This window comes from Acidovorax lacteus, assembly GCF_039540375.1.
Taxonomy (GTDB): Bacteria; Pseudomonadota; Gammaproteobacteria; order Burkholderiales; family Burkholderiaceae_C; genus Acidovorax_G; species Acidovorax_G lacteus.
In genome coordinates this window covers 25,184-80,886 of record NZ_BAABEX010000028.1, presented here as the reverse complement: position 1 = coordinate 80,886, position 55,703 = coordinate 25,184, and the positions used below count along the sequence as shown (strand labels likewise).

At 68.6% G+C, this 55,703-nt stretch carries 51 protein-coding genes and 1 tRNA gene (1 of these 52 cut by a window edge); 15 read left to right on the top strand and 37 right to left on the bottom strand.

The genetic code is table 11. The features are described from left to right. A protein-coding gene (locus ABD866_RS12740) for an SGNH/GDSL hydrolase family protein (RefSeq protein ID WP_345065639.1) crosses the window boundary here: on the top strand, positions 1-271 show its final stretch. 686 nt of this gene lie to the left of the window's left edge; the window shows 271 of its 957 coding nt (coding positions 687-957); its start codon lies beyond the left edge, outside the window; its stop codon occupies positions 269-271. 102 nt (positions 272-373) lie between these two features. Here the strand turns inward: ABD866_RS12740 and ABD866_RS12735 are convergent, their stop codons facing one another. The 3 genes from ABD866_RS12735 to dacB form a co-directional block, all read right to left on the bottom strand. Then, entirely contained in the window at positions 374-1,690 is a 1,317-nt protein-coding gene (locus ABD866_RS12735) for a lipase family protein (RefSeq protein WP_345065636.1), read from the bottom strand. A 145-nt stretch (positions 1,691-1,835) separates the two neighbouring features. Next, positions 1,836-2,102, bottom strand: a complete 267-nt coding sequence (locus tag ABD866_RS12730) for a SemiSWEET transporter (RefSeq protein WP_345065633.1) — start codon at positions 2,100-2,102, stop codon at positions 1,836-1,838. A 28-nt stretch (positions 2,103-2,130) separates the two neighbouring features. Further along, a complete protein-coding gene (gene dacB / locus ABD866_RS12725; RefSeq protein ID WP_345065630.1) occupies positions 2,131-3,621 on the bottom strand; it encodes a D-alanyl-D-alanine carboxypeptidase/D-alanyl-D-alanine endopeptidase in 1,491 nt (496 codons plus the stop codon). Between the two features lie 70 nt (positions 3,622-3,691). Here dacB and ABD866_RS12720 point away from each other — a divergent pair, with 70 nt between their 5' ends. The 5 genes from ABD866_RS12720 (at position 3,692) to corA (ending at position 7,937) form a co-directional block, all read left to right on the top strand. Further along, positions 3,692-4,699, top strand: coding sequence for a DMT family transporter (locus ABD866_RS12720; RefSeq protein ID WP_345065627.1), 1,008 nt, complete (start codon positions 3,692-3,694; stop codon positions 4,697-4,699). Between the two features lie 9 nt (positions 4,700-4,708). Next, positions 4,709-5,455, top strand: coding sequence for a tRNA (adenosine(37)-N6)-threonylcarbamoyltransferase complex dimerization subunit type 1 TsaB (gene tsaB / locus ABD866_RS12715; RefSeq protein ID WP_345065624.1), 747 nt, complete (start codon positions 4,709-4,711; stop codon positions 5,453-5,455). Positions 5,456-5,487: 32 nt separating this feature from the next. Further along, positions 5,488-5,961 (top strand): ribosomal protein S18-alanine N-acetyltransferase, encoded by a 474-nt coding sequence (gene rimI / locus ABD866_RS12710; protein WP_345065622.1) that lies wholly within the window; start codon positions 5,488-5,490, stop codon positions 5,959-5,961. A 10-nt stretch (positions 5,962-5,971) separates the two neighbouring features. Next, entirely contained in the window at positions 5,972-6,754 is a 783-nt protein-coding gene (locus ABD866_RS12705; protein WP_345065619.1) for a uracil-DNA glycosylase family protein, read from the top strand. Between the two features lie 196 nt (positions 6,755-6,950). Further along, positions 6,951-7,937, top strand: coding sequence for a magnesium/cobalt transporter CorA (gene corA / locus ABD866_RS12700; protein WP_345065616.1), 987 nt, complete (start codon positions 6,951-6,953; stop codon positions 7,935-7,937). A 59-nt stretch (positions 7,938-7,996) separates the two neighbouring features. Here the strand turns inward: corA and ABD866_RS12695 are convergent, their stop codons facing one another. The 12 genes from ABD866_RS12695 to ABD866_RS12640 form a co-directional block, all read right to left on the bottom strand. Beyond that, positions 7,997-8,719, bottom strand: a complete 723-nt coding sequence (locus tag ABD866_RS12695) for a 5'-methylthioadenosine/adenosylhomocysteine nucleosidase (RefSeq protein ID WP_345065613.1) — start codon at positions 8,717-8,719, stop codon at positions 7,997-7,999. A 146-nt stretch (positions 8,720-8,865) separates the two neighbouring features. Next, positions 8,866-10,545, bottom strand: coding sequence for a long-chain-fatty-acid--CoA ligase (locus tag ABD866_RS12690; protein ID WP_345065610.1), 1,680 nt, complete (start codon positions 10,543-10,545; stop codon positions 8,866-8,868). Positions 10,546-10,727: 182 nt separating this feature from the next. Further along, positions 10,728-12,152: an NAD(P)(+) transhydrogenase (Re/Si-specific) subunit beta gene (locus ABD866_RS12685; RefSeq protein ID WP_345065607.1), complete on the bottom strand. Its 1,425-nt coding sequence runs from the start codon at positions 12,150-12,152 to the stop codon at positions 10,728-10,730. Next, positions 12,149-12,478 carry an NAD(P) transhydrogenase subunit alpha part 2 gene (locus tag ABD866_RS12680; RefSeq protein WP_345065604.1) on the bottom strand — a complete coding sequence of 110 codons (330 nt, stop codon included), beginning with the start codon at positions 12,476-12,478 and terminating at the stop codon, positions 12,149-12,151. Before ABD866_RS12680 ends, ABD866_RS12685 begins: the two co-directional genes overlap by 4 nt. 24 nt (positions 12,479-12,502) lie before the next feature. Then, positions 12,503-13,243 (bottom strand): hypothetical protein, encoded by a 741-nt coding sequence (locus ABD866_RS12675; RefSeq protein ID WP_345065601.1) that lies wholly within the window; start codon positions 13,241-13,243, stop codon positions 12,503-12,505. Positions 13,244-13,254: 11 nt separating this feature from the next. Further along, positions 13,255-14,370 carry a Re/Si-specific NAD(P)(+) transhydrogenase subunit alpha gene (locus tag ABD866_RS12670; RefSeq protein ID WP_345065598.1) on the bottom strand — a complete coding sequence of 372 codons (1,116 nt, stop codon included), beginning with the start codon at positions 14,368-14,370 and terminating at the stop codon, positions 13,255-13,257. Between the two features lie 255 nt (positions 14,371-14,625). Then, positions 14,626-15,690, bottom strand: coding sequence for a class II fructose-bisphosphate aldolase (fba, locus tag ABD866_RS12665; protein ID WP_345065595.1), 1,065 nt, complete (start codon positions 15,688-15,690; stop codon positions 14,626-14,628). A 152-nt stretch (positions 15,691-15,842) separates the two neighbouring features. Continuing rightward, entirely contained in the window at positions 15,843-17,279 is a 1,437-nt protein-coding gene (pyk, locus tag ABD866_RS12660) for a pyruvate kinase (RefSeq protein ID WP_345065592.1), read from the bottom strand. A 91-nt stretch (positions 17,280-17,370) separates the two neighbouring features. Further along, entirely contained in the window at positions 17,371-18,153 is a 783-nt protein-coding gene (locus ABD866_RS12655) for a CPBP family glutamic-type intramembrane protease (RefSeq protein ID WP_345065590.1), read from the bottom strand. Next, positions 18,150-19,547, bottom strand: coding sequence for an aminopeptidase P N-terminal domain-containing protein (locus ABD866_RS12650; RefSeq protein ID WP_345065587.1), 1,398 nt, complete (start codon positions 19,545-19,547; stop codon positions 18,150-18,152). Before ABD866_RS12650 ends, ABD866_RS12655 begins: the two co-directional genes overlap by 4 nt. Then, positions 19,544-20,323 (bottom strand): nucleotidyltransferase family protein, encoded by a 780-nt coding sequence (locus tag ABD866_RS12645; RefSeq protein WP_345065583.1) that lies wholly within the window; start codon positions 20,321-20,323, stop codon positions 19,544-19,546. The genes ABD866_RS12650 and ABD866_RS12645 overlap by 4 nt, the downstream gene beginning before the upstream one ends. Beyond that, the gene (locus ABD866_RS12640; protein ID WP_345065580.1) at positions 20,320-20,703 is read right to left on the bottom strand and encodes an S-adenosylmethionine decarboxylase family protein; all 384 of its coding nucleotides are present in this window, start codon (positions 20,701-20,703) and stop codon (positions 20,320-20,322) included. Before ABD866_RS12640 ends, ABD866_RS12645 begins: the two co-directional genes overlap by 4 nt. Before the next feature lie 161 nt (positions 20,704-20,864). On the opposite strand from ABD866_RS12640, the gene tkt reads away from it, so the two are divergent. From tkt to ABD866_RS12620, 4 genes are all read left to right on the top strand, one after another. Continuing rightward, a complete protein-coding gene (tkt, locus tag ABD866_RS12635) occupies positions 20,865-22,907 on the top strand; it encodes a transketolase (RefSeq protein ID WP_345065577.1) in 2,043 nt (680 codons plus the stop codon). A gap of 32 nt (positions 22,908-22,939) precedes the next feature. After that, positions 22,940-23,938, top strand: coding sequence for a type I glyceraldehyde-3-phosphate dehydrogenase (gap, locus tag ABD866_RS12630; protein WP_345065574.1), 999 nt, complete (start codon positions 22,940-22,942; stop codon positions 23,936-23,938). Between the two features lie 361 nt (positions 23,939-24,299). Continuing rightward, positions 24,300-25,721 (top strand): putative DNA modification/repair radical SAM protein, encoded by a 1,422-nt coding sequence (locus ABD866_RS12625; RefSeq protein WP_345065571.1) that lies wholly within the window; start codon positions 24,300-24,302, stop codon positions 25,719-25,721. A 21-nt stretch (positions 25,722-25,742) separates the two neighbouring features. Beyond that, a complete protein-coding gene (locus ABD866_RS12620; protein ID WP_345065567.1) occupies positions 25,743-26,684 on the top strand; it encodes a TIGR03915 family putative DNA repair protein in 942 nt (313 codons plus the stop codon). A 917-nt stretch (positions 26,685-27,601) separates the two neighbouring features. Here ABD866_RS12620 and ABD866_RS12615 read toward each other — a convergent pair. The 17 genes from ABD866_RS12615 to ABD866_RS12535 all read right to left on the bottom strand — a co-directional run bounded on the left by ABD866_RS12615 (position 27,602) and on the right by ABD866_RS12535 (position 42,810). After that, positions 27,602-28,897 carry an O-acetylhomoserine aminocarboxypropyltransferase/cysteine synthase family protein gene (locus ABD866_RS12615; protein WP_345065564.1) on the bottom strand — a complete coding sequence of 432 codons (1,296 nt, stop codon included), beginning with the start codon at positions 28,895-28,897 and terminating at the stop codon, positions 27,602-27,604. Positions 28,898-28,950: 53 nt separating this feature from the next. Beyond that, on the bottom strand, positions 28,951-30,318 hold the full coding sequence (locus tag ABD866_RS12610; RefSeq protein WP_345065561.1) for an LLM class flavin-dependent oxidoreductase: 1,368 nt from the start codon (positions 30,316-30,318) through the stop codon (positions 28,951-28,953). Between the two features lie 47 nt (positions 30,319-30,365). Next, a complete protein-coding gene (locus ABD866_RS12605; RefSeq protein ID WP_345065558.1) occupies positions 30,366-31,169 on the bottom strand; it encodes a MetQ/NlpA family ABC transporter substrate-binding protein in 804 nt (267 codons plus the stop codon). Between the two features lie 86 nt (positions 31,170-31,255). Next, a complete protein-coding gene (locus ABD866_RS12600; protein WP_345065719.1) occupies positions 31,256-31,894 on the bottom strand; it encodes a methionine ABC transporter permease in 639 nt (212 codons plus the stop codon). Positions 31,895-31,922: 28 nt separating this feature from the next. Beyond that, the gene (locus ABD866_RS12595) at positions 31,923-32,963 is read right to left on the bottom strand and encodes a methionine ABC transporter ATP-binding protein (RefSeq protein WP_345065556.1); all 1,041 of its coding nucleotides are present in this window, start codon (positions 32,961-32,963) and stop codon (positions 31,923-31,925) included. Then, positions 32,960-34,297, bottom strand: coding sequence for a sulfatase family protein (locus tag ABD866_RS12590; RefSeq protein ID WP_345065553.1), 1,338 nt, complete (start codon positions 34,295-34,297; stop codon positions 32,960-32,962). Before ABD866_RS12590 ends, ABD866_RS12595 begins: the two co-directional genes overlap by 4 nt. Before the next feature lie 42 nt (positions 34,298-34,339). Then, positions 34,340-35,356, bottom strand: a complete 1,017-nt coding sequence (locus tag ABD866_RS12585; protein WP_345065550.1) for a tripartite tricarboxylate transporter substrate-binding protein — start codon at positions 35,354-35,356, stop codon at positions 34,340-34,342. 20 nt (positions 35,357-35,376) lie between these two features. Beyond that, the gene (locus ABD866_RS12580; protein ID WP_345065547.1) at positions 35,377-35,592 is read right to left on the bottom strand and encodes a TOBE domain-containing protein; all 216 of its coding nucleotides are present in this window, start codon (positions 35,590-35,592) and stop codon (positions 35,377-35,379) included. A 44-nt stretch (positions 35,593-35,636) separates the two neighbouring features. After that, positions 35,637-36,437: an ATP-binding cassette domain-containing protein gene (locus tag ABD866_RS12575; protein WP_345065543.1), complete on the bottom strand. Its 801-nt coding sequence runs from the start codon at positions 36,435-36,437 to the stop codon at positions 35,637-35,639. An 11-nt stretch (positions 36,438-36,448) separates the two neighbouring features. Next, positions 36,449-37,297 (bottom strand): aliphatic sulfonate ABC transporter permease SsuC, encoded by an 849-nt coding sequence (gene ssuC, locus ABD866_RS12570; RefSeq protein ID WP_345065541.1) that lies wholly within the window; start codon positions 37,295-37,297, stop codon positions 36,449-36,451. Next, positions 37,294-37,665, bottom strand: a complete 372-nt coding sequence (locus tag ABD866_RS12565; protein ID WP_345065539.1) for a VOC family protein — start codon at positions 37,663-37,665, stop codon at positions 37,294-37,296. Before ABD866_RS12565 ends, ssuC begins: the two co-directional genes overlap by 4 nt. Positions 37,666-37,681: 16 nt before the next feature. Then, positions 37,682-38,851 (bottom strand): FMNH2-dependent alkanesulfonate monooxygenase, encoded by a 1,170-nt coding sequence (gene ssuD, locus ABD866_RS12560; protein WP_345065536.1) that lies wholly within the window; start codon positions 38,849-38,851, stop codon positions 37,682-37,684. Further along, complete coding sequence (locus ABD866_RS12555) at positions 38,848-39,810, bottom strand: sulfonate ABC transporter substrate-binding protein (RefSeq protein ID WP_345065534.1); 963 nt, start codon at positions 39,808-39,810, stop codon at positions 38,848-38,850. Before ABD866_RS12555 ends, ssuD begins: the two co-directional genes overlap by 4 nt. Positions 39,811-39,904: 94 nt before the next feature. Continuing rightward, positions 39,905-40,906, bottom strand: coding sequence for a sulfonate ABC transporter substrate-binding protein (locus tag ABD866_RS12550; RefSeq protein ID WP_345065532.1), 1,002 nt, complete (start codon positions 40,904-40,906; stop codon positions 39,905-39,907). A 16-nt stretch (positions 40,907-40,922) separates the two neighbouring features. After that, positions 40,923-41,057, bottom strand: coding sequence for a hypothetical protein (locus ABD866_RS12545; RefSeq protein WP_345065529.1), 135 nt, complete (start codon positions 41,055-41,057; stop codon positions 40,923-40,925). Positions 41,058-41,170: 113 nt separating this feature from the next. Further along, positions 41,171-41,755, bottom strand: coding sequence for an NADPH-dependent FMN reductase (gene ssuE, locus ABD866_RS12540; RefSeq protein WP_345065526.1), 585 nt, complete (start codon positions 41,753-41,755; stop codon positions 41,171-41,173). A 35-nt stretch (positions 41,756-41,790) separates the two neighbouring features. Then, positions 41,791-42,810 (bottom strand): sulfate ABC transporter substrate-binding protein, encoded by a 1,020-nt coding sequence (locus ABD866_RS12535; protein WP_345065524.1) that lies wholly within the window; start codon positions 42,808-42,810, stop codon positions 41,791-41,793. Between the two features lie 283 nt (positions 42,811-43,093). Here ABD866_RS12535 and ABD866_RS12530 point away from each other — a divergent pair, with 283 nt between their 5' ends. Continuing rightward, on the top strand, positions 43,094-44,158 hold the full coding sequence (locus ABD866_RS12530; RefSeq protein WP_345065521.1) for a class I SAM-dependent methyltransferase: 1,065 nt from the start codon (positions 43,094-43,096) through the stop codon (positions 44,156-44,158). A 112-nt stretch (positions 44,159-44,270) separates the two neighbouring features. Here ABD866_RS12530 and ABD866_RS12525 read toward each other — a convergent pair. Then, a tRNA-Arg gene (locus tag ABD866_RS12525) sits at positions 44,271-44,346 on the bottom strand. Positions 44,347-44,605: 259 nt separating this feature from the next. Beyond that, entirely contained in the window at positions 44,606-45,256 is a 651-nt protein-coding gene (locus ABD866_RS12520; RefSeq protein ID WP_345065518.1) for a TetR family transcriptional regulator, read from the bottom strand. Between the two features lie 206 nt (positions 45,257-45,462). Here ABD866_RS12520 and ABD866_RS12515 point away from each other — a divergent pair, with 206 nt between their 5' ends. From ABD866_RS12515 to ABD866_RS12500, 4 genes are all read left to right on the top strand, one after another. Beyond that, positions 45,463-46,800, top strand: a complete 1,338-nt coding sequence (locus ABD866_RS12515) for an efflux RND transporter periplasmic adaptor subunit (protein ID WP_345065515.1) — start codon at positions 45,463-45,465, stop codon at positions 46,798-46,800. Between the two features lie 13 nt (positions 46,801-46,813). Further along, a complete protein-coding gene (locus ABD866_RS12510) occupies positions 46,814-49,972 on the top strand; it encodes an efflux RND transporter permease subunit (protein WP_345065512.1) in 3,159 nt (1,052 codons plus the stop codon). Then, positions 49,959-51,389, top strand: a complete 1,431-nt coding sequence (locus ABD866_RS12505; protein WP_425549591.1) for an efflux transporter outer membrane subunit — start codon at positions 49,959-49,961, stop codon at positions 51,387-51,389. The genes ABD866_RS12510 and ABD866_RS12505 overlap by 14 nt, the downstream gene beginning before the upstream one ends. Positions 51,390-51,556: 167 nt before the next feature. Continuing rightward, on the top strand, positions 51,557-52,420 hold the full coding sequence (locus ABD866_RS12500; RefSeq protein ID WP_345065509.1) for a c-type cytochrome: 864 nt from the start codon (positions 51,557-51,559) through the stop codon (positions 52,418-52,420). Between the two features lie 361 nt (positions 52,421-52,781). Here the strand turns inward: ABD866_RS12500 and ABD866_RS12495 are convergent, their stop codons facing one another. From ABD866_RS12495 to ABD866_RS12485, 3 genes are all read right to left on the bottom strand, one after another. Then, entirely contained in the window at positions 52,782-53,321 is a 540-nt protein-coding gene (locus ABD866_RS12495; protein ID WP_345065507.1) for a DUF2946 family protein, read from the bottom strand. Positions 53,322-53,382: 61 nt separating this feature from the next. After that, complete coding sequence (locus ABD866_RS12490) at positions 53,383-54,363, bottom strand: YheT family hydrolase (RefSeq protein ID WP_345065504.1); 981 nt, start codon at positions 54,361-54,363, stop codon at positions 53,383-53,385. A gap of 55 nt (positions 54,364-54,418) precedes the next feature. After that, positions 54,419-54,868, bottom strand: a complete 450-nt coding sequence (locus ABD866_RS12485; RefSeq protein ID WP_345065501.1) for a YybH family protein — start codon at positions 54,866-54,868, stop codon at positions 54,419-54,421. Positions 54,869-55,703 lie beyond the last annotated feature (835 nt).

Sequence of the window (55,703 nt, the reverse complement as noted above, 5' to 3'; positions counted from 1 at the left end):
CGACACCGCCTACTACGTGAACCTGTACGTGGGCACGCCGGGCTCCTATGGCTTCAACAACGCGACCACGCCGGTCTGCATCTCGGTGGACGCCAGCAACGGCATCGGCATCGGAGCGGGGCAGGTCAATTCGGCGCTGTGCACCGGCTCGACGCTGCTGGCCAACGCTGCGGCCGACGCTTATGTGTTCGCCGACCCGGTGTACCTCACACCCTCGGCGCACCGCCAGTTGGGCAACTACGCCTACGATCGGCTGCGCGCACGCTGGTAAGCACCTCCAGTCGCCTGTCACGCACCATGAAAAAGCCGACCCTTGGGTCGGCTTTTTTTGCTGCTGCAGGCTCCCTTGGAAAGGGGCCCTTGCAGACGGCGCTCAGCGCACAGCGTCGAACACAGCACGCGCCTGGGCGTGACAGAAAGGCGGCTCGTAGGTGCCGTGGTAGTTGCCGTAGTAGGTGGCAAAGGCCGCAGAGGTCGGATCGGTCGGCGCCTTACCCCCCGGGCCAAACGTGGCCTGGATGGCAGCGTCCACATCCACCGACACGACGTTGGTCAGGCCACGGCTGTCGAAGTCGGCCTTCATGGGCGCCTGATGCACGGCCGGCGGCACGGTCGGGTCGCCCGCACCACCGCACAGCAGCACGCGCGCCTTGGGGTTCCAGCCGAGCAGGTCGTTCTTTCTGGCTGCCAAGAACAATGGGTGCGTGTTGCTGGTCTGCGCCCCCTGCAGGTAAGCCGACTGGAAAATCGCATCACGCGCCTGGTTGGGCGTTACGCCAGGACCGCCCGGCAGGCGGCCCGAGGTCACCAGCGTGGTGTAGTTCAGTGTGGGGCTTGGCAGCAGGGTCTCGATGTAGCTGGCATACGGTGCCTTGAACACCTGGTTCACGTCGGTGTAAACGTTGCCGTAGGCCTTCTGCCAGGCCGTGACCAGGTAGGGCACGAAGAACTGGTAGCCTGCAATCGCCTCAGTGAGCTTGAGCGAGCCCGACAGGTTGTACGGACCGGCCAGGTGCGCGCCGGCCACCACGTTAAATTCCGTCGGATGGTCGCGCTCGGCAGCGCGGTGCGCCGCCATGGACGCATGGCCGCCCTGCGAGTAGCCGGTGAACATCACCTTGCCCGACAGCGATGCGCCCACGGTCGACGCCGCATTGCGCGCCGCACGCACCGAGTCGATGACGGATGTCGCCTCCGAGTCGGCATGCAGGTACGGGTGGTAGCTGTAGTTGGACTTGGCAAAGCCCAGGTAATCGGTGGCCACGACGGCATAGCCACGCGCGGCATACATCGCCGTGAGCAGGAAGGTTTCGCTGTCCTGCGGGTTCGCAAGGGTACGGGGTTTTTGCACATCGGTGCCCTTGGCGTAAGCCACCAGGGCCGCTGGCGTGGTACAGGCCCCCGCGGGCACCAGCATCACACCCGAGGCATTGGTGGTTTCGCCCGGCTGCACACCGATCGTGGAATAGTTCAGCGCCACGACCTTCACATCGCACTGCGCCTTGCCTGCCAGCGCCTGCAGGCCCGCGGAGGCTGCAGCGGCGTCGATTTGCGCGGCGGTGAGCGTGGTCAGGACGGCCGGCGTTTCAAGCAGGTCGCCGCGGTTGGGGCCATCCGAGCCGCCGCAGGCGGCAAGCAGAGCGGCTGTGGCGACGGCCAGGCAGGAAAGGCGAAAACGTTGGGCGTGCATGGCGATATACCTCCGATCAGTGGGGAATTGGGCAACCGCCGCATGGTGCTCGCAGCCGCACCGCAGCAACCATAGGGGAATACGCGCGCCCCCGGCGTCGCCTGACACATAGGCGACAAGCCCCGCCGCGCCAGTCAGTTGGCGCCTAGCGCGGGCTGCGGCCGTAGCGCAGCTTCATGGCCAGAATGGCCCCGGCCAGCATCAGCGTGATGGCATTGGCCACCACGATGGGCCAGGCCTGCAGGGCCAGGCCATAGGCCAGCCACAGCGCCACCCCGGTGGTGAACACGCTGTACATACCCAGAGAGATGCCGCTCACATCGCGGGTGCGGAAGGTCTGCAAAGCTTGCGGCACAAAGCTGCAGGTGGTGAGCGTGGCGGCGACATAGCCGACGAGGTCGGTCAGGGACATGGAGAACGGTCCAGAAAAGGGCAGGAAGTCAGGGCGCCGCGCCATCGCGTGCAGTCCAGTCGATCAGCGCGTCGAGCACCGGCCGCGCGCTGCCCGCCTGGGCATGCTGGACGATGCCCACCAACACGTAGCGGCGACCGCTTGCAGCGTGCACATAGCCTGCAATCGACATCACATCGCGCAGGCTGCCGGTCTTGAGGTGGGCAGTGCCGGGTCGGCTCTGGCTGCGGCGCAGCGTACCGTCCACCCCGGCCACGGGCAGCGAGGCCACCAGCTCCGGCATCACGGGCGACACCCAGGCCGACTGCAGCATGCGCGCCAGCGCCTGGGGCGTGATGCGCGCTTCGCGCGACAAGCCGGCACCGTTGTCCACCACGGGCTGCTCCTCCGCAGGCCAGCGCGCCTGCCACCACTGGCGCACCTGCTCACGCGCACCGTCGAAGCTGCCCACGCCCTGGCGTTGCAGCGCGAGCGTGAGGAACAGCTGCTGCGTCATCACGTTGTTGCTGAACTTATTGATGTCGCGCACCAGCTCTGCCAGCGGCGGCGACTGCACGGCAAATGCGGGCTTGAGCCCGGCCGGTACGCGGCCCTCGCGCACACTGCCGGTGAGCTTGCCGCCGAGTTCGCGCCACAGCCCTTCCACCGCACGGGCCGCATAGCTGCGCGGATCTGCGTAGGCCACGGGCCAGGCCCGCTCGCCGCAAGCGGCCGGATACACGCCCTGAAAGGCCACGCGCTGCGCATCGGCAAGCTCGGCCTTCAGCCCTGTGCGCCAGTCGCCGCATTCGGCACCGGGCGCAGCCAGCGGCACGGTGGCCGGGCGCTGCACGCCCGCCAGCGGCGGCTCGTACTGCACGCGCGCCACACCAGCTGCGGCGTCCGGAATGAAGGTCATGAGCACCGACTTGTAGTTCAGCAGCAGTGCCTCGGGCGCGGCGTTGTACGGCCGCAGCGGCTCCCCGTCGAAGCGGCCAGGATCCAGATCGGGCACCTGGAAGGCACTGCGGTCCAGCACGATATCGCCCACGATGACCTGGATGCCCTGGGCCTGCAGACGGCGCAGCAGCAGCCACAAGCGCTCCACCACGAGTTTGGGATCGCCCTGCCCTTGCAAGTACACGTTGCCCTGCAAGCTGCCGCCCTGCACCGTACCTTCGATATAGACCGGCGTGTTCCAGGTGTAGGCGGGCCCCAGCAGATCGAGCGCCGCGTAGGTGGTGACCAGCTTCATCACCGAGGCCGGGTTCACCGGCTCCTGCGCGCGGTGGGCCAGGCGGGGCACTGCTGCACGAGGGCCGGGTGGCACCTCGACCACAAGCGCTGACAGGGCCTCGCGCGGCAGGCGTGCGCGGGCCAGCGCCGCCTCGACCTCGGCCGGCAGGGCCGTGGCCGCCACGGGGGCCGATGCGCCGCCACCCGCTGATGCTGCGGGGGCCACAGTTCGGGCCTGACCCCCGCCTGCCAGCAGCAGGCACGCGGTGAGACACAGCAGACGGGCAAACGATGGCAGGCGCATGGGCCATGAGTCTATCGCCCGGCCCACAGGCCGCAGCGCAGCACTGCGCAGCGGCAACGATAATCGCCTGATGCGTCTTTCACCCCGCGCCGTGGGCGTGCTGTCGGCGATCGTCACGGTCACGATCTGGACAGGCTTCATCGTCATCGCCCGCGCCTCGGCACAGCGCACGCTCGCCCCCTTCGACATTGCGCTGTTGCGCATCCTGGGGGCCAGCGTAGTGCTGCTACCCTGGGGCTGGTGGCTGGTGCAACGGCAGCGTGTCCAGGCGCGTGCACAGGGGATCGGTGTGCCACCCAGCAGCGTGGGCGGACTCTCACCCCTGCCGTGGCGCACCACCGCGCTGCTCGGCACCTTTGGTGGGCTGCTGTACGCCATGCTGGCGTATTCGGGCTTCTTCCACGCACCGGCCACCCACGCCGCGGTGCTCATGCCGGGCAGCCTGCCGCTGTGGACGGCACTCCTGGCCGCCTGGCTGCTGCGCGACCACATCACCCGCGCACGCGCCCTGGGCCTGGCCCTGATCGTGGCTGGCGACCTGCTCGTGGGCGGAAGTAGCCTGTTGTCGGCGTTTGATGGCGGCGACGTGTGGAAGGGCGATCTGCTGTTCATGGCCGCCGCAGCCTGCTGGGGCACCTACAGCGTGATGGCCCGCCGGCATGCGGTGGACGCCGTGCAGGCCACGATTGCGATCACCGCGTTTGCCTGCATGGTGTACCTGCCGCTGTACCTGCTGCTGAGCCAGGCCGGGTGGATCACCAGCCGCCTGGGCGCGGCACCGTGGAGCGAAATCGTCTTCCAGATGGTGTTCCAGGGCGGCGGCTCGGTGGTCATTTCGGGCATCACCTTCACACACATGATCCGCCACTTCGGCCCCGTCCGATCTACCATGATCACCGCACTGGTGCCCGGCCTGTCGGCCATGGGGGCCGTGGTGTTCCTGGGCGAACCCCTGCACTGGAACCTGGGCGCAGGCCTGCTGCTGGTCACGGCCGGCATTCTCGCGGGGGTGCTGCGCAGCACCGCGCCTCCTGCCCCACCCGCTCCGCCTGCGGCCGCCGTTGCACCTCGCTCCTGACCGACTCCCATGCGCCTGCTTGCCTTTGACACCAGCACCGACACCTTGTACCTGGCCGTAACCGGCCCCGAGGGCCCGATCACGGAGCAACTGCCCGGGGGAGCCCACGCCTCGGCCGCGCTGATCCCGGCGCTGCGCGGGCTGCTGGCGCAGGCCGGGCTGACGCTGGACACGCTGGACACGCTGGACGCCCTGGTCTTTGGCCAAGGGCCCGGATCGTTCACCGGCCTGCGCACGGCCTGTTCCGTGGCCCAGGGGCTGGCCTTTGGCGCACGCGGCGGCCAGGGCCTGCCGGTGCTGCCGGTGCCGACACTTCTGGCCGTGGCCGAGGACGCGCGCACGCGCCACGGCTGCACCCAGGTGGTGGCCGCGCTGGATGCGCGCATGGACGAGCTGTACCACGCGGCCTGGCAGTGGACCGAGGGCAGTGGCTGGCAATCCGCCGGGCCGCTGGGCCTGTGCGCGCCCGAGGCCCTGGCAGTGCCCGAGGGCTGGACGCTGGCAGGCAATGCGGTGCAGGCCTACGGCGCACGCGTGGCCGCAGCCGCCACGGCTACGGCCGTACCCGCGCGACCCGACGCTGCAGCCCTGCTGCGGCTGGCCCCCACACTGCTGGCCCAGGGACGGGCCGTACCGGCTGCCGAAGCCTTGCCCCTGTACGTGCGCGACAAAGTCGCGCACACCACCGCCGAGCGTGCAGCGGCCAAGGCCGCGCAGGTAACATCGGCCGCTGCCGCGCCCACAGCGCAGGCCTGACGCCCTGCATGTTCCGCCCCGATCCGCCTCCCATGACTGCCCCGCTGCGCTCTGCGCCCACCCCGACCACGTTCGCGCCCCTGGCGCTGGACGGGCTCGACGGTCTGATGGTGGTCGAGCAGCAGGCGTATTCGCACCCCTGGACACGCGGCAACTTCATCGATGCGCTGGCGGCAGGTTACGAATGCCAACTGCTCATGGCGGGCGACACGCTGCTGGGCTACTTTGTGGCCATGAAGGGCGTGGACGAGGTGCACCTGCTGAACCTGACTGTGGCCCCGGCCCACCAGCGCCAGGGCCACGCGCGCACGCTGCTGGACGCGCTGGCCGACTGGTCGCGCCAGCAGGGCGCGCAATGGCTGTGGCTGGAGGTGCGCGTGAGCAACCTGCGCGCGCAAGCCATCTACACCGCCTATGGCTTTCGCCGCGTGGGCGAGCGCAAACGCTATTACCCGGCCCACAACGGCGAGCGCGAGGACGCCATTGTGATGAGCCGCATGCTCTGAGGCGCGGCCCATGGCACTGGACCTGGACGCCCGCCAGCGGGCCATACTGCAGGAAATGGGCATCACCGTGTGGTGGCCCGGACCCGCTGAACACGCCGAATCGCCCCCTGCTGCGCCCGCCCCTGCACTGCCAGCAGCGGCAGCGCCGGTACCGGCAGCCTCGCAGGTCACTGCCGAGCCGGCTGCTACCGCCGTGCCCAGCACCACCGCCAGAGCGCGCACGGTGCCAACGGCCTCGCCCCCAGCCACCCGCGCGCCTGCGGCGGCATCGGCCAGCCCCGGCGGCGCCGACTGGGTGCTGCGCGCATGTGCACCGGTGGCGCTGTACCCGGACGCAGCCGCCGACGGCGCACGCTGGCTGGTGGTGGTCGAATGCCCGGACCCGGCCGCACCGCTGTCGGGCGACGCAGGCCGTCTGCTGGACAACATGCTGCGCGCGCTGCAACGCCCGGGCCTGCCGCACGCCCACTGCCTGCCCCTGGAGCGCTGCCCCGCCGGCACCGAGCAGCCGCCGGGCACCGACGCCACCGCCCTGTCCGCCGCCGTGCAGGCCTTGCAGCCCGATGCCGTGCTGCTGCTGGGCCATGTGCCTGCCCGCTGGGCGCTGGGCCTGGCCGAACCGCTGGGGCATCTGCGCAACCGGCTGCACCAGGTGGCCGGCTGCACCGCGGTGGTCAGCTACGACCCGGCGTTTCTGCTGCGCTCGCCGGCCACCAAGGCCGCAGCCTGGGCCGATCTCTGCACGGCGCTCGCCCACCTGGCCGACCGCACAGCGAACGCGGCCCAGCGCTGAGCCAGCGCCACGGCGCTGTCATCACCGCCCCGGGGTGGCGGTGCCATAATCGCGCACCTGATCCATTCCCCACCGGAGAGATCTCTTTGGAAACCTACCCGAGTTGGTAGCTTTCAGCTCCCTGGCAGCGTGCCGCGGGGGTTGAAAGCACCCCATTCCCCCCGCACCGCCGAACCGACCCCCAGGGAGTGAGCCCATGCTCAACATCTTTACGCTGGCCAATGGCCGGCTGTTCCAGGAAGAAATCGAGTCGCTCGAAGAGCTGACCAAGTTCCAGCCGATCTGGGTGGACCTGGAAGCCCCGACGCTGGAAGAAAAGCGCTGGATCAAGCAGCACTACGGCCTGTCCATCCCCGAAGACGCGATGGACGAGGACATCGAGGAATCCGCCCGCTTCTACGAAGAAGACAACGGCGAGTTGCACATCCGCAGCGACTTTTTGATCGACGACGACGAAGACCCACGCTCGGTGCGCGTGGCCTTCATCCTGAACCAGCACAACGCCAACCTCAAGAGCCGGGGCGTGCTGTTCTCGATCCACGACGAAGACGTGCCCGTGTTCCGCCTGCTGCGCATGCGCGCCCGCCGTGCGCCCGGGCTGATCGAAGACGCCAAGGAAGTGCTGCTCAAACTGTTCGACGCCGATGCGGAGTATTCGGCCGACACGCTCGAAGGCATCTACGACGAGCTGGAGGCCGTGAGCAAGCAGGTGCTGTCGGGCGACGTGACCGACACGCGCGCGGGCGAGGTGCTGGCCGCCATTGCGCGACAGGAAGACCTGAACGGCCGCATTCGCCGCAACGTGATGGACACCCGCCGCGCCGTGAGCTTCATGATGCGCTCCAAGATGCTCAACGCCGAGCAGTTCGAGGAGGCGCGGCAGATCCTGCGCGACATCGAATCGCTGGACAACCACACGGCCTTTCTGTTTGAAAAGATCAACTTCCTGATGGACGCCACGGTCGGCTTCATCAACATCAACCAGAACAAGATCATCAAGATCTTCTCGGTGGCCAGCGTGGCGCTGCTGCCCCCCACGCTGATTGCGAGCGTGTACGGCATGAACTTCCAGCACATGCCCGAACTGGCCCAGACCTGGGGCTACCCATATGCGCTGGCGCTGATGGTGGCCAGTGCGCTCGGCCCCATGTGGTACTTCCGCAAGCGCGGCTGGCTCAAGTAAACCCAAAGGCTTATAGCCAAATTGGCTGCTCGTGCTTATCAATCAAGCACGAGCAGCTATTATTTTGGTAGCAACCGCATGAAGGTGCGCAGCACGGCATCGGCATTGCGGCAGGCCACGGTCTGCACGAACTGCAGGAAGTCCACATGCGCATCGTCGTCCGCCCGGTCGGAGATGGTGCGTACGGCGGCAAACGGCACGCCATAGTCGGCACACACCTGGGCCACCGCGGCCCCTTCCATCTCGACCGCCAGCACCTCATGCCCGGCAAGGGCCAGTGCACCGCGCAAGCGCTGCGCGGCTTCGGCCGAGGCGATGAACTGGTCGCCGCTGGCGATCAGCCCGTGGTGCGCGCCCGCGCCGGTGGCGGCCGCGCAGTGCCGGGCCGCTTGCCACAGCTGGGCGCTCAGGGCCGCATCGCAAGGCATACGGGCCTCGCGGTAGCCCGGCACCACCCAGCGCGGCGCGAGTGGTGAGGCGTCCATGTCGTGCTGCAGGTAGTCCCGCGCCACCACGAGATCGCCCACGCGCACGCCATCGCCAACGCCACCGGCCACGCCGGTGAACACGATGCGCGCTGCCGCAAAGCGCTCGATGAGCGCCGTGGCCGTGGTGGCCGCAGCCACCTTGCCCATGCCCGACAGCGCCATCACCACGCCGCGCCCTTCGAGCACGCCCGTCCAGAACGCACGGCCCGCGTGCATCTGGCGCTGCGGATGCTGCAGGTGGTCAAGCAGGGTGGCCTGCTCTTCGGGCAGGGCGCTGAGAATGGCGGTGCACATGGCGTGAGTCGGTCGGGCTGACGGCTGCGCCACTGGGCACGACCGGGAGCCGCATTGTGCACGGACGAGCGCCCCCTATCGCGCACCGCCCCATGAAAAAAGGCGCACCCCGGAGGGTGCGCCTTGTGCCGCCGAAACGGATGGGCTTACTTCTTGTCGCGCAGCTCGCGGCGCAGGATTTTGCCCACCGGGGTCTTGGGCAGCTCGGTGCGGAACTCCACCACCTTGGGCTGCTTGTAGCCCGTGAGGTTGGCCTTGCAGAACTCGCGCACCTGGGCTTCCGTCAGGTCGGGCGACTTCTTCACGATGACCAGCTTCACAGCTTCGCCGGTCTTCTCGTCTGGCACACCCACCACGGCGCACTCGAGCACGCCCGGACAGGCCGCCACCACTTCCTCGACTTCGTTCGGGTACACGTTGAAGCCGCTGACCAAGACCATGTCCTTCTTGCGGTCCACGATCTTGAAGTAGCCCCGCGCGTCCATCACGCCCACGTCGCCCGACTTGAAGTAGCCGTCCTCGGTCATGACCTTGGCGGTTTCGTCCGGACGCTGCCAGTAGCCTGCCATCACCTGCGGGCCCTTGATGGCGATTTCGCCCGGCTGGCCCAGCGTGGTCACTTCCTTGCCGTCGTCGTCCAGCAGCTTCATGTAGGTGCCCGGAATCGGCACACCGATGGTGCCGGTGAACTCGGTGCTGGTCACGGGGTTGCAGCTGGCCGAGGGGCTGGTCTCCGACAGGCCGTAGCCTTCGCAGACCGGGCAGCCCGTCTTTTCGAGCCAGAGCTTGGCCACTGCGCCTTGCACGGCCATGCCACCGCCCAGCGAAATCTTGAGGTTCTTCCAGTTGACGGTGTTGAAGTCCGGATGGTTGGCCAGGCCGTTGAACAGCGTATTGACCGCCGGGAAGCTGTGGAAGGTGTGCTTGGACAGTTCCTTGAGCACGGCCGGCAAATCGCGCGGGTTCGGGATCAGGATGGTTTTGCCGCCCGTGCGCATGGACAGCATCATGTTCACGGTGAACGCGAAGATGTGGTAAAGCGGCAGCGCGCACACGCTGGTGGGCTGCTCGCCAGCCGGGATCTTCTTCATCACCGGGTTGTTCCAGGCTTCGGACTGCAGCACGTTGGCGATCACGTTGCGGTGCAGAAGCACAGCGCCCTTGCTCACACCCGTGGTGCCGCCCGTGTACTGCAGCAGCGCGATGTCATCGGGCTTGATGTCGGGCTTCTTGAGCGAGGCCTTGGTGCCCAGGGCCAGCGCCTGGTTGAAGCGCACTGCGCCGGGCAGCTCGTACGGCGGCACCAGCTTCTTGACGTTGCGCACCACGTAGTTGACGAGTGCGCCCTTGAGCAGACCGAGGCGGTCGCCCATGGCGGCCAGCACCACATGCTTGACAGGCGTGTTCGCAATGCACTGCTGCAGCGTGGTGGCGAAGTTCTCGATGATGACGATGGCCTTCGCGCCCGAGTCCTTGAGCTGGTGCTCCAGCTCGCGCGGCGTGTACAGCGGGTTCACGTTCACGATCACGAAGCCCGCACGCAGGATACCGGCCACGGCCACCGGGTACTGGGGCACGTTGGGCATCATGATGGCAACGCGGTCGCCCTTGACCAGGCCCAGGCTCTGCAGGTACGCGGCAAAGGCAGCGCTCAGCGAATCGGTCTCGGCATAGGACACGTCCTTGCCCATGAAGCTGTAGGCCGTGCGGCTCGCGTACTTGCTGAACGCCTCGTCCATGAGCGCGACCAGCGAAGGGTACTGCGAAGGATCGATGTCTGCGGGAACGCCTTGCGGGTAGGCGGCCAGCCAGGGGCGGTCGGTCATGCGTGTCTCTCCAATACTTCTTGTTGCGATGGGGTGGATGCGGGTTGAACCCCGGCATTGTCCCTGCCGGTGGCCGCGCCGCGGGGGTGTAGTTTCCCTAGGCCGCACGCACCGCAGGGAGCGTGCGTGCGAGCCCCCGGAAACGGTGGGGACTTGTGGCGGGCCCAAGCCCGCACACAGGCTTACTCGATGGCCTTGCCGATGTCTTCCACGACCTTTTTCGCGTCGCCGAAAACCATCATGGTCTTGTCCATGTAGAACAGCTCGTTGTCTAGGCCTGCGTAGCCGGCGGCCATCGAGCGCTTGTTCACGATCACGGTCTTGGCCTTGTAGGCTTCCAGGATGGGCATGCCATAGATCGGACTGCCCTTGGTGTGCGCGGCCGGGTTCACCACGTCGTTCGCGCCCAGGATGATGGCCACATCGGCCTGGCCGAATTCGCCGTTGATGTCTTCCATCTCGAACACCTGGTCGTAGGGCACTTCGGCCTCGGCGAGCAGCACGTTCATGTGGCCTGGCATGCGGCCTGCCACCGGGTGAATGGCGTACTTCACCGTGATGCCCTTTTCCACCAGCTTCTGGGCCAGCTCCTTGACCGCGTGCTGCGCACGGGCCACGGCCAGACCATAGCCGGGGACGATGATCACGGTCTCGGCATTGCCCAGCACAAAGGCCACGTCGTCGGCGCTGCCACTCTTGACGGTGCGCTGCACCTGGGCACCGGCTGCCGCCGTGCCAGCGTCTCCGCCAAAGCCACCGAGAATCACATTGAAGAACGAGCGATTCATGGCCTTGCACATGATGTAGCTCAGGATCGCGCCCGAACTGCCCACCAGCGAGCCCGCAATGATCAGCATGCTGTTGTTGAGGCTGAAGCCGATGCCCGCAGCCGCCCAGCCCGAATAGCTGTTGAGCATGGACACCACCACCGGCATGTCGGCACCGCCAATCGGGATGATGATCAGCACGCCCAATACGAAGGACAGCGCCAGCATGATGAAGAAGGCAGTCCAGTTCTCGGTGAACATGAACACCAGGCCCAGGCCCACGGTGGCCAGGCCCAGCACCAGGTTCAGCAAATGCTGGCCCGAGAACACCACGGGCGCGCCCTGGAACAGACGGAACTTGTATTTGCCGCTGAGCTTGCCAAAGGCGATCACCGAGCCGCTGAACGTAATGGCCCCGATGGCCGCACCCAGGAACAGCTCCAGCCGGTTGCCCAGCGGAATCGGCTCGCCACGCGCGACGATCTGAAACGCCCAGGGCTCGGCCACGGCCGCGACCGCAATGAACACCGCCGCCAGGCCGATCATGCTGTGCATGAAGGCCACCAGCTCGGGCATCTTGGTCATCTCCACGCGCTGGGCCATCACGGCACCGGCAGCGCCGCCCACCAGCAAACCGCCCAGCACATAGACCATGCCCTGCGCCTTGCCGCCCGAGAGTTCGACGATCAGCGCTGCAGTGGTCAGCACCGCAATGGCCATGCCGGCCATGCCGAACAGGTTGCCGCGGATCGACGTGGTGGGATGCGACAGGCCCTTCAAGGCCTGGATGAAGCAGACACTCGCCACCAGGTACAGCAGCGTCACAAGGTTCATGCTCATGGCTTGGCATCCTCCGAGCGCGCGGCCGGGGCCTTGCGTTCTTTCTTCTTGAACATCTCGAGCATGCGCCGCGTGACGAGGAAGCCCCCGAACACGTTGACGGCGGCCAGTGCCACGGCCAGCGTGCCCATGGTCTTGCCCAGCGGGGTTTCGGTGAGCGCGGCCGCGAGCATCGCGCCCACGATCACGATGGCCGACACCGCGTTGGTCACCGCCATCAGCGGTGTGTGCAGGGCGGGCGTGACGTTCCACACCACGTGGTAACCCACGTAGATGGCCAGCACGAAGATGATCAGGTTGATGATCGTCGGTGAGACGGCTTCCATGGCAAGGCTCCTCTCCTCTTCACTTCATTGGGGCACCGGCAACGGAAATGCCGGCAATGCGAAATGCCCGTCGAGCATCGCGGTGCTCAGGCGCGCGGCGTCCGCCACCTGGCGGCTCCAGTCGCGCGCCGGAACTCCCGCGTGCAGGAACTCCTCGTTGCTGCGGGTGGCGGGCCGCAGCAGGCGCTGGTCGGCCAGCGCATGCACCTGCACGAAGGCACCGGCCTCCGTCCCGTAGCGATAGCTCAGGTGCGAATAGGGCCGGGCAGGAACGGCCTTGTGGGCCTGCAGCCAGCGCATCATCTCGGGGTGTTGTTGGGTGGCCCAGCCCGCCTGATCGGCCCAGCGCTTGAAGCGCAGGCAGTCCACGCGCACCGGGCTCGTGGCACGGTCGTCCACCAGCAGGCCCTGCTCACGCGGGCAGTCGGTCTGCCAGGCGGCGCCAGTGCGCGGATGGTTGGTGGCATTGGTTTGCAGCAGCACCGCGGCCAGCACCTGGCCCTGGGCATCGTGCAGCACGGCCGCCCGGGTCTCGAGCGGCAGGCCCGCGCCACGGAAAGGCGATGGCAGCGCATCGGCCGCGACCACGCCCAGGTCTTTCCAGGCGGCATCAGGCAGCACCAGGCGCGCACGGCCTACCGGGGCTTCGGTGCGGTCGGGCTGCAGCGGCGCGCACGCGGCCAGTGCTGCAACGGCCGAGGCCAGCAGCGCCGGGCGCAGGGTGCGCCGCAATGCAACGGCGATGGAAAGACGGGAACGGCTCACGGAAAAAACAGTCATGCGCGCTTGACGGCGCCTTCATGGGCCACGAGGCAGGCCGCCACGATGTCGTCCTGCAGGTCCATGTGCAAGGCGCCTTCCTTGTTGATGATGAGTTTCAGGAAATCGAGCACGTTGCGCGCATACAGGGACGAGGCGTCTGCGGCCACCAGGGCCGGAAGATTGGTTTCTCCCACGAGCGTCACACCGTGCTTGACCACGGTACGGCCGGGTTCGGTCAGAGGGCAGTTGCCGCCCTGCGGCGCTGCCAGATCGACGACCACAGAACCCGCCTTCATGGACCGTACCATGTCTTCGGTCACGAGCACGGGAGCCGGGCGTCCCGGAATCAGGGCGGTGGTGATTACCACGTCGGCCTGGGCCACGCGCTTGGCCACTTCGGCCTTCTGGCGGTCGAGCCAGCTCTGGGGCATGGGGCGGGCATAGCCCCCCACGCCCTCGGCGGCTTCTTTCTCTTCGGCGGTTTCGTAGGGCACGTCGATGAACTTCGCACCCAGGGATTCGACCTGCTCCTTCACGCTTGGGCGCACGTCAGAAGCCTCGATCACGGCACCCAGGCGCTTGGCTGTGGCAATGGCCTGCAGGCCCGCCACGCCCACGCCCAGAATTACCACGCGCGCAGCCTTTACGGTACCGGCCGCCGTCATGAGCATGGGGAAAAAGCGCTGGTAGCGGTCGGCCGCAATCATCACGGCCTTGTAGCCTGCGATGTTGGCCTGGCTGGAGAGCACGTCCATGCTCTGCGCCCGCGTGGTGCGCGGCGCGGCCTCCAACGCATAGGCCGTCACACCCGCCGTGGCCAGGCGCTGCAGGCCCTCCGCATCGAACGGGTTGAGCATGCCCACCAGGGTGCTGCCGGCGCGCAGGCGCGGCGCTTCGGCCTCCGAGGGGCAACGCACCTTGAGCACCAAGTCGGCGCCCCAGGCGCCCGCGGCGTCGGCGATCTCGCCACCCGCGGCCGCATAGGCCGCGTCGGGCACGCTGGCCGCCACGCCGGCACCCGACTCGATGCAGACCTGGTGGCCCAGGGCCTTGAGTTTCTTGACCGTCTCCGGGGTGGCGGCCACCCGGGTTTCTCCTGCCATCGTCTCCGCAGGCACACCAATGCGCATGGGTTCTCCTCGCTCCAGGGGATCCGTGGAATTACGTATTCGCTGAATGAAAGCTTACATGAAGAAACTTTTATCGCTGTCGCATTTGTCTGATGTAGAGACAACTCCCAAAAGGGCCTCCGGGAAGACCCTGAGAGAACGGTCCTCCGGCCTTCCGCCCCACAGGCCGGGGGCAAGAGCGCATGGCGCACGGGCATGAAAAAACCCGCCGCGGGTGGCCCCGGGGCGGGTGGGATGCAATGCGCGCAGCGAGGGTCAGTGCACAACCTGGGCCAGTTCGCCCTGTGCGTAGCGCTGGGCCATCACCTGCAGCGTATCGCCCTTGATCTTGGCGGCCTGGCCTTCGCAGCCGAATTCCAGGTAGCGGGCCTTGCACACCAGCTTGGCTGCTTCGCGTGCGGGCTTGAGCCACTCACGGGCGTCGAACTTGTCGGGGTTCTCGGCCAGGAACTTGCGCACCGCGCCTGTCATGGCCAGGCGGATGTCCGTATCGATGTTGATCTTGCGCACGCCGTGCTTGATGGCTTCCTGGATCTCTTTGACCGGTACGCCATAGGTCTGCTTCATCTTGCCGCCGTACTGGTTGATGATGTCCAGCAGCTCTTGCGGCACCGACGACGAACCGTGCATCACCAGGTGCGTGTTCGGAATGCGCGCGTGGATTTCCTTCACGCGGCTGATCGCCAGGATGTCGCCCGTGGGCGGGCGGCTGAACTTGTACGCACCGTGGCTGGTGCCGATGGCAATGGCCAGCGCATCGAGCTGCGTGGCCTTGACGAACTGGGCCGCCTCTTCCGGGTCGGTCAGCATCTGGCTGTGGTCCAGCTTGCCTTCGGCGCCAATGCCGTCTTCCTCACCGGCATCACCAGTTTCCAGGTTGCCCAGGCAGCCAAGCTCGCCTTCCACCGTCACGCCCACCTTGTGGGCCATTTCGACCACCTTGCGCGTCACTTCCACGTTGTAGTCGAACGATGCGGGCGTCTTGCCGTCTTCCATCAGCGAGCCGTCCATCATCACCGAGCCGAAGCCCAAATCAATCGCGCCCTGGCAGACCTTGGGGCTGGTGCCGTGGTCCTGGTGCATCACCAGCGGAATGTGCGGAAACGCCTCCACAGCGGCCTGGATCAGGTGCTTGATGAAGGGCTCGCCCGCGTACTTGCGCGCGCCAGCACTGGCCTGCAGGATCACCGGTGCGCCCACTTCGTCCGCCGCTGCCATCACCGCCTGGACCTGCTCCAGGTTGTTGACGTTGAAGGCAGGGATGCCATAGCCGTGGGTGGCGGCATGGTCGAGCAGTTCGCGCATCGAGACGAGAGGCATGGTCGTGAGGTCCGTTCGGGGGTTAGAAGAGGGCTGCGCCACAGCTGCGGCGGTAACCGCTTGGTAACCCGCGATTTTACCCGCCGCCTTTGCAGGGGCGGTCATGCCCCAGCCACAGGGCGGGGCACCCATCGCGCACAGGCCCGCCGGGCTTACTGCGCGCGGCAGATCTTCAACATATTGGTGCCACCAGGCGCCCCCATGGGCTCGCCACAGGTGATGGCGTACACGTCGCCGCTTTGCACGATGTTGCGCGTCTTGAGGTGGCCTTCGGCCTGCTCCAGGGCCGTGTCGCGGTCGGCGCTGGTGTCCATGAGCAGCGGGCGCACGTTGCGGTACATGGCCATGCGGCGCTGGGTGGCCACCTTGGGCGTGAGCGCGTAGATCGGGATGTGGATGCGGTGGCGGCTCATCCAGAGGGCCGTGGCCCCGCTGTCGGTCATGGCCACGATGGCCTTGGCGCCCAGATGGTGGGCCGTGAACAGCGCGCCCATGGCGATCGACTGGTCGATGCGGCGGAAGGTCTGGCCCGTGAAGTCGGCGTCCAGCTGGTGGTCTTCGGCGGCCTCGGCAGCGGCGCAGATCTTGGCCATCTCTTCCACGGTTTCGAGCGGGTAGCGCCCGGCGGCCGTCTCGGCGCTGAGCATCACCGCGTCGGTGCCGTCGAGCACCGCGTTGGCCACGTCGCTGACTTCGGCGCGCGTGGGCACGGGGTTGGAGATCATGCTCTCCATCATCTGCGTGGCCGTGATCACCACCTTGTCGAGGTCGCGCGCCATGCGGATCATCTTCTTTTGCAGCGCGGGCACGGCCGCGTTGCCCACCTCCACCGCCAGATCGCCCCGCGCGACCATGATGCCGTCGCTGGCCTTGAGGATGGATTCCAGGTTCGGGATCGCCTCGGCGCGCTCGATCTTGGCGATCAGCGCGGGCTTGTGGCGGAAGTCGGCCGCGGCCACGTTGCAGAGCTGGCGCGCCATTTCCATGTCGGTTGCGTTCTTGGGAAAGCTCACCGCCACGTAGTCGGCCTGAAAGCGCATCGCGGTGCGGATGTCTTCCATGTCCTTGGCCGTGAGCGCAGGGGCCGTGAGGCCGCCGCCCTGCTTGTTGATGCCCTTGTTGTTCGACAACTCGCCGCCGATGCGCACCGTGGTGTGCACCGCTTCGCCGCGCACTGCGTCCACCGTGAGCACGATCAGGCCGTCGTTGAGCAGCAGCACATCGCCGGGCTTCACGTCGCGCGGCAGTTCCTTGTAATCGAGCCCCACGCCGTCGAGGTCGCCGGGCTCAGTACGCGAGGCGTCAAGCACAAAAGGCCGCCCGGCTTCGAGCATGACCTTGCCCTCGGCGAACTTGCCCACACGGATCTTGGGGCCCTGCAGGTCGGCCATGATGGCCACCTCGCGCCCTGCGCGGGCCGACGCCTCGCGCACCGCCATCGCACGGTCGATGTGGTCCTGCGCCTTGCCGTGGCTGAAGTTCAGGCGCACCACGTTCACGCCCGCGCGGATCATGGCTTCGAGCAGCGCCGGGTCGCTGGAGGCGGGGCCGAGGGTGGCAACGATCTTGGTGGCGCGGCGCGTGGGCATGGACATGTCTCTCCGGGTGTTGTAATCGGGTTTCAAACTGTAGCGCAAGGCGGTTACCAGTCCGGTACAGCGCCCGCTGCCGGTGGTGCCTTCAGCGCAGCGCTGCCACGCCCCCGGCCAGCAAGTGCGCCAGCGCGTGGGCCAGCATGGCCGATTCGAGCCCCCAGCGCGCATACAGCGCGCCCGCCAGCAGCCCGAACACCGCATTGCCCAGCAGCACATAGGCCACCACGGGCAGGCTCAGGCCGCCGGCCAGCGCATGGGCGGCGGGCAGGTGCCCGGCCGCAAAGGCCAGGGCGCTGAGCACGATGGCCAGGCCCAGCACCCAGCCCGCAGGCGCGCTCCGGCGGCGCTGCAGCCAGCGCCAGCCCAGCCACACCAGCAGCGTCATCAAGCCCCAGCGCAGCAAAATTTCTTCGGTGATGCCGCCATACAGCAGCCGCACAGACAACGGTACGGCCTGCGCGGCGGCGTCTTGCGCCAGCGGCGCAGGCGCCCAGGCCGCCAGCAGCACCAGCCACAGCGCAGCGCCCACGCCGCCGGCCACGCCGGCCCGCAGCGGCGCACGCCAGGCGCCGTGCAGCGGCGTGCCCTGCACCCAGGCAGCCACCAGCGGGCTGCGCAGGCCCACATCGGGCCCCAGGCGCGCGCCCAGCCATGCAGCCAGGGCCAGCAGTGCGGTCGTTTGCACGCCGCTGCTGGCCAGCACCACCCACACGGGCACGGGCAGCAGCCCCGCGCCCTGCTGCAGCGGCTGCCACAGCGAGGCCAGCAGCGCTGCCACGCCCGGCAGGCCCAGCGCCCACAGCACCAGCGCCATCCGGCCGCGCCGCGGGGCGGGCGCAGCGGATGTCGGGGGCTGGGCGGGGCTCATGCGCGCATCAGGGCTTCGATCGCGTCGGCCTCCACCGGCACATCGCGCGTGATGAGTTCGCAGCCCGTGTCGGTGACCACGGCATCGTCTTCGATGCGGATGCCGATGTGGTGGAACGCCTCGGGCACGCCCTCGGCCGGGCGCACGTACAGGCCGGGCTCGATGGTGAGCACCATGCCCGGCCGGAGGATGCGGCTCGGGCGGTTGAGGATGACTTCGCCCGACAGGGGATCGCGCCGCTGGCTGGGCTGGCCCACGTCGCCGGGCTCCACGTAGCTGCCGCAGTCGTGTACGTCCATGCCGATCCAGTGGCCGGTGCGGTGCATGTAGAAAGCAAAGTAGGCGCGGTTGTCGATCACGTCCTGCACGCCGCCCACCTTGTTGCGGTCGAGCAGGCCCAGGTCCAGCAGGCCCTGCGACAGCACGGCCACGGTGGCGTCGTGCGGGTCGTTGAAGCGGTTGCCCGGGCGCGTGGCCGCCACGGCAGCATGCTGGCTGGCCAGCACCAGCTCATACAGCGCGCGCTGCGGGCCGGTAAAGCGGCCGCCTGCCGGGAAGGTGCGCGTGATGTCGCTCGCGTAGCCGTCGAGTTCGCAGCCGGCGTCGATCAGCACCAGGTCGCCGTCCCGGATGGGCGCGGCGTCGGCACGGTAGTGCAGCACGCAGGCATTGGCCCCAGCGGCCACGATGGAGTTGTAGGCCACCGATTGCGAGCCCTGGCGGCGGAATTCATGCAGCAGTTCGGCGTCGAGGTGGTATTCGCGGACGTCTTCCCCTGCGCGCAGCATGCGCGCACTGCACTGCATGGCGCGGATGTGCGCCTGCGCGCTGATGCGCGCCGCGCGGCGCATGATGGCCAATTCGTGCGTGTCTTTGATCAGGCGCATCTCGTCGAGCGGCGTGCACACGTCAAACTGCTGCGCCGGGCACAGCGCGCCGTAGCGGGCCCGCCCGCGCACGGCCTGCAGCCAGCCTTCCACCCGCGCGGCCAGGCCGCTGTGCACGGCAAACGGGTACCAGACGCTCTGGCGGTTTTCCAGCAGGCGCGGCAGGCGTGCGTCGAGCTCGGTGCAGGGCAACGCCTCATGCACACCCAGCGCAGCGGGCGCGGCGGCCGGGCCCAGGCGGTAGCCGTCCCAGATCTCACGCTCCAGGTCTTTGGGCTGGCAGAACAGCGTGCTGTGGCCCTCGGCCGTGAGCACCAGCGTGGCGTTGGGCTCGGCAAAACCCGTGAGGTAGTGGAAGTAGCTGTCGAAGCGGTAGAGGTAGTCGGTGTCGCGGTTGCGCAGGTGCTCTTGCGCGGTGGGCACGATGGCGATGCCCCCGGGCCCCAGTTGGGCGGCCAGGCGGGCGCGGCGTTCGGCATACACCGACAGCGGGACGGAAGGCGTCATGAGGTTTCCAGGGGTTCGGTTTGCAATTGGGCCAGCCGCTCGGGCGTTCCCACGTCGGTCCAGCGCCCGGTGTAGAGCGAGGCCCCCACCCGCCCATTGTCCATCGCGCGGCGCAGCAACGGTCCGAGAGGGGCCTTGGTGCCTGTGGGATTGCCGGGCGCAATGTCGCACCAGGGGGTGTCAAACAGTTCGGCCCTGAGCAGGGCCAGCGTGCTGTAGGTATAGCGCGGCGCGGGATCGGCCTCGGGCAGGTTCAACGCGCGGCCCGCGGGGCTGAGCCCGAAGTCGCCGCGCGGGTGGTGCGCCGGGTTGGGCACGAACCACAGGTGGGCCAGGTCGTTGCCGCGCGCAAACGCCTGCGCGGCGGTCGGGTCGAACACGAAGTCGGGCGCAAACACGTCGCCCGCGGCCAGCCAGAACACCGGGCCCAGCTGCGGCAGCGCCCGCGCAATGCCCCCGGCCGTCTCCAGCGCGCCGCCGAAGTCCAGGTCTTCGCGGGAGTATGAAATGGATAGCACGTCGTGTTTGGTTTTGCTGGGCCAGGGCACGAAATGGCTTCCAAAATGGGCCGGGATGCACCCGCCCAGCCAGCCGGTGTTGAGCCACACGCGCCGCACGCCACCTGCGGCGAGCGCCTGCAGGTGCCAGGCCAGCAACGGGCGGCCGTGCACGGGCAGCAGCGGCTTGGGGGTGGTGTCGGTCAGCGGGCGCATGCGCTCGCCGCGGCCAGCGGCCAGCACCAGGGCCGGGATGTCGGAAGGCGTCTGAAGGCTCATGGGAGGTGGGGGCTGCCGCGCTGCAGGGCCTGCTCGTGCACCTGCTCGGCATCGAACAGCGCCAGCAGGCTTGCCAGCAGCGCGCGGGCGCGCGGCGACTGGTCGCCGCCGAAGTTGCACACATACACATCGAGTGTGACGGCGCGCTGCTCAGGCCAGGTGTGTACGCACAGGTGCGACTCGGCCAGCAGCACCGTGGCCGTGACACCGCCCGGCCCGGCCGCGGTGGCCGGGAAACTGTGGAACAGCGTGCCCACCGCCTGCAGCCCGGCGGCCTGCACCGCGGCCAGACAGGCCTGGCCCAGGCGCTCGGCGTCCAGCAGCCAGTGCGCGGCGCAGCGGCAGCCGTGCAGATCGGCGGTGAGGTGCAGTCCTTGCATGGGCCGCACTGTAGTGCATCGCCCGGGGCTTGCGACCCGTCTGCAGCGCCTGCCGCGCGGGCCGCAGAGGGCGGCGCAAGGCGAAGCGCCAGGGGCCCGCAAGGCGGGCCGGTAAAATGCCGGGTTTCCCCTGAACACCCACCGCTGGAGCCGTTCCTTCCATGGCCAACACCCCGCAATCCACCCAGATGGCCAATGCAATCCGCGCATTGGCCATGGACGCCGTTCAACAAGCCAATTCGGGCCACCCCGGCGCACCCATGGGCATGGCCGACATGGCCGTGGCGCTGTGGTCCCAGCACCTCAAGCACAACCCGACGAATCCGCAGTGGTTCGACCGCGACCGCTTCGTGCTCTCGAACGGCCACGGCTCCATGCTGCTGTACGCGCTGCTGCACCTCACGGGCTACAACCTGCCCATGCAGGAGCTCAAGAACTTCCGCCAACTGCACAGCAAGACGGCCGGCCACCCCGAAGTGGGCATCACCCCGGGCGTGGAAACCACCACCGGCCCGCTGGGCCAGGGCATCACCAACGCCGTGGGCTTTGCCCTGGCCGAGAAGCTGCTGGCCGCCGAGTTCAACCGCGACGGCCACGCTGTGGTGGACCACCACACCTATGTGTTCCTGGGCGACGGCTGCCTGATGGAAGGCATTGGCCAGGAGGCCATCTCGCTGGCCGGCGCCTGGAAGCTCAACAAGCTGATCGCGCTGTACGACGACAACGGCATCTCGATTGACGGCCAGGTGCAGCCCTGGTTTGCCGACAACACCCCGCTGCGCTTTGTGGCCAGCGGCTGGAACGTGATCGGCCCGATCGACGGCCACGACGTGGAGGCGGTTTCCAGCGCCATTGCCGAAGCCAAGAAGCAGACCGAGCGCCCGACGCTCATCGTCTGCAAGACGCACATCGGCAAGGGCTCGCCCAACCGCGCCAACACCGCCAAGGCCCACGGCGAGCCGTTGGGTGCCGAGGAAATCGCCCTCACGCGCGAAGCCCTGGGCTGGACGCACGAGCCCTTTGTGGTGCCCGACGAGGTGTACGCCGGCTGGGACGCCAAGGCCAGCGGCGCCGCGGCCGAGGCCGCCTGGAACGAGCGCTTTGCCGCCTACCAGGCCGCCTACCCCGAGCTGGCCGCCGAGCTGGCCCGCCGCATGGCCGGCGACCTGCCCAAGCAGTTCGCCCAGGTGGCGGTGGACACCGTGGTCGCCGCCCACACCAAGGCCGAGACCGTGGCCACGCGCAAGGCCAGCCAGATCGCGCTGGAAGCCTTCACCGCCGCGCTGCCCGAACTGCTGGGCGGTAGCGCCGACCTGACGGGCTCGAACCTCACCAACACCAAGAGCACGCCCAACCTGCGCTTTGACATGCAGGGCCACGTGGTCAAGAACGAAGCCGGCGTGGGCGGCCGCCACATCAACTACGGCGTGCGCGAATTCGGCATGGCCGCCATCATGAACGGCGTGGCGCTGCACGGTGGCTTCATTCCGTACGGCGGCACCTTCCTCACCTTCAGCGACTACAGCCGCAACGCCATCCGCATGGCCGCGCTGATGAAGCAGCGCGTAGTGCATGTGTTCACGCACGACTCCATCGGGCTGGGCGAAGACGGCCCCACGCACCAGTCGATCGAGCATGTCTCCAGCCTGCGCCTGATTCCGAACCTGGACGTCTGGCGCCCGGCCGACACGGCCGAAACCGCCGTGGCCTGGAGCGTGGCCCTGTCCAACCGCGACAAGCCCACGGTGCTGGCCCTGTCGCGCCAGAACCTGCCCTACGCGCCCAAGCGCGACCTGGGCGACATCTCGCGCGGTGCCTACGTGCTCTCCGAGCCCGCCGACGTGGGCCTCAAGAAGAAGGCCGTGGCCGTCATCATCGCCACCGGCTCGGAAGTGCAGCTCGCGCTCAAGGCGCAGCGCCTGCTGGCCGACAAGAAGGTGCCGGTGCGCGTGGTCTCGATGCCCAGCACCACCACGTTCGACCGCGAAGACGTGAAGTACAAGAAGGCCGTGCTGCCCGCTGGCCTGCCGCGCATTGCCGTGGAAATGGGCGTGACCGACTTCTGGTGGAAGTACGGCTGCGCCGCCGTCGTGGGCATCGACACCTACGGCGAATCCGCTCCGGCGCCGGTGCTGTTCAAGCACTTCGGCTTCACCGAAGAGAACGTGGCCGCCACCGTGCAGGCGGTGCTCAAGCGCAAGTGATTTTTGCAAGCACTACTGGAGAGACCTGAGCTATGACGATCAAGATTGGCATCAACGGCTTCGGCCGTATCGGCCGCATGGTGTTCCGCGCCGCGGTGGAGAACTTCTCGGACGTGGAGATCGTGGGCATCAACGACCTGCTCGAGCCTGACTACCTGGCCTACATGCTGAAGTACGACAGCGTGCACGGCCGCTTCCAGGGCGAGGTGTCGGTCGAAGGCAGCACGCTGGTCGTCAACGGCAAGAAGATCCGCCTGACCCAGGAACGCGACCCCGCCAACCTGAAGTGGAACGAAGTCGGTGCCGACATCGTGATCGAGGCCACGGGCCTGTTCCTGGACAAGGCCAGCGCCGAGAAGCACCTGGCCGCTGGTGCCAAGAAGGTGATCATGTCGGCCCCTTCGAAGGACGACACGCCCATGTTTGTGTACGGCGTGAACCACGGCTCCTACGCTGGCCAGGCCATCATCTCCAACGCCTCGTGCACCACCAACTGCCTGGCCCCCGTGGCCAAGGTGCTGCACGACAAGTGGGGCATCAAGCGCGGCCTGATGACCACGGTGCACGCCGCCACCGCCACGCAAAAGACGGTGGACGGCCCGAGCAACAAGGACTGGCGCGGCGGCCGCGGCATCCTGGAAAACATCATTCCTTCGAGCACTGGCGCTGCCAAGGCCGTGGGCGTGGTGATCCCCTCGCTCAACAAGAAGCTGACCGGCATGTCCTTCCGCGTGCCCACCTCCGACGTGTCGGTGGTGGACCTGACGGTCGAGCTGAACACCGAAGCCAGCTACAAGGACATCTGCGCCGAAATGAAGGCCCAGAGCCAGGGCGCGCTCAAGGGCGTGCTGGGCTACACCGAGGACAAGGTGGTCGCCACCGACTTCCGCGGTGAAGTCTGCACCTCGGTGTTCGACGCCGAAGCCGGCATTGCCCTGGACGGCACCTTCGTGAAGGTGGTGGCCTGGTACGACAACGAATGGGGCTACTCGAACAAGTGCCTGGAAATGGCCCGCGTCGTCGCGAAGTAAACCGACACGCCCCGCGCGGCCTGCCCTGCTGAACAGGGCACAGACCGCGCACACTGCATGCAACTACCGTTCAGGCCGGTCGCCCGCAAGGGCCGCCGGCCTTTTTTTGCGCCCGGGCAGGCGGCGCCCCCTCACCTCGCAGAAGGCGCCAGCGGCCAGGGCCGCAGCGCCACTGCCACCGCACAGTGCGCCTGCAACGCGACCGGGGGCGGCATGGGTGAAGGCGTCAGGGGTGAAGGTGTTTTGGGGCTCTCGTGCCTCAGAACCAAGCACGAGCAGCTATCAAATCAATAGCAAACACCTGCCACCACCGCAAAACCCTACGCTGGCGTCCAGCATCCAAGCACTGTAAATTTACACAGTGGAATTGCAACGCAAACTCGCCATCCTGGCCGACGCGGCCAAGTACGACGCCTCCTGCGCTTCGAGCGGCGCGGCCAAGCGCCATTCGGTGGGCGGGCGGGGCATCGGCTCGACCGAGGGCATGGGCATCTGCCACAGCTACACGCCCGATGGGCGCTGCATCTCGCTGCTCAAGATCCTGCTGACCAACTTCTGCCTGTACGACTGCCTGTACTGCGTCAACCGCGCCAGCAGCAACGTGCCGCGCGCACGCTTCGCGGCCGAGGAGGTGGTGGCGCTTACGCTCGACTTTTACCGGCGCAACTGCATCGAGGGGCTGTTTTTGTCGAGCGGCATCATCCAGAGCCCCGACTACACCATGGAGCAGGTGGTCGAAGTCGCGCGCCTGCTGCGCGAAGAGCACGACTTTCGCGGCTACATCCACCTCAAGACCATCCCCGACGCCTCGCCCGAGTTGCTCGCGCGCGCGGGCCGCTACGCCGACCGGCTGAGCATCAACATCGAGCTGCCCACGGCCGAAGGCCTGGCCCGCCTCGCCCCTGAAAAGGACGGCCCGGCCATCGAACGCTCGATGGCGCGCATTGCCACGCACATCGAGGCGCACCGCAGCGCGCAGCGCGAGCAGGCGGCCGCGCGCGTGGTGTCGCTGCCGCACACCGGCCGCGCACGGCGGGCCGCCGTGCCGCGCTTTGCCCCGGGCGGGCAGAGCACGCAAATGATCGTGGGCGCCGACGCGGCCGACGACCGCGCCATCCTCGCCACCAGCGCGCAGCTCTACGGCCAGCACCGGCTGCGGCGCGTGTACTACTCGGCCTTCAGCCCCATCCCCGACGCAGCGCGCGCCCTGCCCCTACAGGCCCCGCCGCTGCTGCGCGAGCACCGGCTCTACCAGGCCGACTGGCTCATGCGCTTCTACGGCTTTGCGCACGACGAGATCGTGCCCGCCACGCCCGTGGGTGGCGCAACCGGCGGCAGCGCCAGCGGCAGCGGCATGCTGTCGCTCGACATGGACCCCAAACTCGCCTGGGCGCTTGCGCACCGCGAGCGCTTTCCGGTCAACCTCAACACCGCGCCGCGCGAGCTGCTGCTGCGCGTGCCCGGACTGGGCGTGCAGAGCGTGCAGCGCCTGCTGGCCGCGCGCCGCGTGCGCCAGCTGCGCCATGCCGACCTGGCCCGCCTGCGCGTGCCGCTGGCGCGGGTGCTGCCCTTTGTGGAAGTGGCCGACCACCGCCCCACCCGCACACTGGACGACCCCGCCCTGGCCCAGCGCCTGCTGCAGGCCGGCCGCCGCCCCAGCGTGCGCAGCGGCACCGCCGCGGTGCCCGGCATGGCCCTGCCCCTGGGCACCGCGGCCGCCACCCCGGCGGCCCTTGCCCCACCCGCCCGTGTGCCGCAGCAGGCCTCGCTGTTCGACGCCTGAGCGCCCCCGCACGCCGCCGCCATGCCCGCCATCACCCTGCACAGCCCCACCGACTGGGACGGCTTTCGCCACGCGGCCCGCGGCCTGCTGCAGGCAGGCACGCCGCCCGAGACCGTGCAGTGGCACGACCAGCCCCGCGTGGGCCCGGCCGACCTGTGGGCGGCCGCCGAGGCCGCTGCCGATGGCCCGGCCGATGTCCCAGCCGTTGCGCTTGGCAACACCGCCGCCCAGGGCACGCCGCCTGGCGTCGCCACAGCGCAGGCCAGCCCGCCAGAGGCCATAACCCCGCCACCGCGCCACACGTTGCCCCACACAGCCCCCACCCTGCGCCTGCCCGCCGCACTGCTGGGCCAGCTGCAAAGCGCCGCCCTGCACCGCGACCCGCAGCGCTGGACGCTGCTGTACCGCTGGCTGTGGCGCTGCCAGCAGCAGCCGGCGCTGCGGCACGACGCGCTCGACGCCGACTGGCAGCGCCTGCAGCGCATGGCCCAGGCCGTACGGCGCGACATGCACAAGATGCGCGCCTTCGTGCGCTTTCGGCCCACCACCGAAGCCGACGGGCAGACCCTGCACATCGCCTGGTTCGAGCCCGCGCATCACATCACCGAAGCCAATGCGCCCTTTTTTGTGCGCCGCTTCACGCAGATGCGCTGGGCGCTGCTCACGCCCGATGCCAGCCTGCGCTGGGACGGCCACCGCCTGGACGTGGGCCCGGGCGCCCAACGCAGCGACGCCCCCGCACCCGACGCGGGCGAGGCGCTGTGGCTCACCTACTACCGCAGCACCTTCAACCCCGCGCGGCTCAAGCTGGACATGATGCGGCGCGAAATGCCCCGCCGCTACTGGCACAACCTGCCCGAGGCCGCGCTGATCGGCGAGCTGGCTCAGGGCGCCGCCGAGCACAGCGGCCGCATGCTGGCCGCAGAGCCGACGACGCCGCAGCGCAGGTTGCCCAGGGGTTGAGCGGGCTGGTGAAGACTTCGCAGGGAATTTGAGCCGAACGGGCTGCTTGTGCTTGTTATTCAAGCACAAGCAGCTATGAAATTCATAGCGTTTGACTGTGTTGGCGATAGTTGGCTGCTGGTTTGTGCTGTATTCCGGGGCCGGGATGTGCGCCCGGCGGCGCACCTTCTTTCTTTTGGATCGCCAAAAGAAAGAAGGCAAAGAAAAGGCGACCCCACGTCTGCGTCCCTGCGCTTCGCTCCGGGCACCCTGCGGTGCTCGGTCACAGGGCGTGCTGCGGAACTCGCTGCGCGCTGATCGCGCTCCGCTCGGACAACCGCAGCAAGTCAGTCCACGATGCGGGTGTGTCCTGCGGCACACCCGCTCGCCCCGCGCCCTGCGCTCCTCGTCGCAGCCGAGGGGAAGGGCAGCAGTCGGCTGCTGCTGCGCAGTGACGCCGACCCCGGTCGCACCACGCTCGGCTGGCGATGGATAAGCCCACAGCGGTGGTGCCCCCGTTGGGCCGAGCGCAGCAATGGCCCGCTCCCACCCCCCTTCAGGATGCGCCGAGGAGCGCAGCGCCTGGGGTGGCCTGCGTGCCGCAGGACACGCAGGCTTCGTCCTTCTAGCTCGCCGCATTTGTCCGAACGCAGCGCCCCAGGCGCGAAGTGAGTTATGCGGCGCACCCCAGGCGCGAGCACCGCAGGTTGCCCCAGACGCACGACAGTGCGGCTGGGGTCGCAGCCTGTAGGGTCGCCTTTTCTTTGGTGACTTTCTTTTGGCGACCCAAAAGAAAGTCACTGCGCCGCCGGGCGCACATCCCGGCCTCGGAACGCAACATACCCCAGCGGCCCACAACCGCCAAACCAAGAAAACGCTATAAATCTGATAGCTACTCGTGCTTGATTCAAAAGCACGAGAAGCCATTCCCCTCCCCCTCAAACCGCCGCCAACGCCTGCTCCAGATCGGCCAGCAAATCGTCGATGTGCTCAATCCCCACCGATAGCCGCACCGCATCCTCGGGCACTCCAGCCCGCACCAGTTCCTCTGGCGAGAGCTGGCGGTGCGTGGTCGAGGCCGGGTGCGTGGCCAGCGACTTCGCATCGCCGATGTTCACCAGCCGTGTGAAGAGCTGCAGCGCATCCAGGAACCGCGCCCCGGCGGCACGGCCGTCGCCTTCGCGCGGCTTGACGCCAAAGGTGAGCAGGCCCGAAGCCTGGCCGCCCAGATAGCGCTGCGCCAGCGCATGGTCGGGGTGATGGGGCAGGCCCGCGTAGTTGACCCAGCCCACGCGCGCGTGCTGCGCCAGGAACTGCGCCACGCGCAGCGTGTTGGCGTTGATGCGCTCCATGCGCAAGGCGAGGGTCTCGATACCTTGCAGGATCAGGAAGGCGTTGAACGGCGAGATCGCCGCGCCCGTGTTGCGCAGCGGCACCACGCGCGCGCGGCCGATGTAGGCGGCTGGGCCCAGCGCCTCGGTATAGACCACGCCGTGGTAGCTCACGTCGGGCTCGTTCAGGCGCTTGAAGCGCTCCTTGTGCTCGGCCCACGGAAACTTGCCGCTGTCCACGATGGCCCCGCCGATGCTGGTGCCGTGCCCGCCCAGGTACTTGGTGAGCGAATGCACCACGATGTCGGCCCCGTGCTCGATGGGGCGCAGCAGGTAGGGCGACGCCACGGTGTTGTCCACGATCAGCGGCACGCCGTGCCGATGGGCGATGGCGGCCACGGCCGCGATGTCGGTGATATTGCCCTGCGGATTGCCGATGGACTCGACAAAGATCGCCTTGGTGCGTGCGTCGATCAGCGGCTCGAAGCTGGCGGGATTGCGGTGGTCGGCAAAGCGCGTGGTGATGCCGAACTGCGGCAACGTGTGCGCCAGCAGGTTGTAGGTGCCGCCGTACAGCGCGGTGCTGGAGACGATGTTGTCCCCGGCCTCGGCAATGGTCTGGATGGCGTAGGTCACGGCCGCCTGCCCCGAGGCCAGCGCCAGCGCCGCAATGCCGCCTTCCAGTGCCGCCACGCGCTGCTCCAGCACGTCCTGCGTGGGGTTCATGATGCGGGTGTAGATGTTGCCCGGCACCTTCAGGTCGAACAGGTCGGCACCGTGCTGCGCGCTGTCGAACGCGTACGCGGCCGTTTGGTAAATGGGCACGGCCACGGCGCGTGTGGTGGGGTCGGGCCGGTAACCGGCGTGCACGGAGCGGGTTTCAAACTTCCACGCAGAAGACATGGGATCGGTCCTTTCGTTGTTGCATACGGATCAGGGGGCGGATCAGCGGTCCATCAGGCTGCGGCCAGCGCCGTGGCGTTGCGGGCAGCCGCCGCCGGGTGGACGGGCCGTGGCAGGCCCAGGTGCTCGCGCAGCGTGCGGCCCTGGTAGCGGGTGCGGAACAGGCCTCGGCGCTGCAGCTCGGGCACCACCAGCGTGGCAAAGTCTTCCAGCCCGTGCGGCAGCGTGGGCGACAGCACGTTGAAGCCGTCGGCCGCACCCGTGCGGAACCAGTGCTCCAGTTCGTCGGCAATCTGCACGGGCGTGCCCACCAGCGTCCAGTGGCCGCGGCCGGTGGCCACGCGCTGCGAAAGCTGGCGCAGCGTGAGCCCTTCGCGCTGCGCCAGGGCGTTGAACAGCGCATGGCGGCTCTTCCAGCCCTCGCCCACGGGCAGGTCGGCCGGGAAGGGGCCGTCGAGCGGGTAGTGCGACAGGTCCACATGGCCCAGGAAAGCCGACACCAGGCCCACGCCCACCACGGGGTCGATCAGGCTCTGGAGCTGCTCGTACTTCTCGCGCGCCTCCTGCTCGCTGCGGCCTACATAGGGCGACACGCCGGGCAGGATCTTGAGCGCGTCGGGCCCGCGCCCATGAGCGGCCAGCCGCCCCTTCAGCGACTGGTAGAAGGTCCGCGCCTCCTGCACCGTCTGCTGCGCGGTGAACACCAGCTCGGCCGTGGCGGCGGCCAGCTCCTGCCCGTCGTCAGACGAGCCGGCCTGCACCAGCACCGGGTAGCCCTGCGGCGGGCGCGGCGCCTGCAGACCGCCCTGCACCGCAAACTTGCGCCCCTGGTGGTGCACGCGGTGCAGTGCATCGGGCCGGAAGTACTGGCCCGCAGCGGCGTCGCGCACAAAGGCGTCGTCCTCCCAGGTGTCCCACAGGTCGCGCACCACCTGCACGTACTCGTGTGCGATGCGGTAGCGCTCGGCATGTTCGAGCTGGTGCGGCAGCCCGAAGCAGCGCGCCTCGAACTCCGAGCCCGAGGTGACCAGGTTCCAGCCGCTGCGCCCGCCGCTCAGGTGGTCGAGCGTGGCGAACTTGCGCGCCAGGTGGTAGGGCGGCAGGTAGGTGGTAGACACCGTGGCCACCAGGCCGATGCGCTCGGTGGCCGACGCCAGCGCGGCCTGCACGAGCAGCGGGTCGAACAGGTGCGGCGGCGCATTGCGCGACAACACCTCGGGCGGCGCATCGGGCAGGCCCACGTTGTCGGCCAGGAACACGGCGTCGAAATGCGCGGCCTCGGCCAGCTGCGCCCAGCGGCGCAGGTCGGCCAGGCGGGTATGGGCAGCCGGGTCCACCTGCGGATGGCGCCAGGCCGCGAGGTGGTGGCCCACGCCATAGAGGAAGGCGCCCAGGTGCATCTGGCGCGGGGTATCGGACATGGCGGGCTCCTTGAAGCAGGGAACGGTGCAGGACTGGCGCCTGGGCGTCAAAAGCCCGGCACCACTGCGCCCTTGAACTCGGCCTGAATGAACTGGCGCACCGGCTCAGACTGGTAGGCGCGCACAAGCTTGGACACCCATGGCTTGTCCTTGTCCTGTGTGCGCACGGCGATCAGGTTCACGTAGGGGCTCTTCGCGCTTTCCTGGGCAATGGCGTCCTTGCCCGGGTGCAGGCCGGCCGGCAGCGCATAGTTGGTGTTGACGGCGGCGGCGTCCAGGTCGTCCAGTGAGCGCGCGAGCTGTGCCGCATCCAGCTCGACGAAGCGCAGCTTTTTGGGGTTGTCCACCACATCAAGCGGCGTCGCCTTGAGCCCGGCCTCGGGCCGCAGCTTGATCAGGCCCTGGTCCTGCAGCACCAGCAGCACGCGGCCGCCGTTGGTCGGGTCGTTCGGGATACCAAAGCGCGCGCCCTCTTTCAGCTCCTTGAGGCTCTTGACCTTCTTGGAATACAGGCCGATCGGGAAGTTGACCGTGTAGCCCACGGGCACCAGCGGGTAGCCGCGGTCCTTGATCTGCTGGTCCAGGTAGGGCTTGTGCTGGTAGCTGTTGGCGTCCAGATCCCCCGCGGCCAGCGCCGCGTTGGGCTGTACGTAGTCGCTGAATTCGACGATCTGGATCTTCAGGCCGTCTTTCTCGGCGATCTTGCGCACCTGCTCCAGGATCTGGGCGTGCGGGCCGGCGGTGACGCCGATCTTCAGGGGTTTGTCCTGGGCCAGCGCAGGCAGGGCCAGGCCTGCCGACAGGGTGAACAGGCCCAGGGCCTGGACGAGGGTGCGTTTGCGAAGCGTCATGGGAAATATCTCCATCCAAAAGAAGCAACCAAAGAACAAGAAAGGGGGAAACGAAAACGGGGCGTGCGCAGCGCGGGGAGCGGGGCTCAGTGGCGCAGTCGGCGCACCAGCCAGTCGCCCAGGCTCTGCATGGCCTGCACGAATACGATGAGCAGCAGCACGACGGCGAGCATCACCTCGGGCAGAAAGCGCTGGTAGCCGTAGCGGATGCCCAGGTCGCCCAGGCCGCCGCCGCCGATGGCTCCGGCCATGGCCGAGTAGCCGGTCAGGCTCACCAGCGTGATCGTGAGCCCGGCCACGATGCCGGGTACGGCCTCGGGCAGCAGCACCTTGAAGACGATCTGCGAGGTGCTGGCGCCCATGGCCTGCGCGGCCTCGATCAGGCCCGGGTCCACCTCGCGCAGCGAGGCCTCCACCAGGCGCGCCACGAACGGGGCCGCGGCAATGGTCAGCGGTACCACCGCCGCAGCCGTGCCGATGGACGAGCCCACCAGCCAGCGCGTGAACGGAATGATCGCCACGAGCAGGATGATGAACGGCGTGGAACGCACGGCATTGACGATGCCGCCCGCCACCCGGTGGAACGTGGGCTGTTCGAGCACACCGCCCCGGTCGGTCAGGCGCAGCAGCACGCCCAAGGGGATGCCCAGCACCGCCCCGGCCAGGCCCGACAGGCCCACCATCAGCAGCGTCTCCCAGGCCGAGGTGAGGAACAGCTCGCGCAGCGCGGGCGGGAAATGGGTGGTCCACCACTCAAGCACAGGCCACCTCCTCCACACGCACCCCGGCATCGCGCAGGTGGCCCAGGGCCGCCTCGCGCTGCGGAGCCTGCCCGTGGGCCAGCACGGCCAGCGTGCCGAACGGATGGCCCTGCACCTCATCGATCTGGCCGTGCACGATGTTCAGGTCCAGCCCGAAGCGGCGCACCAGATCCGACAGCAAGGGTTGCTCGGCCCCTCGGCCCGCAAACACCAGGCGCAGCAGCCGCGCGTCGGGGGTGGGCTGATCGCCCAGCAGGGCACGCACCCGCGCCAGCACAGGAGCCGGCAGCTCGCGCGGCACCACATCGTCGAGCAGGCGCTGCGTGACCTCGTGCGCAGGCTGGTGAAAGACCTGCAGCGTCTCGCCCTGCTCGACGATCTGCCCGGCTTCCATCACGGCCAGGCGCTGCGCCACCTGCTTGATGACCTGCATCTGGTGCGTGATCAGCACCACCGTCAGGCCCAGCTCGCGCTGGATCTGCAGCAGCAGCGCCAGGATGGACCGGGTGGTTTCTGGGTCCAGCGCCGAGGTGGCTTCGTCGGACAGCAGCACGCGCGGGCGGCTGGCCAGCGCACGGGCAATGCCCACGCGCTGCTTCTGCCCGCCACTGACCTGCGCGGGATAGCGGTCGGCCAGCGCCTGCAGGCCCACGAGTTCGAGCAGGGGCAGCACCCGCGCGCGGATCTCGCCGCGCGTGGCACCGGCCAGCTCCAGCGGCAGGGCCACGTTGTCGTACACCGTGCGCGAAGACAGCAGGTTGAAGTGCTGGAACACCATGCCGATGTCGCGCCGCGCCGCGCGCAACCCGGCCCCGTTCAGGGCCGTGAGTTCCTGCCCATTGACCAGCACCCGGCCCTGCGTGGGACGGTTGAGCAGGTTGATGGTGCGCACCAGCGAGCTTTTGCCCGCGCCGCTGCGCCCGATGACCCCGAAGATTTCGCCCGCGCGCACCTCCAGGTCGATGCCGCGCAGCGCATGCACTGGCCCTTGCGGACCCGCATAGGTCTGGTGGATACCGTGCAGCGCGATCATGCGGCCCCCTCGCGCTGCAGGCGTGCAGGCACGTAGCGGTCGGCCTGAATATCGGGCGTCACCCCGTGCGTGCGCACCTCGGGCGTGATGGGCAGCATGCCGGCGTTCCAGGCCTCCCACTGGGCGCGCAGGCGCGCCAGCAACTCGGGATGGCGGTCGCGCAGGTTGGCCCGCTCACGCTCGTCTTCGGCCAGGTTGAACAGGAAGGCGTTGCCGTTGATCTGCAGGTACTTCCAGTCGCCCTCGCGCACGGCCCGCTGGTCCTGGGCCTTGTAGCGCCAGTACAGGGTGCGCGGCTGTGGGTCGGCGTGGCCGCGCAGCACGGGCAGCAGGTCGATACCGTCGCTCGGATACTGCGGATGCGGCGACAAGCCTGCAGCCGACAGCAGCGTGGGCAGCCAGTCGTGGGTGATGCTCACCTGTGTCTGCACCTGCGGCGCCAGTTGCGCCGGCCAGCGCAGCAGCGTGGGCACGCGCAAGCCGCCCTCGAGCAGCTCGGTCTTCTGGCCCGTAAAAGGCCAGGTCTTGGAAAAGCGCTCGCCACCGTTGTCGCTGGTGAAGACCACGAGGGTGTTGTCTTCGAGCCCCGCATCACGCAGCGCCTGCAGCACCTGGCCCACAGCCGCGTCCAGCGCCTCGACGATCTCACCGTACTTGCGCAGGCTGCCGCCGTCGTAGTGGAACAGGTCGCGCAGGGAACGGGCCACGGCCTCGTCGCCCGGCCCCTCCCAGGGCCAGTGCGGGGCAGTGAAGTGCAGTGACAGCAGAAATGGCCGGTGCTGGCGCTCGGGCGCGCGCAGATAGGCGCTGGCGCGGTCGGCCAGCACCTGCGTGTAGTAGCCCTGCACGGGGGTGCGCACATCGTCGTCCCATACGTCGGGCTCGACGTGATCGCCCACCCCGGGCTTGTGTGTGAAGTAGTCGATGGCCCCATGCAGGTTGCCAAAGAAGTGCCCGTAGCCACTGCGGCGCGGGCCATACAGCGGCGGCAGGCCCAGGTGCCACTTGCCGATCAGCGCCGTGTCGTAGCCCGCGTCCTGCAGCAGTGAAGGCAGCGTTGGATGCTCGGGCGGCAGGCCGAGCCCGGTGTCACGCAGGATGATGGGCTCCTCCAGCCCCGCACGCAGGCGGTACTGGTAGCGCCCGGTCATCAGCGCGATGCGCGTGGCCGAGCAGACCGCCGAATTGGCATACGCCTGGGTAAAGCGCACGCCCTGTGCGGCCAGCGCATCCAGGTGCGGCGTGCGGTGGTCGGTGGCGCCATAGACGCCCAGGTCGGCCCAGCCAAGATCGTCGGCCAGGATGAACAGAATGTTGGGGGGACGGGAAGCCATGCGGGCAAAAATCCTCAATCGCAAACAGCGCTCAATCAGGGCTCAATCGGCCTTGAAGCCCGAGGCTTCGATGACCGGACGCCAGCGGGCCAGATCGGCCAGGCGCAGCTGCTCCAGTTGCTGGGGGCTGCGCGGATCGGGCTCCAGGGCCAGTTCGGCCAAACGGGTGCGCAGCGCAGGGTCGGCCAGCGCGCTGTTGAGCGCACGGTTCACCGCCTCAACCGCCGCAGGGGGCGTGCCCTTGCGCGCCCACAAGCTGAACCAACCGCTCCCCTTGGCCTGCGGGTAGCCCGCTTCGACGATGGACGGCACGTCGGGCGTTTCGGGCGTGCGCCGCTCGGTGAACGTCGCCAGGATGCGCACCTTGCCCTCGCGGTGCAGCGGCAGCAGCCCCGAGGTGGTTTCCACCGCCGATGACAGGCGGCCTCCGACCAGATCGGTGAACAACCCGGGGGCGCCCTTGTAGGGCACATGCACCAGGTCCACACCCGCCGCGCGGCCCAGGAGCAAACCAAAGAAATGCGGCAGGCTGCCGGCCGCCGGACTGCCAAAGTTGGCCTGTGCCGGATGGGCCTTGCGCCAGCCGATGAATTCGCCCAGCGATCGCGCGGGATGCGAGGCCGGGACGGCCAGCGCAAACTGGAAATGCGCAATCAGGCCCACCGGCACAAAGTCCACGGCGGGGTCGTAGCCGGGCTTCTGGAACACGAGCTGCGACAGCACAGGGGTGATCAATGGCGTGATCAGATAGGTGCTGCCATCGGCCGGGGCCGACAGCAGCGCGTGGGCCGCGATCTGCCCATTGGCGCCTGCCCGGTTGTCCACCACGATGCGGTGCGACGGACCCAGCTGGGGCGCGATGCGGTCGGCCAGCAGGCGCGCCAGCACGTCGATGGCGCCGCCCGCGCCGAACCCCACCAGGATGCGCGAGACCTCGGGCACCGGCGAAGCAGCGGCCGCCAGGGCTGGCGCTGCCCAGCCGGGCAGCCCGGCCGCAGCAGCGCCTGCCAGCACGTGCTGCCCCCAGGCACGGCGAGACATCAAGGTACGTGGCGTCATCGACGGTGTCTCCCTGCGGCTCACAGCTTGGCCAGCGAGACTTCGGTGGACTTCACCAGGGCCACGACTTCGGAGCCGACCTTGAGGGCCAGGTCGTCCACCGAGCGGGTGGTGATGACCGAGGTGACGATGCCCCAGGGCGTCTCGACATCGACTTCGGACACGACATCGCCGCGGATGATTTCTTTGACCTTGCCCTTGAACTGGTTGCGGACGTTGATGGCTTGGATGGACATGACAAAACTCCTTGAGGTTGAAAAAGCAAAAAAAGCAAACCGGTTCAGATGGCCCAGCGCAGGCCATGGGCGGCCACACCGGGCCAGGCCGGGTCGGGCGCAGGGGCGTCGGGGATCTGCAGCACGCGGTCGAGAATGCGTTTCTCGATCGCGGCAAACGCCGCATCGCCGCGCGATCGCGGCCGCGGCAGCTCGATGCGTTCGTCCAGCGCAATTGCGCCGTCTTCGATCAGCAGCACGCGGTCGGCCAGGGCCACGGCCTCCTGCACGTCGTGGGTCACGAGCAGCGCGGTGAAGCCGCGTCGCTTCCACAGCCCCTCGATCAGGGCGTGCATCTCGATGCGGGTGAGCGCATCGAGTGCGCCCAGCGGCTCGTCGAGCAGCAGCAGCCTGGGCTGGTGCACCAGGGCACGGGCCAGCGACACGCGCTGGCGCTGGCCGCCCGACAGGCGTGCCGGCCAGTCGCCCAGGCGGTCGCCCAGGCCCACCTGGGAGAGCACGGCTTCGGCATCGGCACGCCGCGCTGCCGGCAGGCCGAGGGCCACGTTGTCGATCACGCGCTTCCAGGGCAGCAGGCGCGCGTCCTGGAACATGATGCGCGTGTCGTCGTGCAGGCCCTGGGTGGGTTGGCCGTCGGCCAGCAGCTCGCCGCCGGTGGGCGTTTCGAGTCCGGCCACCAGGCGCAGCAGCGTGCTTTTGCCGCAGCCGCTGCGGCCCACGATGGCCACGAACTCGCCGGGCTCGATGCGCAGGGTGTTGTGGCGCAGCACCTCGCGCGGGCCGTAGTGCTTGCTCAGTCGGCGCAGCTCCAGCGCCACGCCAGCAGAAAGAGAGGCTTGGGTCATGGCATACCTCCTCATGCGGCCTGGTAGCCCGGATGCCAGCGCAGCCAGAAGCGCTCCAGCGCCCTCGCAAACACATCCGCCAGCTTGCCCAGCAGGGCGTACAGCAGGATGCCCACCAGCACCACGTCGGTCTGCAGAAACTCCCGCGCATTCATCGTGAGGTAGCCGATGCCGGCCTGCGCCGAGATGGTTTCCGCCACGATCAGGATCACCCACATGAGACCGAGCGAAAAGCGCAGGCCCACGAGGATGGACGACAGCGCGCCCGGCAGGATGATCTCCGTGTACAGCCCCCAGCGGCTCAGGCCGTAGCTGCGCCCCATCTCGATCAGCCCCGGGTCCACGTTGCGGATCCCGTGGAAGGTGTTGAGGTAGATCGGGAAGAACACTGCCACCGAGATGAGGAACAGCTTGGCTGCCTCGTCGATGCCGAACCACAGGATGACCAGCGGAATCAGTGCCAGCGCGGGGATGTTGCGCACCATCTGGATGGTGGAGTCGAGCAGCGTTTCGGCCCAGCGCACCGAGCCCGTGAGCAGGCCCAGCAGCAGGCCCAGGCCACCGCCAATCGCCAGCCCCAGCAGTGCGCGGCCGGCACTCACCTTCACATGCGTCCACAGCTCGCCCGACGACGCCAGCCGCCAGAACGCAGTGGCCACATCCACGGGTGCAGGCAGCACCCGGGACGACAGCCAGCCCAGCGACGAGGCCAGCTGCCAGACGACCACCAGCCCCACGGGCACGAGCCAGGGCAGCAGTCGGCGCAACGCAGGCACCAGCCAGGTGGCGCGCCACTGCGCGGGCGCTTCGGGTTCGGCGTGCACAGGCACCGCCGGGATTTCTCGGGCGACAGCGCTCATGCAGCCTCCTGCCAGACGGGTTCGAGCAATTCGATGCGATGGCCTGCAGGGTCTTGCACGTACAGGCGCCGGTGGCCGGGCAGCGGACGCTGCTCGTCGATGGCCACGCCCGCGCGCTGCAGGCGCTGGCGCAGCGATGGCAGTCCCTCGACGCTGAGGGCCAGGTGCACGCCCTCGCCCGGCAAGGGACGCGGCAGGGCCACGAAGTCGATGCGCTGCGCGCCAGCCTCGAAGCGCAGCGTGCCTGGGCGGCCTTCGCCGTCCACGACTTCGCTCAATCCGAGCAGGTCGCCGTAGAAGTGGCGCAGCTCGGCTTCGCGGCCTTTGGCAAAGCCGAACTGCACATGGTCGATGGAATGGATGGCCATGGTGGTCTACTCCTGGTCAGCTCTGCGAGACGCGTGGCACAAACTGGTTGGCCACGGCTTCGCCAAAGGGGCTGTGCAACACGCGGCCGGGCAGCTTGTTCTGCACGGCGCGCGGCAGCAGCGGAAACACCAGCTCGGCAAAGCGGTAGGCTTCTTCGAGGTGCGGATAGCCCGACAGCACGAAGGTGTCGAGCCCGAGCGCTGCGTACTCCTGGATGCGGTCGGCCACCTGCTGCGGGCTGCCCACCAGGGCCGTGCCGGCCCCCCCGCGTACCAGGCCCACGCCTGCCCACAGGTTGGGGCTGATTTCGAGCGAGGCGCGGTCGCGGCGGGCCCCCTGCGCGTGCAGCGCGGCCATGCGGCGCTGGCCTTCGGAGTCCATGCGGGCAAACGCAGCCTGGGCGCGCTCCACCGTGGCATCGTCCAGTCGGCTGATCAGGCGCTCGGCTGCGTCCCAGGCCTCGGCCTCGGTTTCGCGCACGATCACATGCAGGCGGATGCCGAAGCGCACCGTACGCCCATGGCGCGCCGCACGGGCCCGCACATCGGCCACCTTGCGGGCCACCTCGGCCGGGGGCTCGCCCCAGGTGAGGTAGGTATCCACCTGCTCGGCGGCAAGTTCGTGCGCGGGCTCGGACGAGCCGCCGAAATACACCGGCGGATACGGCTGCTGCACGGGCGGAAACAGCAGGCGTGCGCCCTTGACCTGCAGGTGCTCGCCCTCAAAGTCGAACGATTCACCCGCGTGGCTGCGTGCCAGGATTTCGCGCCAGATGCGGATGAACTCGGCCGACTGTTCGTAGCGCTTGGCATGGTCCAGGAACACGCCATCGCCTTCCAGTTCGGCCCGGTCGCCACCGGTCACCAGGTTGATGAGCAAACGCCCACCCGAGAGCCGGTCGAACGTGGCCGCCATGCGGGCGGCCAGCGCCGGCTGGTGCAGCCCCGGTCGCACGGCCACCAGGAATTTGAGCCGCTGCGTCACAGGCAGCAGGCTGGCCGCCACCACCCACGGGTCTTCGCACGAACGGCCCGTGGGAATGAGCACACCTTCGTAGCCCAGGCTGTCCGCCGCGCGGGCCACCTGCTGCAGGTATTCGGTGCTCAGGGCGCGTGCGCCCTCGGCGGTGCCGAGGTAGCGGCTGTCGCCATGCGTTGGGATGAACCAGAAGACGTTGAGGCTCATACCGCGGCCTCCAGCACGTTGATGCGCTTGGGCAGCAGCTTGAGGTCGAAGAAGGTGTCGGCAATCACCTGCTGCTCCTGCAGGATCTCGCGCGTGATCGGCGTGATGCCGTAGACCGTGCGCGCCACCGACTTGTCCACCACCGTGCGGGGCAAGCCCCACAGGGTGGAGAGTTCGGCCGCAATCGCGCTGCGGTTGCCGCCGGCCCATTGGTCCACCTTGTGGATCTCTTCGATCACCGTCTTGATGACGTCGGCGTTGCGCCCGGCGAAGTCCAGCGACGAGAAGTAGTAGCCGCGGTTGTTCACGATGCCCTGTGCATCGGCCAAGAGCCGTGCGCCCAGCGCGACCTCGGCTGCGGCCAGGAACGGGTCCCAGATCACCCAGGCATCGACCGAGCCCTTTTCAAACGCGGCGCGTGCGTCGGCCGGGGGCAGGAACACCGACTGCACATCCCCGTACTTGAGGCCATGCTTTTCCAGCAGCTTGACCAGGAAGTACTGCACATTCGAGCCCTTGTTGTAGGCGACCTTCTTGCCCTTGAGGTCGGCCACGCTGCGGATGGCCGAGCCCTGCGGCACCAGCACCGCCTCCAGCGCCGGGCGCGGCGGGGTGGCAGCCACGTAGGCCAGGGGCGCGCCAGCGGCCTGCGCAAAGATCGGGGGGGCTTCGCCCACGTCGCCGAAGTCGATGGAGCCCACGTTCAGCGCTTCGAGCTGCACCGGGCCGGCGGTGAACTCGGTCCAGGTGACCTTCACGCCCAGCGGCGCGAGGCGCTGCTCCAGCGTGCCCCGGCCCTTGAGCACGGACAGCAGGCCTTTCTGGTGGCCGATGCGCAGCACGCGCCCGGCCGCCCCGGCCCCTTGGGCATGGGCAGGCAGTGTGGGAAGGGCCAGCGCCGATGCAGCGGCCAGGCTGGTGGCGACAAAGCGTCGCCGGGAGGGTTGCAAACGGGTCATGGAGAGGGCTCCTTCAAGGAAAAACGGGACAACACCGCCCCGCCGCCCCCAAAACGGGGCGGTGCAGCAGGGCAACCAAACAAGGAAAAGGCGGCTAGCGCAGGCTGGCCAGGCGGGCGGCGTCGGGCCGCCACACCAACTCCGCCACGCGCACGGGACGCGGAATCAGCGCCAGGCGGTGAAAGGCGTCGGCCACGCGCTGCTGGTCGGCCACGGTCTCGGGCGTCAACGGTCCGACAGGCGACGGTGGACGGCGCTGGAGGAACAGGCTCACGACCCCGGCATCCAGCCCGCTGAAGTCGGCAATCAGCTTGATGGCCTGCGGGCGCTGCTCTTGGATGAAGCGGTCGGCGCGAGTGAGCTCTTCGTACAGCACTTGCACCGTGTCGGCGTGCTGGGTCGCAAAGTTGCGAGACGCCAGGTAGAACGAGTTGTTGCTGGCCAGCGTGCGGCCTGTGACCAGTGCACGGGTCGGTACCGCCAGTTCGGTGGCCGCGTAGAACGGGTCCCAGATGGCCCAGGCGTCCACGCTGCGGCGCTCGAACGCTGCGCGGGCATCGGCGGGTGTCAGGTACACAGGCTGGATGTCACTCCACTGCAGGCCCGCCTTGTCCACGGCCCGCACCAGCAGGTAGTGGGCACTGGATCCCTTTTGCACGGCAATGCGTCGGCCTTTCAGATCACCCAGGCTGCGCACCGGGGCATCGGCCAGCACCAGGATGGCCGAGCTGTCGGGCTTGGGCGGCTCTGCGCCCACATACAGCAGGTCTTTGCCCGCAGACTGTGCAAACACGGGCGGCGCATCGCCCGTGAGGCCGAACTCGAGGCTGCCCACGGACAGGGCTTCGAGCAGCTGCGGCCCGGCCGGGAACTCGACCCAGCTCACCCGCGTGGTGGGCAGGCGGCGCTCGAGCCAGCCTGACTGCTTGACGATGACCAGGTTGGCGGCCGACTTCTGGTATCCGATGCGCAGCTGTTCAGGCGCGCGGTGGGCAGGTGCGGGGGACTGGGCCTGAGCCTGCGCGGCGGCCAGGCCCCAGGCGCTGGCGGTGACGGCGATCAGTTGCAGGAAGGAACGACGGGGAATCGGTTGCATGGTGACGGTTCTCCAATCAAAGCGCTGCAGACACTGGCTGCGTGAGCAGCACGAACCCGAAGGCGGCGATGACCGCGGCCAGCAGGCGCCAGAGCCAGCGCTCCAAACGCGGTGTCCGGGAGGTGGTCTGTGGCGCTTTCGGTGCGGGCATGGAAGGTCTGCAGCAATACAAGGGATGCGAAGGGCCGGGCCCTGCCGATGCGGGGGCCTGCCAGAGCGGGACGGGGGGAGGAGCGCACCCCCACAGGGGTGCGCCGAGGGGCGTCAGACGCTACATCGCACCTGAGAGAACGCCACGGGCGCAAAGCTCGCGGCCGCCGGGAGCCGCAACGCGTCGTGCACCAGGGTGTGCACAGCGTCCTGGAGGCGGGCCTGGATGTCTTCGCCCACCACGTAGCCGCCCGATTCGCCGCGCGGCACCTGCGCGTCGGTGGCGTACACGCCGGGCAGTATGTGCCGGGCCGACAGCGACTGCAGCACCGGGCGCAGCGCGTAGTCGAGCGCCAGCATGTGGTGCGGGCTGCCTCCGGTGGCCAATGGCAGCACGGCCTTGCCCTTGAGGGCCGTCTGCGGGAGCAGGTCCAGGAACACCTTGAGCACGCCGCTGTACGCAGCCTTGTACACCGGGGTGGCAATCACCAGGGCCTGGGCCCGTTCGACCTGCTGCAAGGCCCGGGCCACCGAGGGGTGGGCCACATCGGCCAGCAGCAGCGCCTGCGGCGCAAGGTCGCGGATGTGCAGGCGGTCCACCGGCACGCGGCGCGGGTCGAGCTGGGCGGCCACGGCATCAAGCAGCGCGGCAGAACGCGACTGTTCCGAGGGACTGCCGGCAATCAGAAGGATGGTCATGGCGGAGCTCCGATGGGTGCGCAAGCGGTACGCGCTTACTTCTTGGTGAAGATCTGGTCGAACACCGCGCCGTCGGCAAAGTGCTGCTTGCTGGCCGCGGCCCAGCCGCCAAAGGCTTCGTCGATGGTGAACAGCGGAATCTTGGGCAATTGCTTGGCGTACTTGGCCTGGGCTTTGTCAGAGCGCGGGCGATAGAAGTGTTTGCCGATCAGGTCCTGGGCCTCTTCGGTGTAGAGGAACTTCAGGTACTCCTCGGCCACGGCGCGCGTGCCCTTCTTGTCCACGTTCCGGTCCACCAGCGTCACGGCCGGCTCGGCCAGGATGGAGAGCGACGGATAGACAAAGTCCACCTTGTTGCCAAATTCCTTTTCCAGCAGGTAGGCCTCGTTCTCCCAGGCGATCAGCACATCGCCCTGGTTACGCTGCGCAAAGGTGACGGTGGAGCCGCGGGCGCCGGTGTCGAGCACGGGCACGTTCTGATAGAGCTTGGCCACGAACTCCTTGGCTTTGGCGTCGCCGCCGTACTTGCGCTTGGCAAATTCCCAAGCGGCCAGGTAGTTCCAGCGTGCACCGCCCGACGTTTTGGGGTTCGGTGTGATGACCTTCACGTCGGCGCGCACCAGGTCGTCCCAGTCCTTGATCTGCTTGGGATTGCCCTGGCGCACCACCAGCACGATGGTCGAGGTGTAGGGCGAGCTGTTCTGCGGCAGGCGCTTTTGCCAGTCCTTCGGGATCCAGTTGCCGTTGGTGTGCAGCGCGTCGGTGTCGCCCGCCAGGGCCAGCGTGGCCACGTCGGCGTCCAGCCCGTCGATGATCGAGCGGGCCTGCTTGCCCGAGCCGCCGTGCGACTGCTTGATGGTCACCTCCTGGCCGGTCTTGGCCTTCCAGTGGCGGGCAAACGCGGCGTTGATGTCCACGTACAGCTCGCGGGTGGGGTCGTAGCTCACATTCAGCAGGCTCACAGGCGCTGGCTGTGCCTGCACCGGCAGGCTGGTGAGAGGAGCCAGGGTGGCAATGCCCAGCAGGGCAGCGAGAAAGGGGCGGCGGAGGTTCATGTGCGGTGCTCTTCCAAACAACAGGCAGACCCGGATGGCCTGCGGATGTGCGAATGGTCCGCGCTTCGCTTTAGAAATGGAACGAATACGTTTTTGGTTCTATATCGCCAAAACATCTGTAGAACGCAACATCCGGTCGGGCGAACCCGTTCGCCATGCGGCCGCCAGTGCTGCCTGACAGGCGCTGGAAGCCCTGCGCCGCGTATCCCTTATGGCCGTGCGCCCATACCGGAAATGCGGCGCACTGGTAGGGTGTGTAACAAACACACACAAGGTCCGCCCCATGACTGCATCCACCACCGGCCACCCCTGGAATGCCCACACTCCTTGCCCCAGCTGCGGCGAGTCCAGCGCCCGCGTGGTGGCCACGCGCGACGGCAAGACCGGCGAGGCCCTGCTCACCGTGGCCTGCACCGCCTGCGGCTTGGGGCGCATCGACCCAATGCCCACCGAGCAGGCGCTGGCCGACTGGTACAGCCGCCAGTACCGGCAGGCCTACAAGGCAGCAGTGCAGCCTGCCCTGCGCCATGTACTGCGCGCCGGGCGCAATGCGCTGGACCGCTGGCACTGGCTGGCGCGCATGCAGCCCGTGCTGGCTGCGCCTGAGGCGGGGCCGGCGCGCAACAGCCTCGACATCGGCGCGAGCAGCGGCGAGACCGTGGCGCTGATGCGCCACCTGGGCTGGCACGCCACCGGCATCGAGCCGCATCAGGGATACGCCCAGCACGCGCGCGAGGCGCTGGACCTGCCGGTGCGCTGCGGCACGCTGCTCGAGCAGATCGAGCACACGCCGTCGGCCTCGCAGCAGCTGGTGACCATGTTCCATGTGCTCGAACACCTGGCCGACCCGCTCGCCGCGCTGCGCAAGATTGCGCGCACGCTCGCGCCCGGTGGGCGGCTGTTCATCGAAGTGCCCAACGCCACGCGCCTGTGCTCGCCGCACTACATGTTCTTCCGGGCCCATACGCTGTACTTCACGCAGCCGTCGCTGCACGGGCTCATGCAGCGCGCGGGCCTGCAGGTGGTGGCGGCCAGCGAACCCGATGCCGACAACCTGCGCGTGGTGGTGGAAGTCGCCCCTGCCGCGCCTGCGCTGGCGGCGGTAGCCATCGACCGGGCCGACACACTGGTACAAGCGCAGCAGCGCCGCCGCTGGCTGCCGTATCTGCTGGAGCAACTGCGCACCGCACGACCGCTGCACAAACTGATGGCCCGGCAGGAAGAAAAGCGCACCGCGGCCCGCTATGCCAACGGACGCGAGTTGCTGCAGTCGCTGTACGGCGCACAGGGCGGCCAGCGTGGCAACAGCGGGCCTGCGATGCTATCGGGCCGTGCGTTCAGCGGCTGACGGCCCACGCCCGGTGGCGCGCAACCGTCGCGCCGCCCAGGACCCCCCCGGCAAGAAAAAAGCCCTTGTGGAAACACAAGGGCTTTTGTATCTGGAGACCCTGTACAGAGGGTGGCGCGGCTGGCGGGGATCGAACCCACGACCCTTGGCTTCGGAGGCCAATACTCTATCCACTGAGCTACAGCCGCGCGGGCTGGCACGCCAAGGGCGGCCAGGGGTGCTAGTGTAACCCGAGTCCCGCCGCGGCCGGGGCGGCCACAGGGTCGGTGTGTCAAGGGCTTTGCAGGCGCCCTGCGGCACAGGAGCCCGGGCAGCGGTCGGTTTCAGACAACGCCCTGTTGCTATCAAAATAGGAGCTGCTCGTGCTTGATTTTGCTGAATGAGAGGCCCAAAAGACTTGCAGCCCCCACGGCAGCAGCGCTGCGTGGGGGGGGGGGCGGCGCGTACTCACCCGACGCCGCGCGGGCAGGGCACGTCTGTCCATTGCAGGCCCAAACCACGCAAGAAGGTGTCGCACGCGCCCTGCCCCACGGCGCGCAGGTCGAAGCCGCCTTCCGTCAGCAGCCAGTTGCGGATCAGCCCGTCGAACAGCGCGTGCAAGGCGGTGGCCGCAGCGTCGGCGGGCAATGGGAGTGGGCGACCCAGGGCCTGTTCGGCCAGCGCAAAGTCGCGGGCGATGGCCTCGGTGAAGGCAAGGCTCGCCGTGATGTGGCGATCGCGCACGCCCACCAGCTCGCTCACGTACTCGACACGGAACAGCGCGATCTCGAACACGCGGCGCGTGTGGGCATCGGTGGCCACCTGCTCCAGCAGCACATGCATGACGCCGCGCAGGCGCTGCACCGGGTCCAGCCCGGCGCAGTTGTCGAACTCGCCACATGCCTGCTCCAGCGGCAGGGTCACGCGGTCCATCATGGCGTTAAACAGGTCGGACTTGTCCTTGAAGTGCCAGTAAATCGCGCCCCGCGTGGCCCCGGCGGCCAGTGCGATCTCGTGCAAGGACGCACGCGAGACGCCCCGCTCATGGAACACAGTCTCCGCAGCGTCCAGCAGGCTGTGGCGGGTGGCGTTGGCGTCTTCTTTGGTGCGGCGAACCATGGGGCGAGTGTCTCCTGAGGGCTGCGTGGCCGGGGCCAACCCAGCGACGGCGTCAGGGTCATTATACATTCATGAATGTATGTATAATCCGCCGCTTCCTGTTGTGTTGCTGCGCCGGCCCGTGTGAGGCCTGCCGGCTTCGGGGCTGGGCAGGCACTCCACGTGCCGTGCGCCCTCGCCCGCCTGCACCGCCCGAAAGGATTTGCATGACTCCCCAGCCTGTTCTGTCCGCCGCGCCCCGGGTGCGGCATCTGCCCCCGGCGTTGCGCTGGGCAACCGCCTCGGTTCTGCTGGCCGCGTTGGCCGCCTGCGGCAAAGGGGGCAATGCGCCCCCTGCTGCCGGTGGCGGCGGCGGCATGCCACCCGTGCAGGTGGGGGTGGTCGTGGCCACGCCCGGCGACGTGGGCTTGGTGACCGAGCTGCCCGGCCGGGTTGAAGCCTCGCGCGTGGCCGAGGTGCGCGCGCGGGCAGCGGGCATCCTCCAGCAGCGCCTGTTCCGCGAGGGCAGCGACGTCAAAGCCGGCCAGCCGTTGTTCCGCATCGACCCCGCACCCTACGCCGCCGCGCTGGACAGCGCGCGCGCCAGCCAGGCCCGCGCCGAAGCCAACCTGGCCCAGGCCGCCGCGCAACTGGAGCGCTACCGCCCGCTGGTCGAGGCCAACGCCGTGAGCCGCCAGGAGTTTGTGAACGCCGAGGCCGCGCACAAGCAGGCGCTGGCCGACGTGGCCGCCACCAAGGCCGCGGTGCGCACCGCCGAAATCAACCTGGGCCATGCCAATGTGGTGTCGCCGCTGTCGGGCCGCATCGGCCGCGCGCTGGTGACCGAAGGCGCGCTGGTGGGCCAGGGCGAGGCCACGGCGCTGGCGGTGGTGCAGCAGATCGACCCGGTGTACATCAACTTCACGCAGTCGGCCGCCGAGGCGCTGCGCCTGCGCCGCGCGCTCGAGGCCGGCCAGCTGCGCCGCGCCCAGGGCGCCGAGGCTGCCAGCGTGCGCGTGGTGCTGGACGACGGCACCGAATACGCCCGCGCCGGGCGGCTGCTGTTTTCAGACCTGAGCGTGGACACCGCCACCGGCCAGGTCACGCTGCGCGCCGAAGTGCCCAACCCCAAGGGCGACCTGCTGCCCGGCCTGTACGTGCGCGTGCGGCTGGAGCAGGCACAGGCGACCAACGCCATCACCCTGCCGCAGCAGGCCGTGACACGCACGCAGCAGGGCGATGTGGTGCAGGTGGTGGACGCCGAAGGCAAGGTGAGCCCGCGCACCATCCAGGTCACGCGCGCCCAAGGCAACCGCTGGCTGGTGCAAGACGGCCTGCAGCCCGGCGAGCAGGTGATGGTGGACGGCTTCCAGAAGCTGCAGATGCTGCCCCCAGGCACGCCCGTGAAGGCCGTGCCCTGGGAGCCAGCGGCCGCACCGGGCGCCCCCGGCGCAGCACCCAAGCCCCCCACGGGCGCAGGCGGCGCATCGCCCGCCGCAGGCACTGCCGCCGCGGCGTCCGCCGCCTCGGGCGCACAAGCCCCGGCCAGCGCGGCCGCACGCTGAAGGGAGCCGCACCGTGGCCAAGTTCTTCATCGAGCGCCCCATCTTCGCGTGGGTGATCGCGTTGTTCATCATGGTGCTGGGCGCGGTGTCCATCACCCAGCTGCCGATTGCGCAGTACCCACCGGTTGCGCCGCCGTCCATCGTCATCAACGCGGCGTACCCCGGCGCGTCGGCCCAGACGCTGGAAGACAGCGTGCTGTCCGTCATCGAGCGCGAGATGAACGGATCGCCGGGCCTGATTTACATGGAATCCGTGGCCCAGGCGGACGGCTCGGGCAGCATCACGCTGAGCTTCCAGCCCGGCACCAACGCCGACCTGGCCCAGGTGGACGTGCAGAACCGCCTCTCGCGCGCATCGCCCCGCCTGCCTGCGGCCGTGACGCAGCAGGGCGTGCGCGTGGACAAGGCGCGCAGCAACTTCCTGCTGTTCACCATGCTGTCGTCCACAGACCCCAAGACCAACACGGTGGCGCTGGGCGACTACGCGGCGCGCAACGTGGTGCCCGAGCTGCAGCGCCTGCCCGGCATCGGCCAGGTGCAACTGTTCGGTTCCGAGCGGGCCATGCGCATCTGGCTCGACCCGGCCAAGCTCAACGGCTTTCGCCTGTCGTCGGCTGAGGTGATTGCCGCCATCCGCGCGCAGAACGCGCAGGTGGCCAGCGGCGCCATTGGCGACCTGCCCAACATTGCCGGCCAGGGCATTGCCGCCACAGTGGTGGTCAATGGCCAGCTCTCCAGCGTGGAAGAGTTCGGCAACATCGTGCTGCGCGCCAGCGGCACGGGCGCCACCGTACGCCTGCGCGACGTGGCCCGCATCGAACTCGGCGGCCAGGCCTATGCCACGGCCGCGCGCCTGAACGGCACCCCCGCCGTGGGCATTGGCGTGCAGCTTGCACCCAGCGGCAACGCACTCGAAGCCGCCAAGGCCGTGCGCGCCAAGATGGACGAGCTGTCGCGCTTCTTCCCGGCGGGCATGGAATGGACGATCCCGTACGACAGCTCGCGCTTCATCGAGATCTCGATCACGCAGGTGGCCAAGACGCTGCTCGAAGCCGTGGCGCTGGTGTTCCTGGTGATGTTCCTGTTCCTGCAGAACTGGCGCTACACGGTCATCCCGACCATCGTGGTGCCGATTGCGCTGCTGGGCACGTTTGCCACGCTGCTCGCGCTGGGCTTTTCGATCAACGTGCTGACCATGTTCGGCATGGTGCTGGTCATCGGCATCGTGGTGGACGATGCCATCGTGGTGGTCGAGAACGTCGAGCGCATCATGACCGAAGAAGGCCTGTCGCCGCGCGAGGCCACGCGCAAGGCCATGCGGCAGATCTCGGGCGCGATCATCGGCGTGACGGTGGTGCTGGTGTCGGTGTTCGTGCCGCTCGCGTTCTTCTCGGGCTCCACAGGCAACATCTACCGCCAGTTTGCGGCGGTGATGGTGGCGTCCATCGCGTTCTCGGCCTTCATGGCGCTGTCGCTCACGCCTGCGCTGTGCGCCACGCTGCTCAAGCCCGTGCCGGCTGGTCACCACGAGCGCAAGGGCTTCTTCGGCCGCTTCAACCGCGGTTTTGCAAGCGCCACCCACCGCTACGAAGGCTGGGTGGCGCGGCTGCTGCGCCGCGCGGGCCGCACGCTCATCGTGTACGCGGCCATTGTGGGCGCGGCCGTGGTGCTGTACCAGCGCCTGCCGACCTCGTTCCTGCCCGCCGAAGACCAGGGCAACCTGATCGTGAACGTGCAACTGCCACCGGGCGCCACCCAAGAGCGCACCCTGGCCGTGATGCAGCAGGTGGAAGGCTTCATGCTCGCGCAGCCCGAAGTGCAAAGCATGGTGGGCGTGCTGGGCTTCAGCTTCTCAGGCCAGGGGCAGAACGCGGCGCTTGCGTTCGTCACGCTCAAAGACTGGGCCGAGCGCCAGGAGCCCGGCCAGAGCGCCCAGGCCGTGGCACAGCGGGCCTTTGGCGCGCTCATGGGCGTGCGCGATGCGTTCATCTTCCCGCTGAGCCCGCCGCCCATCCCCGAGCTGGGCAATGCCAGCGGCTTCAGCTTCCGCCTGCAAGACCGCGGCGGCCTGGGCCACGACGCGTTGATGAACGCCCGCAATCAATTGCTGGGCATGGCCAGCAAGAGCCCGGTGCTTGCCCAGGTGCGCCCCGACGGCCTGGAAGACGCACCGCAGCTGCGCATCGACATCGACCGCGACAAGGCCGCGGCGCTGGGCGTGACGTTTGACGCGATCAACAGCGCGCTGTCCACCGCGCTGGGGTCGAGCTATGTCAACGACTTCCCCAACCGGGGGCGTCTGCAGCGCGTGATCGTGCAGGCCGATGCGCCCGCACGTATGCAGCCCGACGACCTGCTGCGCATCGACGCCGTCAACAGCCAGGGCAAGCCCGTTCCGCTGTCGGCCTTTGCGACCACGCAGTGGGTCAAGGGCGCGCAGCAGACGGTGCGCTACAACGGCTACCCGGCCATCCGCATCTCCGGCGCGCCCGCACCGGGCTACAGCACGGGCGCGGCCATGGCCGAGATGGAACGCCTGGCCGCACAGTTACCGCAAGGCTTCGGCTACGAATGGACTGGCCAGTCGCGCGAAGAAAAGCTCGCGGGTGCGCAGTCGCTCATCTTGTATGGCTTCGCGGTGCTGGCGGTGTTCCTGTGCCTTGCAGCGCTGTACGAGAGCTGGTCGATTCCGCTGGCCGTGATCCTGGTGGTGCCGCTGGGCGTGCTGGGCGTGCTGCTGGCCACGCTGTTGCGCGGTTATTCGAATGACGTGTATTTCCAGGTCGGGCTGATCACCATCATCGGGCTGTCGGCCAAGAACGCGATCCTGATTATCGAGTTCGCGAAAGACCTGCATGCACAAGGCAAGAGCCTGGTCGACGCCGCACTCGAAGCCGCGCACCTGCGCTTTCGCCCGATCGTCATGACCTCGCTGGCCTTTGGCCTGGGCGTGGTGCCGCTGGCGATTGCCACGGGTGCCGGCTCGGCCAGCCAGCGTGCGATTGGCACGGGCGTGCTGGGCGGAATGATCACCGGCACGGTGCTGGCCGTGTTCTTTGTGCCGGCGTTTTTTGTGGTGGTGCGCAGCCTGTTCAAGGGCAGCGCACGCCAGCACGAACACGACCTGCGCCACGCGCAGGAAGCTGGAGTGGGAAACCATGATGAAGTCTGACCCCCGCCGCCTGCTGCGCGGCATGGCTGCGCCCCGCGCAGCGCTCTCGTTGATGGCCGCGGCCGTGCTGGCGGGCTGCGCCTTCACCCCGGCCTACGAGCGGCCTGCCGCCCCCGTGCCCGAGCGCTATGCCCAGTCCCCCGAGGCCGCAGCCGCCGCCCCGGCGCTCGACTGGCGCCGCTACTTTGCCGACGCCACGCTGCACACGCTGATCGACACCGCCTTGGCCCACAACCGCGACCTGCGCGTGGCCACGCTCAACGTGCAGCAGGCGCAGGCGCAGTTCCGCATCCGCGAAGCCGACCGCCTGCCCACGGTGGGCCTGGCGGCCAACGCCAGCCGCGCTCCGGCCACGGGCAGTGGCGACCTGACCAACAGCTTCAGCGTGGGCCTGGCCATCAGTGCGTGGGAAATCGACTTCTTCGGCCGCCTGGCCAGCCTGCGCGACCAGGCGCTGGCCCAGTACCTGGCCACGCGCGAAGGCCGCGACGCCGCGCAGTCCTCGCTGGTGGCGGCCGTGGCCCAGGGCTGGCTGGCGCTACAGGCCGACGAAGAGCTGCTGGCGCTCACGCGCCAGACCCTGGCCACGCGTGAGGAGTCGGCCCGGCTTATGCGCCTGCGCTTCGAGGCCGGCGCCTCGTCTGAACTCGACTGGCAGCAGGCCGTGGGCCTGCAGCAGGCCGCGCTGGCCACGCTGGCCCAATTGCAGCGCCAGCGCGCCCTGAACGAGAACGCCCTGGCACTGCTGCTGGGCCAGCCGCTGCCACCCGCCGCGCGCGAGGCGCTGGCCGCGCGGCGGCTGACGGCGCAGCCCGACCTGGCCACGCTGCCGGCCGGTCTTCCCTCGGACCTGCTCACGCACCGGCCCGACATCCGGCAGGCAGAGCAGCAGCTCATCGCGGCCAATGCGCAGATCGGCGCAGCCCGGGCGGCGATGTTCCCGCGCATCAGCCTGACGGCCCAGGCGGGAACGGCCAGCCGCGAACTGGGCGACCTGTTCAGCGGCGGCTCCTGGGGCTTCACGCTGGCGCCGTCGCTGCTGCACACGCTATTCGACGCGGGGCGCAACGCGGCGCAGCTTGACGCGAGCCGCGTGGGGCGCGAGATCGCCGTGGCGCAGTACGAAAAAACCATCCAGACCGCCTTCCGCGAGGTGTCGGACGCGCTGGCGGGCACCGAGACCCTGCGCGCCCAGTCTCAGGCCCTGCAACGCCAGCAGGACGCCGAGGCCGCGCGCATGCGCCTGGCAGAGTTGCGCTTCCAGAATGGCGTGGCCAGCTCGCTGGAGCTGCTGGACGCGCAGCGCTCGCTGTTTGCCGTGCAGCAGTCGCGCGTGCAGGTGCGGCTGGCGCAGCAGCAAAACCAGGTGCTGCTGTACAAGGCCCTGGGCGGCGGCACCGGCCAGCCGGGGGCCTGAACCCGAGGCCAGGCAGCGCCCCCCCCCCGCCCGCCGCCCTTGCGGGCCGGGCCGCGCACAAGCCCGAGCCCGCGCGCAGGCCACCCCGGCCCACGGGCCTGCGCCGCCGGGGTGCCCGATATAATGTAGGGTTGATTGATTCCCGCCCCCGATAACCTGAGGACGTCATGAGCGAACAGCACCACGAAGAAGCCCATACCGGCCCGATCAAGAACCCCAAGCAGTTGCTGCTCGCCAGCTTCTTCGCGTTTGTGGTCCCCGTGTTCGTGATCATCGGCCTCGTGTACTACGTGACGTCGGCCAACAAGCCGGCCGCGGGCGCCGCCAACACCGAAAAGTCGACGGCAGAGCGCATCCAGAAGGTGGGCATGGTGGAAATCCGCGATGCCAACCGTCCGCTGAAGTCGGGCGAAGAGGTGTACAAGGCCCAGTGCGTGGCCTGCCACGCCAGCGGCGCGGCCGGTGCGCCCAAGTTTGGCGACACTGACGCCTGGAGCGCACGCATCAAAACCGGCTTTGATTCGCTGGTGCAGGCGGCACTCAAGGGCAAGGGTGCCATGGGCGCGCAGGGCGGCGGCGACTTCAGCGACGTGGAAATTGCCCGTGCGGTGGCCTTCCTGGCCAACGGTTCAGGCGGCAAGTTTGCAGAGCCGGCTGCGCCTGCGGCAGCGGCTGCAGCACCTGCAGAAGCGGCACCTGCCGCAGCGGCGGCTCCGGCCCCCGCGGTGGTGGCCGCTGCAGCCCCCGCACCCGCACCTGCTGCGGCGCCTGTGGCGGCCACGGCGGTCAGCGCCAATGGCGAAGCCCTGTACAAGCAGGCCTGCCAGGTGTGCCACGCCGCTGGTGTGGCCGGCGCGCCCAAGCTGGGTGACAAGGCCGCCTGGTCGGCCCGCCTGGGTGCTGGCGTAGACGGCCTGACGGCTGCCGTGATCAAGGGCAAGGGCGCCATGCCCCCCCGCGGCGGTGCCGGTGGCGCACCCGACGCCGACATCCGTGCGGCCGTCGAATACATGGTGGCCACGGTCAAGTAAGCGCTTTCAGCAGGCCCAGGCCTGTTGTTCAGCCCGCAAGCCGACCTCTGGGTCGGCTTTTTTCATGATGGCTTGGCTGCACGGGCAAAGGCAGCAGACATTGGTGCAGGCAACGGGCGGTCGGTCCCACCCTGCCAGTGCATGCAGCCGCCCTGCATGCGCTAACGCTTCGGCGCTGCGGACAACCAGAGTTCAAGCAGGCTGCAGCCCAGCAAACTCAAGCACAAGCCGCTATGTATTTCATAGCATCGCATTGATCTTTGGCGATGCCTTGGCGGCCACGCACCTGCCACTCGCTGCACAAGTCCGCCACCGACGCACATGGGCCCGCAGCGCCGGGCCAGCCGATGGGACGTGAGGCCTATGCAGGCCCACGCACCGCCTGCAGCGCCTGCGGGCTGCGCACGAAGCCAAAGCGCGCGGGCAGGTCGCTACCAGCCATCTCCTGCGGCGTCCAGCGGCCCTGTTCCACAGCGTCGGCCACGGCGGCCATGTCGGCGCTGTGCACCAGGCCAAAGCCGATGTCGGTGTCGAGGTAGAAGTGCCCTGCTTCATCTAGCCATGCGCTGCGCACCTGCGCGGGCTGCCCGGTGTGCGACTGCACACCGCCATCCGGCTGCAGGCGCCAGATGTGGGGCGTGGCCTCCAGCTCGACATACACGCGCTGCGGGCCATTCTGGAAAAACCAGCAGCCCTGCGCGTCGGGCTCGTAATTGCGGTGGATGAAAGCGATGAGCTTCTCGTGCGCAAGCAGCGTGCCCCGGCTGTGTGCAAACGGGCCCAGCGCCTGCGTGGCGTCGTCCCGCAGATACCAGCGGCCGCGCACATCCAGGCCCAGCCAGCCGTAGCAGGCGGGCACGTTGGGCCATTTGGCCAGGGCTTGCTTGACGATGTCGTCCATGGCGTTGATTGTGCCCGGCGGCGCTGCGGCGCGTGTGGGCCAGGGCTTCGGCCGGTGTGCGTCAGAGGCGCTGGGCGAGCCAGTCGCACACCTGGGAGGGCATGGCCCGCACATGCCCGGGCGGCCGCCCCTGCGGAAAGCCGACATGCCCGCCATGCCGTGGCTGCCAGAGCGTGACGCAGGGACCCACATCGGCGCTGCGCGGCAGGCTGTGGGCGGGCACGAAGGGGTCGTTGGCGGCATTGACCACCAGTGCCGGTATGCGGATCTGGTGCAGCACGGGCTTCGCGGCGGCGCGCGCCCAATAGTCTTCGGTGTTGCGAAAGCCGTGCAAGGGAGCGGTGAAGACGTTGTCAAACGCGTACAGGTCGCGCGCGGCCAGCAGCGCATCGCGGCTGAACAGGCCCGGGTGCTGGTCGAGCTTCTGCAGCGCCTTGGGCACCATGGTGCGCAGGAACATGCGGGTGTAGACCTGCCGGTTGAAGCCGCGGCCGATGGCATCGCCGCAAGCCGCCAGATCGAGCGGCGAGCACACCGACGCCACGGCGCGCGCTGTGGGCGCTGCGGCGCTTCCGTGCTCGGCCGCCCAGCGCATGAGTGCGTTGCCACCCAAGGACACGCCCACGGCCAGCAGCGGCCCGGCGTGCTGGCGGTGCAGTCGGCGCAGGATCCAGTCGATCTCGGCATGGTCGCCCGAGTGGTAGGCGCGCGGTGCGTGGTTGAGCTCACCACTGCAGCCTCGAAAGTGCGGTACCGCAAAGTGCCATCCGCGCGCGCGCGCCACATCGGCAAAGGCCTCGCTGTAGTGGCTGCGCGACGAGCCCTCGAGGCCATGGAACAGTACCAGCAGCGGTGCGTCGGCGGCGGCAGGCTCAGTGCCGGCGGGGCGCAGGTGGTCCACGTCGATGAAGTCGCCGTCCGGCGTGGTCCAGCGCTCACGCCGGTACTGGGGCAGCGGCCCCTGCACGCGACGCGACCACAGCGCGGGCCAGATGGTTTGGAGCTGCCCTCCGGGAAGCCAGCGCGGCGCTACATAATTCATAGCTGGTTGTGCTTGTCTGTGGGTCGTTTCAGGCCATTTTCGCCTGAAAATGCGCTCAATGCAGCCAGGTGCCGGTGGGGCTGGACGGGGCACCTTCCAGGTCTGTGCCAGGGCTGGCGTGGTGCGCCACCATGCGCCAGCCTTCAGGCGTCTTCTGGTACACATTGGTGGCGAGGATCTGCGCCCCATGCCGCCCATCGGGCAGCAGCACTTCGATGGCCTCGCACACACTGTGTACGGCGCTGGTCAGCGTCTGGATGCGGCGCACCCCCGAAATCTTCACGTGCAGGCTGCCCTGCGCAAAGATGGCTTCGAACGCACCGCGGATGGCTGCCGCCCCCAGCAGCCGCGCGCCGCCCGGATGCACGCAGACGATGTCGTCGTCGTCCGCCCAGCAGGCCATCAGGCGCTCTACGTCGCCGGCCTGCAAAGCTTCATAGAACGCGGTCTCCACGTCGTCGGCAGATCCGCCAGACATGAGCGCGGCGGGGCGGTGGTGGGCCATGGTGAAGGCAGAGCGGTGCGATGGGGCGCTCATTGTGCAGCGCGCTGCGCGCACCCTGCCCGTTTGGGGGTATGCGCTCAGGGATGGGGGTGGCAGGTCTTTTCTGGCCGGCCATACGGCATGCACCGTCGCGCGTGCTTGTGGGTGGCTGCGCACGCGCGGCGTGCGTGGTTTCGGCCCGCGGGGCCTGATGCGCCGGTGCTCGCTCGCCGTGGGGAGAGCATCGGCGTGCCTGTGCCTGTGCCTGTGCCTGGGCCTGGGCCTGGGCCGATGCAGTGTGAGCGCAGAAATCGAGCCTCCTGCCAACGACAAGCCGCATTGCCCACGCCGACGGTGCGGCCGAAGGTCGCAGCGTTCCGCCTGTTACGCACAGCGCGCTGGTGGGTACGCGCGTGCCCGGCAGGCAGCGGCTTCCGGTCAATGATGCCCAGTCGCTCGCCTGGCGTGTGCAACGCTGGTGCCATTTGAGCGCCGTTCAGACGACCTTTGCTGCTTTGCGGAGGTGCTGATCAGTGCAAGGCACCTGACGATGGAGTAGGAATGCGTTTTGTGCGCCGGAACTGGTGCGCATGGACGCAACAGATCGTTTCGATAACAGACACTATCAGGCCGATTGAGGCGTTCGATTGTTCGCGCTACCGAAACAGTCAGTTCGCGACTGAGTGGTTTTTCTCTGAACGAGGTCGGCGTACAGTTCATCCCATCGATGAGCCGAACCGCAAGGCGACTCACCGAACCCGCAGTCCCAGGGCCACGCGTCCCGCTTCTGCGGCTTTCTGTAAGACGCTTTTTGACAAGGACCTGCATCATGAACTTCGCTCGTATCGCTTCCATT

Excerpts from the sequence above, each read along its gene's own strand:
- ABD866_RS12735 (WP_345065636.1), bottom strand. The coding sequence starts at position 1,690 with ATGCACGCCCAACGTTTTCGCCTTTCCTGCCTGGCCGTCGCCACAGCC.
- ABD866_RS12730 (WP_345065633.1), bottom strand. The coding sequence starts at position 2,102 with ATGTCCCTGACCGACCTCGTCGGCTATGTCGCCGCCACGCTCACCACC.
- dacB (WP_345065630.1), bottom strand. The coding sequence starts at position 3,621 with ATGCGCCTGCCATCGTTTGCCCGTCTGCTGTGTCTCACCGCGTGCCTG.
- ABD866_RS12720 (WP_345065627.1), top strand. The coding sequence starts at position 3,692 with ATGCGTCTTTCACCCCGCGCCGTGGGCGTGCTGTCGGCGATCGTCACG.
- tsaB (WP_345065624.1), top strand. The coding sequence starts at position 4,709 with ATGCGCCTGCTTGCCTTTGACACCAGCACCGACACCTTGTACCTGGCC.
- rimI (WP_345065622.1), top strand. The coding sequence starts at position 5,488 with ATGACTGCCCCGCTGCGCTCTGCGCCCACCCCGACCACGTTCGCGCCC.
- ABD866_RS12705 (WP_345065619.1), top strand. The coding sequence starts at position 5,972 with ATGGCACTGGACCTGGACGCCCGCCAGCGGGCCATACTGCAGGAAATG.
- corA (WP_345065616.1), top strand. The coding sequence starts at position 6,951 with ATGCTCAACATCTTTACGCTGGCCAATGGCCGGCTGTTCCAGGAAGAA.
- ABD866_RS12695 (WP_345065613.1), bottom strand. The coding sequence starts at position 8,719 with ATGTGCACCGCCATTCTCAGCGCCCTGCCCGAAGAGCAGGCCACCCTG.
- ABD866_RS12690 (WP_345065610.1), bottom strand. The coding sequence starts at position 10,545 with ATGACCGACCGCCCCTGGCTGGCCGCCTACCCGCAAGGCGTTCCCGCA.
- ABD866_RS12685 (WP_345065607.1), bottom strand. The coding sequence starts at position 12,152 with ATGAGCATGAACCTTGTGACGCTGCTGTACCTGGTGGCGAGTGTCTGC.
- ABD866_RS12680 (WP_345065604.1), bottom strand. The coding sequence starts at position 12,478 with ATGGAAGCCGTCTCACCGACGATCATCAACCTGATCATCTTCGTGCTG.
- ABD866_RS12670 (WP_345065598.1), bottom strand. The coding sequence starts at position 14,370 with ATGCGCATTGGTGTGCCTGCGGAGACGATGGCAGGAGAAACCCGGGTG.
- fba (WP_345065595.1), bottom strand. The coding sequence starts at position 15,690 with ATGCCTCTCGTCTCGATGCGCGAACTGCTCGACCATGCCGCCACCCAC.
- pyk (WP_345065592.1), bottom strand. The coding sequence starts at position 17,279 with ATGCCCACGCGCCGCGCCACCAAGATCGTTGCCACCCTCGGCCCCGCC.
- ABD866_RS12655 (WP_345065590.1), bottom strand. The coding sequence starts at position 18,153 with ATGAGCCCCGCCCAGCCCCCGACATCCGCTGCGCCCGCCCCGCGGCGC.
- ABD866_RS12650 (WP_345065587.1), bottom strand. The coding sequence starts at position 19,547 with ATGACGCCTTCCGTCCCGCTGTCGGTGTATGCCGAACGCCGCGCCCGC.
- ABD866_RS12645 (WP_345065583.1), bottom strand. The coding sequence starts at position 20,323 with ATGAGCCTTCAGACGCCTTCCGACATCCCGGCCCTGGTGCTGGCCGCT.
- ABD866_RS12640 (WP_345065580.1), bottom strand. The coding sequence starts at position 20,703 with ATGCAAGGACTGCACCTCACCGCCGATCTGCACGGCTGCCGCTGCGCC.
- tkt (WP_345065577.1), top strand. The coding sequence starts at position 20,865 with ATGGCCAACACCCCGCAATCCACCCAGATGGCCAATGCAATCCGCGCA.
- gap (WP_345065574.1), top strand. The coding sequence starts at position 22,940 with ATGACGATCAAGATTGGCATCAACGGCTTCGGCCGTATCGGCCGCATG.
- ABD866_RS12620 (WP_345065567.1), top strand. The coding sequence starts at position 25,743 with ATGCCCGCCATCACCCTGCACAGCCCCACCGACTGGGACGGCTTTCGC.
- ABD866_RS12615 (WP_345065564.1), bottom strand. The coding sequence starts at position 28,897 with ATGTCTTCTGCGTGGAAGTTTGAAACCCGCTCCGTGCACGCCGGTTAC.
- ABD866_RS12610 (WP_345065561.1), bottom strand. The coding sequence starts at position 30,318 with ATGTCCGATACCCCGCGCCAGATGCACCTGGGCGCCTTCCTCTATGGC.
- ABD866_RS12605 (WP_345065558.1), bottom strand. The coding sequence starts at position 31,169 with ATGACGCTTCGCAAACGCACCCTCGTCCAGGCCCTGGGCCTGTTCACC.
- ABD866_RS12595 (WP_345065556.1), bottom strand. The coding sequence starts at position 32,963 with ATGATCGCGCTGCACGGTATCCACCAGACCTATGCGGGTCCGCAAGGG.
- ABD866_RS12590 (WP_345065553.1), bottom strand. The coding sequence starts at position 34,297 with ATGGCTTCCCGTCCCCCCAACATTCTGTTCATCCTGGCCGACGATCTT.
- ABD866_RS12585 (WP_345065550.1), bottom strand. The coding sequence starts at position 35,356 with ATGACGCCACGTACCTTGATGTCTCGCCGTGCCTGGGGGCAGCACGTG.
- ABD866_RS12580 (WP_345065547.1), bottom strand. The coding sequence starts at position 35,592 with ATGTCCATCCAAGCCATCAACGTCCGCAACCAGTTCAAGGGCAAGGTC.
- ABD866_RS12575 (WP_345065543.1), bottom strand. The coding sequence starts at position 36,437 with ATGACCCAAGCCTCTCTTTCTGCTGGCGTGGCGCTGGAGCTGCGCCGA.
- ssuC (WP_345065541.1), bottom strand. The coding sequence starts at position 37,297 with ATGAGCGCTGTCGCCCGAGAAATCCCGGCGGTGCCTGTGCACGCCGAA.
- ABD866_RS12565 (WP_345065539.1), bottom strand. The coding sequence starts at position 37,665 with ATGGCCATCCATTCCATCGACCATGTGCAGTTCGGCTTTGCCAAAGGC.
- ssuD (WP_345065536.1), bottom strand. The coding sequence starts at position 38,851 with ATGAGCCTCAACGTCTTCTGGTTCATCCCAACGCATGGCGACAGCCGC.
- ABD866_RS12555 (WP_345065534.1), bottom strand. The coding sequence starts at position 39,810 with ATGACCCGTTTGCAACCCTCCCGGCGACGCTTTGTCGCCACCAGCCTG.
- ABD866_RS12550 (WP_345065532.1), bottom strand. The coding sequence starts at position 40,906 with ATGCAACCGATTCCCCGTCGTTCCTTCCTGCAACTGATCGCCGTCACC.
- ABD866_RS12545 (WP_345065529.1), bottom strand. The coding sequence starts at position 41,057 with ATGCCCGCACCGAAAGCGCCACAGACCACCTCCCGGACACCGCGTTTG.
- ssuE (WP_345065526.1), bottom strand. The coding sequence starts at position 41,755 with ATGACCATCCTTCTGATTGCCGGCAGTCCCTCGGAACAGTCGCGTTCT.
- ABD866_RS12535 (WP_345065524.1), bottom strand. The coding sequence starts at position 42,810 with ATGAACCTCCGCCGCCCCTTTCTCGCTGCCCTGCTGGGCATTGCCACC.
- ABD866_RS12530 (WP_345065521.1), top strand. The coding sequence starts at position 43,094 with ATGACTGCATCCACCACCGGCCACCCCTGGAATGCCCACACTCCTTGC.
- ABD866_RS12520 (WP_345065518.1), bottom strand. The coding sequence starts at position 45,256 with ATGGTTCGCCGCACCAAAGAAGACGCCAACGCCACCCGCCACAGCCTG.
- ABD866_RS12515 (WP_345065515.1), top strand. The coding sequence starts at position 45,463 with ATGACTCCCCAGCCTGTTCTGTCCGCCGCGCCCCGGGTGCGGCATCTG.
- ABD866_RS12505 (WP_425549591.1), top strand. The coding sequence starts at position 49,959 with ATGATGAAGTCTGACCCCCGCCGCCTGCTGCGCGGCATGGCTGCGCCC.
- ABD866_RS12500 (WP_345065509.1), top strand. The coding sequence starts at position 51,557 with ATGAGCGAACAGCACCACGAAGAAGCCCATACCGGCCCGATCAAGAAC.
- ABD866_RS12495 (WP_345065507.1), bottom strand. The coding sequence starts at position 53,321 with ATGGACGACATCGTCAAGCAAGCCCTGGCCAAATGGCCCAACGTGCCC.
- ABD866_RS12490 (WP_345065504.1), bottom strand. The coding sequence starts at position 54,363 with ATGAATTATGTAGCGCCGCGCTGGCTTCCCGGAGGGCAGCTCCAAACC.
- ABD866_RS12485 (WP_345065501.1), bottom strand. The coding sequence starts at position 54,868 with ATGGCCCACCACCGCCCCGCCGCGCTCATGTCTGGCGGATCTGCCGAC.